The following is a 56805-nucleotide window of genomic DNA, read 5'->3' as shown; positions in this document are numbered from 1 at the left end:
CCTACTAGCCGCGTAGCGAAACCTATTAGCTGCTTTCCAAGAGAGCCATTCATCATTAGCGCTCCTGAAAGAATAAAAAAAGGAATGGCGATGAGTACCGAATTCTGCAGTGGTTGAAACACCTTGAGTAGAATGACGGTACCTGGCATGTCGCCCACCCCAACCAGTGCTATAGTTGCGCTGAGGATGAGTGCATAACCAATCGGTAAGCCAATGACCATCAGTATGGCGAAGCCAATGAGCATGATTAATGTCATTGTATTTCCTCCGAAGCAGTCTCTGACTTGCGAAGTTTTTCGGGAGCGTGCTGGCTATAAAAGGCAAGTATGAGAGTGGTAAAAGCAGTCAGCGCGAGTAGAAAACACGTGACTACCAAGGCGCTGTAGCCATAAGAAGTAGGCAGACCAAGAGACGGGTAGCGTTGGATGGACGTCATTTCAACAATCACTAGCCCTTGCCAAGTCAAGTAAGAGAAAAGGCCGACTGTCATTATTTGAGTGATAATAATGAGCGCGCGCGCGCCTCGCCGTGGCAGTAGGTGAAGCAAAAATTCTACCAGGATATGCGCGCCCATCTGAGCAGCTATGACGATGCCACTGGCACACAACCAAGGGAAGAGAAGATAGGGCAACTCGTTAACCCAAGCGGCACCTTGCTCACTTACATAGCGTAATAGAACCCCTGCGAAGACTGCGAGGAAAAGCACTACGATGACTATGAGGCCCAAGCCTTGAGAGAAGAGAAGAATACCTTGATCGATTCGCTTGGCTAGGGCCAAGGCGGGAGAGAACTCCCGCTGAGTGGCGTTGTTAGCTGGCATATTACTCACCGGCTTCTTTGGCTGCTGTCACTAGCTGGTCAACAAGCTCTGGATACTTTTCGCGCCATTTATCGTAGACAGGGGTCACGGCTTCCTGGAATGCCTCGGTATTAATTTCAGTTACCTGGGTGCCCGACGCTTCAATTTCCGCAAGCCTATCCTGATTAGCTTGATACGCGTTATTACGCTGGAACTCGGTAGATTCTTGACCCGCTTGAAGAAGGATATCCTGCTGCTCTGGAGTCAACGAACTCCACGCCACCTGGCTAGCAAGTAGCGGTAAAAACTCGTATTTATGGTGAGAGAGCGACAGGTAATCCTGCACTTCATGAAACTTCTGAGAGTAGATATTGACGGCAGGATTCTCTTGACCGTCAGCCACTCCTTGTTGGAGGGCCACATACGTTTCGGCGAAGGGAATCGGGACAGGATTTGCTCCAAGTACAGAGAAAATATCTGTCGCCATGGGATCTTGTGGAATACGGATTTTTAAGCCCCTCATATCTGAGGGTTCGACCACGGGTCTAACGTTATTGGATATTAAACGGATACCGTTGTCCCAAAAACCCAGAACGACAGCGCCATTATCAGCCATTTTTTCTTTGAGCGTATCGCCAAAATCACCATCAAGCACTTCCCATGCGGCGGGAGCGTCATTAAAGAGGAATGGTAAACCGATGAGAGTAGTCTCTTCAACAATGCTTGACATAGCGCCTTGACTACTTATGGAAAGGTCGATAGTGCCTAAGCGAAGACCCGTTATCATTTCAACATCGTCCCCCAGCTGAGCATTACTACTAACCGACACCGTCATATCACCACCGGATAATTCTTCAACGCGATTAGCAAAATAAAGCGCGGCCTCATGGCGGGGATTGCTCTCACTTGAACTATGGCCAAGCCGTAACTCTCTTGCTTCAGCGGTGGTTACCAACGTGGCAGAAATCGCAACGGCAATTGGAATTATTAAAGATTTCATAGCTGTGGCTCCTGATATGCTTTTGCCTGTTTGTTATTATGAGCAGAGAATGCGGGGTCAATCTACGTAGTTCTCTATCTAGCTTCATATACTAAAGTAGATAAAAACAAGTAAATGACTTATACATCGGAAGCTAGCTTAGCCAGAGCAAAAGTGAAGTACAATTTAATTTTTATGATGTTTTCATTAGGAAATCTTAACGATGACACTTCCCTTTAGAGCAATTATAGCGTTTCATGCTACAGCTAGGACCGGCAGTATGATTCAAGCCTCCCAAGCAGTTGGAGTAACTCCATCTGCAATAAGCCAGCAAATTCAGATACTTGAAAATCACGTCGGTGTTAAACTTTTTAATCGAGAAGGTCGAAGCATTGTGCTCACTGAAGCTGGAGCACGTTATTTTGATATGATATACGATGAAGTTGATAAAATTGAATTGGCAACAGAGCAATTACGTGGCCATAACTCTATATCAACACTAAATGTTAGGATATCGCCAAGCTTCGCCACTAAATGTGTCATTCCGAGATTAAATGATTTCTTAGAGTCTTACCCAAACATAGAGCTTCGTATCAATGCAACCAACGAACTTCCTGACTATTCTAGAGAAAAAATAGATATTGAAATTCGTCATGGAGAGGGATATTGGCCAGGTGTCTATTCAGAAAAGCTCATCGTTGAAAAAATGCTTCCACTTTGCTCTCCGAAACTAGCTAAAAAAAGCTCTCTATCCATAAATGATATAAAAAACTACCCGTTAATATATTCTATTAAGAACATAACGCAATGGAACCACTGGTTTGAATTTACTAAAACAAGTATAGAAAAACCTTTTAAAAGAACACTTTTCGATAGAGCATACATGTCTATAGAAACAGCTGTAAACTGTGGTGGAATAGCATTAGAGAGCCATGTTATAGCAGCGAAAGAAATAGCTGAAGGAACCTTAGTATGCCCTATTAGAAACAGCCCGGAAATTCATCAGTCTTCACTTTGGATTGTATGCCCAAAAAACCATCTAGAAAGACATAAAGTACAAAGCTTTATTGTATGGGTAAAGCAATTAATAAAAGATCATTGAAAATTAAACCAATCATTAAAATCCGACGATAATAAATTCATCGGCGATAACGTTAGATACATACTCTCATTTTACTTTATGTAGATTTTATTTACCAATGCCCTAAAGTTCATCAAAATGTCATCTACACTCACTACTGTTCAGTGCACCCAAGAACCTCAACAAACGCACTGTGCCACCTGGCGGCTGCCAGGACGACAAGGAGTTTTGCTATGACTCGTTTCACCTTACGCGCGTTATCCGTCGGTATCGCGGCGGCCACTTTTGGCGTTTCCGCCCAGGCTGCGACCGAGATCAGCTGGTGGCACTCCATGGGCGGCGAGCTCGGCGAGCGTTTGAACGGCTTAGCCGAGGCGTTCAACGCCACCCAAGACGAGTACCGCGTGGTGCCCTCCTACCGTGGCGAGTACGAGCAGACCATGGTCAACACCATCGCCGCCTTCCGCGCGGGCGAGCAGCCGCACTTGGTGCAGATCTACGAGGTAGGCACCGGCACCATGATGGCAGCCCGCGGCGCCATCTATCCGGTTTTCGAGCTGATGGAAGAGCACGGTAACGACTTCGATGCGACCGACTACCTGCCCGTCGTGACCGGCTACTACACCGACACCGACGGCAACATGCTGTCGATGCCGTTCAACTCCTCCACGCCGATTCTCTACTACAACAAGGACGCCTTCGAGGCCGCCGGGCTCGACCCCGATTCCCCGCCCACCACCTGGGCCGAAATGGGTGAGATGGGCCAACACATCGTCGACGAAGGCGCGGCGTCGTGTGGTTTCACCATGGCCTACGCGGCCAACTGGATTGGCCTTGAGAACTTCTCGGCGCTGCACAACCAGCCAATCGGCACGCTGGAGAACGGCTTTGGCGGGCTCGACACCGAGTTCACCTTCAACGGTGAGGTGCAGGCGCGCTTCTGGGATCAGCTAAAAGAGTGGAGTGATAGCGGCGTATATAGCTACGCGGGCCCCGCCAACGGCCCGGACGCGGCGCCCTCGTTCTACGCCGGCGACTGTGCGATGTACATGAATTCCTCGGCCTCGCGCGCCGACGTGCTGGCCAACTCCGACTTCGAGGTCGGTTTCGGCATGCTGCCTTTTTATGACGACGTCGAGGGTGCGCCGCAGAACTCGATCATCGGTGGCGCGACGCTGTGGGTGCTTTCCGGCCATGAAGACGAGGAGTACACCGGCGTGGCGGAGTTCCTCGAGTACCTATCGCTGCCGGAGGTTCAGGCCGAGTGGCATCAGGAGACCGGGTACCTTCCGATTACCACTGCAGCGTTCGAGCTGAGCCAAGAGCAGGGTTACTACGACGACAACCCGGGGGCGGATATCGCCATCGAGCAGATCAACCTGAACGAGCCCACCGAGAACTCCAAGGGCCTGCGCTTTGGCAACTACCCGCAGGTGCGCATGGTGCTGGACGAGGAGTTCCAGGCGGTGCTGGCAGGCTCTAAAAGTGGCCAACAGGCGCTGGACGATGCGGCACGCCGCGGCAACCAGATCCTGCGCGACTTCGAGTCGGCCAATAACTAAGTAAGTGCTTTTTCTCACGGGGAAGAAGTAATCCGTAGCGGGGGTTTTTCGCCATGGATGGCGAAAGTAGCGCCCAGGGAAGGGTTCACAGCGCCCCCGCGTAGGATTACTTCTGACCGTTCCACCGTTTGGAAATAGCTCAACTAGATGCCATCTCATATGCCTCAATTCAAAAAGGCATAGGAGATGGCATAGCTGCACGTTAGGACATGCCATGCAGACCAAACGCTCCACCTATCAAAACCGGTGGCTTCCCTACCTTCTTCTGGCGCCGCAGTTGGCCATCACGCTGGTGTTCTTCATCTGGCCCGCAAGCCAGGCGGTGAAGTCGAGCTTCGAGCGCACCGACGCCTTTGGCTTCAACACCAGCTTCGTCGGCCTTGCCAACTACGCGCGCGTTCTCGCCGATCCAAGCTACCTGAATGCCCTGGGGCGCACGGCGATCTTCGCTATCTCGGTCACCGCGCTCTCCATGAGTTTGGCGCTGCTGCTCGCCGTGTGCGTCAATCGCGTGCTCAAGAGCGCCCGCTTCTACACCACACTTTTGGTCTGGCCCTATGCCGTGGCGCCGGTGGTGGCCGGGGTGCTCTGGTGGTTTCTGTTCAACCCCACCATCGGCCTCTTGCCGCACATCCTCGATTGGTTCGGTATCCACTGGAACCACCGGGTCTCCGGCACCCAAGCAATGATCTTGATCACCATCGCCGCCGCCTGGAAGCAGATTTCCTACAACTTTCTGTTCTTTCTCGCCGGACTTCAATCGGTGCCGCACTCGCTGATCGAGGCCGCTGCCATCGATGGCGCCACGCCCTTCAAGCGTTTCTGGACCATCGTCTTTCCGCTGCTGTCGCCGACCACCTTCTTTCTGATGATCATCAACATCAACTACGTGATGTTCGACACCTTCGGGGTGATCGACGCCACCACCGCCGGTGGGCCGGGCCAGGCGACCATGACGCTGGTCTACAAGGTCTACACCGACGGCGTGGCCGGGCTCAACATCGGCTCCTCCTCGGCCCAGTCGGTGATTTTGATGGCCATCGTCATCCTGCTGACGTTCATCCAGTTCCGCTACGTGGAACGCCGGGTCAACTACTAGCCCTCACGGCCTCATCGAGTGGATTATCGACATGGTTGAAAACAGACCCTTACTCACTTTCCTGACCCACCTGATACTGATTCTTGGCGTACTGGTGGTGGCCTTCCCGGTCTACGTGGCCTTCATCGCCTCCACCCACGAACCCGGCGAGTTCGTGCGTGGGGTGATGCCGCTGCTACCCGGCGACAACTTCTGGGCGACCTACAGCCAGATGCTCGGCGACGGCTGGCAGGTGGCGGGCGCGCCGCCAGTGTGGCTGATGCTGGGCAACTCGACGATCATGGCGCTGACCATCGCCATCGGTAAGGTGGCGATTTCGATCCTTTCTGCCTTTGCCATCGTCTACTTCCGTTTTCGCTTTCGCCTTTTGGCCTTCTGGATCATCTTCATCACCCTGATGCTGCCGGTAGAGGTGCGCATTATCCCCACCTACGCGGTGGTGGCGGATCTCGGCATGCTCAACTCCTACGCTGGCTTGACCCTTCCGCTGATCGCCTCGGCCACGGCCACCTTTCTGTTTCGCCAGTTCTTCATGACCGTCCCCGAGGAGCTGATGGAAGCAAGCCGCGTCGACGGCGCGGGGCCGATGAAGTTCTTCAAGGACATTCTGCTTCCGGTGTCGATCACCAATATCGCGGCACTGTTCGTGATCATGTTCATCTACGGCTGGGTGCAGTACCTGTGGCCGCTTCTGGTCACCACCGACGAAGATTTCTACACCATCGTGCTCGGGATCAAGCGCCTGATGGCCTCCTCCGACCGCGTCCCGGCGTGGAACCTGGTGATGGCGACGGTCACGCTCGCCATGGTGCCGCCGGTGCTGGTCGTGCTGTTGATGCAGAAACTGTTCGTGAAAGGCCTGACCGAGACGGAGAAATAAGATGGCCAGTATTACCCTGGAAGGGCTGAAGAAAACCTACGCCGGTAACGTGCAGGCGGTGAAGGGCATCGATCTTGCCATCGAGGACGGCGAGTTCGTCGTGCTGGTCGGGCCGTCCGGCTGCGGTAAATCCACGCTGTTGCGCATGGTGGCGGGGCTCGAAACCATTTCCGAGGGCACGCTCAAGATCGGCGAGCGGGTGGTGAACGGCCTCGAACCTGCAGATCGCGACATCGCCATGGTGTTTCAGAACTACGCGCTCTACCCGCACATGACGGTCTATAACAACCTCGCCTACGGGCTCAAGAATCGCGGCTTCAAGAAACCCGAGATCGAGGCGCGGGTGCGCAACGCGGCGAAGATGCTCGAAATCGAAGAGTTTCTTATCCGCAAGCCGCGCCAGCTCTCCGGCGGCCAGCGCCAGCGGGTGGCCATGGGCCGAGCGCTGGTGCGCGAACCGGCAGCGTTTCTGTTCGACGAGCCGCTATCGAATCTGGACGCCAAGCTGCGCGTGCAGATGCGCGTGGAAATCCGAAAGCTTCAACGCCGCCTCAAGACCACCAGCTTATATGTGACCCACGATCAGCTCGAAGCGATGACCCTGGGCGACCGGCTGGTGGTATTGAACGCGGGGCAGATCGAGCAGGTGGGCACGCCCATGGAGATCTACGCCCGTCCGGCGAGCATGTTCGTGGCGAGCTTCATCGGCTCGCCGTCGATGAACATGGTGCCGCTTGCGTACCTGAAAACGCAGGGGCAGAGCACGCTGCTCGATGACCTGCCTCCCGACACCGACACCGTCGGCATCCGCCCGGATGACCTTCGCTTAACGCCCCCGGAGGCTATTCATCTGACCGTGGAGGCTACTCTGGAGCTTTACGAAGCCGCTGGCGCTGAAAGCCACCTTTACGTACAGCTGATTGGGAGCAAGCAGCCCACGGTGATCCGCGTCAGCGGCCAGCCGCCGGTAAAGGAAGGCGAGACGCTGCGCTTTTACGTCACCCGACAAGCGCTGCACCCCTTCGACAGCGCCTCGGGCAAGCGTACCGACTAGACCTTTACCTCACTCCCGGGCGATATCGACGATGCGCCCCTCTACCTGGGGCGCGATATCTTCCTGAGCCACCAGGTAATCGCGCAGCATCTCCCAGTCGGTATTGCCGACGATATGGCTGCGGTCGTCCTCGAACGCGGCTTCGAGAGCCGTGTGGTTATCGCCGCCAGCGGCGGTGAAGTTGTTGGTGGCGATGACGTAGGTGGCGTCGGGGTCGATGTCGACGAGCTCGCCGTCTTGCGTCACCTTCAGGCTCACCAACCGCTCACCGGCGGGCTCGCGGCTGTCGTAGACCACTTCGGTGCCTTGGGAGGTCTGCAGGAAGGCGCCGCTTTCCTCCGGCGCGTGTGCAAGGGCGATTTCGAAGGTTTCCCAAAGCTCCGCCCCGGTCACGTCCATCAGCGTCAAACGGTTGCCGAAGGGCTGCACGGCAATCAGCTCGCCCACGGTGACCTCGCCCGCGGCGAGCGGTTCGCGCACGCCGCCACCGTTTTGCAGCGCCAGCACCGTGTCCGGGTTCACCCGGCGGGCGGCGGCGAGTTGGCCATCAGCGATCAGGTTACCCAGCGCGGTTTCGTCGGCGCGCACGCTCTGCTCATCGCCGCTTCCGTGGCGCGGATTAGGCAGTGTTTGCGGCAGGGCTACGCCGATTTGCGCGTCGCGCACCTCTTCGATGCGCGCCGTAAAGGGTTCGAGCATCGCCACCGCCTCGGCGTTCGCCTCGAAATCCTCGGCCGCCAATAGCTCGCCGGTGGCCGCCGTCACCACGCCCTCGTCATCGAAGGTGACCTGCATCACGCCCAGGTACTGGCCGTACTCCCCCGCCTGACCGATCACCGTGGGCGCCGCCTTGGGCTCACCGAGGTCGTTTTCGTCGACGATGACCGGCGACTCGAGCCGGGTATGGCTGTGGCCGCCGATGATCACGTCTACACCTTCCACATGCTGAGCGAGCAGCAGATCGTTACCCACGCTCGGGTCGCTGTCATAGCCCAGATGTGTCAGGGCGACGATCTTGTTCACGCCCTGGGCCGTGAACGCCTCGACCATCGCGTTGGCCGCCGCGCGGTAGTCGCTGATGGTCACCGCGCCAGGGCTCGAAACGGTTTCGGAGGCCTGGGTGCTCAATCCAAACACACCGATGCGCTCGCCGCCCTGCTCCAGTATCACGCCGTCGTAAAGATGCCCGGGCATTGGCGTCGCGCTGATCGACTCCCCCAAAAGATCGGCGAATTCCGGCGAGGCGGAGAAGTCCAGGTTGGCGCCAACGATGGGAAACTCGGCTGCCTCGAACAGCGCGGCGAGCGCTTGGTGGCCCTCTTCCGGGTCGCCGAGGTCGAACTCGTGATTGCCGGGCACCAGAGCGTCATAGCCCATCAGGTTCATGAACTTAACGGCGTCTAGCCCCTTGAACTCGTTGAAATAGAGCGTGCCGGAGTAGAGGTCACCAGCGTCGAGCAAGAGCCCCTCGCCGTACTCGGCGCGCGCCTGCTCCAGAGCGGTAACCAGCTGTGGATACTGGTCGGTGCGCCCGTGCAGGTCGTTGGTGTGGTAAATCGTTAGCGTGAAGGGGGCGGCGAAGACACACGGGCTGAGCGCAAGCATGGCCGCCACCAGCGTTGTTGCCCGCCAAGGGGCACGTGGGGATATCGACATCACCATTCCTTTTGGGTGTTCAAGTATTGGCGACGCCCTCGCCTTGAAGGCGCCCTCATCACGGTCGTCCTACTATTACCAGTATTCATGACGTTTTGTAATGCGCGGCTTTCAGCGCATGACGAAAGAGCGTGGATTTAATCTAGGTTGTCGCCCTGGCATCGCGGAGGCGGTGACACTGCAGAACACGCGCTGCGAGACCGCCCCTTGCGAGCGGCGAGGCATGTACCGGCAGCATAAAAACAACGGCTCCATGGAGGAACACTCGATGACTCGACCGTGTACGATCTTGTTCGATGGTACGCCACTCGGCGGAAACGAGGGCGAACCGCTCATTGATTTTCTCGACGGGCACGGCGTTTCGCTGACCAGTGTCTGCTACCAGAAGGCCCTGGGCCCACTTCAGACCTGTGACACCTGCTGGGTGGCAGTGAACGGCGAACTCGTCCGCGGCTGTACCCTGGTGAGCGAGGAGGGGCTCGACGTGTCGAGCGCCGCTCCGGAGGCCATCGCCGCCCGCGCCGAAGGACTCGACCGGCTGCTGGCCAAGCACGAGCTCTACTGCAGCGTCTGCGAGAACAACAACGGCGACTGCCGGGTGCACAACGCTGTGGTCGAGATGAACCCGCCCGTCCAACGCTACGCCTTCGAGCCCAAACCCCATGCCAAGGACACCTCCAACCCCTTCTACACCTACGACCCGGACCAGTGCATTCTGTGCGGCCAGTGCGTCGAGGCCTGCCAGAACGTGGAGGTCAACGAGACCCTCTCCATCGACTACGCCAGCGAGCATCCGCGGGTACTGTGGGACGGCGGCCGAGCGATCGACGACTCCAGCTGCGTGAGCTGCGGCCACTGCGTGACGGTGTGCCCCTGCAACGCGCTCCAGGAGAACACCATGTACGGGCGCACCGGACCGCTCACCGCCCTGCCCTGGTCGCTCAAACGGCCGATGATCGATGCGGTGAAGGGGCTTGAAAAAACCATTGGCGCGCGGCCCATCACCGCCGTGTCCGAACTCGACGCCGCCTGGCGCCAGCCCAGCCTCAAGCGCACCAAGACCGTATGCACTTATTGCGGCGTGGGCTGCTCCTTCGAGATGTGGACTCGGGACCGGGACATCCTTAAGGTCCAGCCTACCGAGCAGGCACCGGCCAACGGCATTTCCACCTGCGTGAAGGGTAAGTTCGCTTGGGACTTCGTCAACAGCGACCAGCGCCTCACCACCCCCTTGATTCGTGAGAACGGCCGCTTTCGCGAGGCGAGCTGGGACGAGGCGCTGACGCTAGTCGCCCGGCGCCTACTGGAGGTACGCGATACCCACGGCCCGCGTGCGCTCGGCTTCATCGGCTCCAGCAAGGCCAGCAACGAAGAAGCCTATCTGACCCAGAAGATCGCCCGACTGATCATCGGCACCAACAGCGTCGACAACTCCTCGCGCTACTGCCAGAACCCGGCGACCAAGGGGCTTTTTCGCACCGTGGGCTACGGCGGCGACGCCGGTACCATCAAGGACATCGAGCAGGCCGAGGTCGTCGTGCTGGTGGGCAGCAACACCGCCGAGAACCACCCGGTGATCGCCTCGCGCATCAAGGCCGCCCAGAAGCTACGGGGCCAGAAGCTTGTGGTGATCGACCCGCGCCGGCATGAAATGGCCGAACGGGCTAACCTGTACCTGCGTCCCAACCTCAGCACCGACCTGGTCTGGGCTTCGGCGCTGTCGCGCTACATGTTCGATCACGACCTGGCGGATAGCGAGTTTCTAGCCCGCCGGGTCAACGATGTCGACGCCTACCGCGCCTCGCTCGAACCCTTTACCCTGGCGTTCGCCGAAGAGGTCACCGGCATTCTCCAGGCACGGCTGATCGAGGCTGCGGAACTGATCGGTCGCGCCAAGAGCGTGTGCCTTCTGTGGGCCATGGGCATCACCCAACACAGCCACGGCGCCGATACCAGCACCGCCCTCTCCAACCTGCTGCTCGTCACTGGCAACTACGGCCGCCCGGGCACCGGGGGCTACCCCATGCGCGGGCACAACAACGTGCAAGGCGCCAGCGACTTCGGCTGCCTGCGAGAAATGTACCCAGGCTACGAGAGCGTCACCGACGAAAAGGCCCGCGCTCGCTGGGCCAGGGGCTGGGGAGTGGCGCCGGAGACACTCTCTCTGGAAGAAGGGCTTGGCAACTTCTTGATGGTGCAGGCCGCCGCCGATGACGAACTCAAGGCAATGATGGTGATCGGCGAGGAAACCGCGTTTTCCGACTCCAACACCCATAACGTGCATCAGGCCTTCGAGAAGCTCGAGTTCTTCGTGGTGCAGGACATGTTTCTAAGCCGCACCGCGCAGTTCGCCGACGTGGTGCTGCCCGCCTGCCCCAGCGTCGAAAAGGAGGGCACGTTCGTCAACACCGAGCGGCGCATCCAGCGCTTCTACCCGGTGCTGGAACCCCTGGGCGATAGCCGTCCGGACTGGTGGATCCTCACCGAGCTCGCCGCTCGAATGGGCCACGACTGGGGCTATACCCATCCCAGCCAGATCATGGCGGAGTGTGCCTCCATCGCCCCACTGTTCGCCGGGGTGAGCTACGAACGCCTCGAAGGCTGGCAGTCGCTACTCTGGCCGGTGGCCGAGGACGGCACCGACACACCTCTGCTTTATACCCACGACTTTCCTACCGAAGATGGCCGGGCCACGCTCTTCCCGCTCGAGTGGCAACCCCCGGCCGAAGCGCCAGACGCCACCTATGACCTGATGCTCAACAACGGTCGGCTGCTCGAGCAGTTCCAGGGCATTAACCAGACCGGGTGCTCGCCGGGCATTCGCGCGCAGGTCGATCAGGGCTTCATCGAAGTGAGTCCCGCCCTTGCAAGGGCCCGGGGCATCGAGACCGGCACCTGGGTGCGGGTCACCTCCCGGCGCGACAGCCTCGAGCTTCCAGCACTGGTCACCGAGCGCGTGGCAGACGATACCCTCTTCATCCCGATCCATTTCGGCAAGTTCGGCGTGAACGCCTTGACCGGCGAGCATGCCGATCCGGTCGTACAGACCCCGGCTTACAAGGAGGTCGCGGTGAAGCTCGAGGTGCTAGACCGGCGCACCGGCTCGCCGCTGCCTGCCACGAACTACCGCTTCGGCCACAGGACGCCCAACGACGGCGTGGCGGTCGAACTCAAGTGGGCCAACGAGGATTATCGCCAGCCCCCCGCTCATCAAGCCGACCCGAGGAAAATGTGATGGCCACGCGAATCGAACACGACGACACGCCACCGCCCGCCACCGGCCCGAGCGCCCGTCAGGAACTCGACCAACTCGTGCAGACATTGCACGAGCACGGCGTGCTGCGCTTTGCCAACGACGTGGTGGCCTCCAACCACGAGCTGTTGCGCATCGTGCTGGGCGGGCTCGACAAGCCCGGCACCCTCAACGCTCTGCAAAATGCCTCGGCGCTGGCTATGGCGTTTTCGGCCCTACCGCCGGAGCGCTTCTACCAAGTGATGTTCGCCATCAAGGAAGCCATCGAAGAAATTAGCCGCCACCGCCACGAGGGCGCCGCCGAGGACGCAAGCCAACAGGCCGACCTTGATCAGCGATCATCCAGCCGTGACGCGGCCCCGGGCATCACCGGCCTTTACCGCCTGCTCAACGACGACGAGCTCTGGCACGCGATAAAACCTCTGGCCGCCGGGCTTCGCGCGTTCTCGCAGCGCCTGGACCGGCCCGTGGACAAGCCGGTGACCGACTTCACCGGCAAGCCCACCGAGGGGCCCTAGCCGCGAAGCGGCGCGCTAGCCGCCGCGTTCACAACGCGGGCAACTGCGCGCCGTCGGCGACTTCAAGCCGCTGGGGCGCCGAGTAGACGTTGCATCGCCCTTGGCGCAAAAAACCTACTAGGGTGACGTTGAACTGGCGCGCCAGACGCACCGCGTAGCTGCTCGGTGCTGAAATGGCGCACACCACGGGCACGCGGGCCATGATGCACTTTTGCATCAGCTCGAAGCTCGCGCGGCCGCTAAGCAGCATGATGCGGTTATCGAGCGGTAGCTGGTCGTTGAGCAGCGCCCAACCGTTGAGTTTGTCCACGGCGTTGTGACGGCCGACGTCTTCGCGCATGGCGAGCAAGTTTCCCGCATCATCGAATAGAGCAGCCGCGTGCAGGCCGCCGGTCTGCTCGAACACCGCCTGCTGCGCGCGCAGCTTGCCGGGTAACGAGGCGAGTAGCTGCCGGGTGATAGGCGACGCCTCGGCGTTCTCGGGCAGCGCCTGAAGGAATTCGAGGTTGAGCTTGCGCTTGCCGCATACGCCGCAGGCACTATTGGAGAGCGACGAGCGCTCTAGCCGTTCGGCCTTGGCGGCGTTGAACTGCTTGAGCACGATCTGCAGCACGTCGGGCTGGCCCACCAAGTGATCGATCACTTCGAAATCCTGGCGCGACTGCGCCAATCCCTCGCTGAGCATCAGTCCCGCAGCCAGTTCGCGGTCGTGCCCGGGGGTACGCATGGTGATGACGGGCTCGGTACCGGCAACCCGAATCTCCAGCGCCTCTTCGACCGCCAGCGCGTCTTCACGCGCCACGACGCCATCGTCGTCCAGCGTCAGAATGTTCATCCACGCATCGCCCTGATGCTGGCCTGCTCTTGGTTCCTCCATGCACGTTTCCCCCTTGTCGCGTGTTTCTTTCACGGTCTGGCTAGCTCTATCACGGCTTGGCTAGTGTAGCGCCAACGCCGTTACCGCGCTGCACTACGTGATACACCTCATCGTTGTCCCCCGCGTTGACACACCTCATCGCTCTTCTAGGCTTGTTAGCGAGCAAATCATTTTTTTGGTTCATGTTTTCAATCACGTTTTCAATCATGTTTTCAACATAGGAGCTGTCGAGATGAAGTATCGTCCGCTTGGAAACTCTGGCCTGCTGGTCTCCGAACTCGCGCTGGGTACCGTGCCGTTCGGCGGCAGCGGAGGCTTCGAGAAAGCCGCCAGCGTCGATGTAGCTGGCGCTAAGCGCCAGATCGATCTGGCCCTGGACGCGGGCATCAATATGATCGATACCGCCGACCTCTACTCCATGGGCGAAGCCGAGGAGATCGTGGGCAAGGCGCTAGGCGACAAGCGCCACGACATCATCCTCGCTTCCAAGGCGAGAAGCCCTCTGGGCGACAACCCCAACCACAGCGGCTTTTCGCGCTATCACCTGATTCGCGCCTGCGAAGCGAGCTTGAAGCGGCTGAATACCGACCACATCGACCTTTACCAGATGCATAACTGGGACGGCGTAACGCCGGTCGAGGAGATGCTCTACGCCCTGGATCATCTGGTACAGAGCGGCAAGATCCGCTATTACGGCACCTCCAACTTCACCGGCTGGCAAATGATGAAGACCCTCGGTAAAGCCGAGCTGCACAATTTGACCGGCCCCATCAGCCAGCAGATCTACTACACGCCTGAATCCCGCGAGGCGGAGTACGAGCTGATGCCGCTGGCGATCGATCAAAACATCGGTACGCTGGTATGGGCACCGCTCGGCGAAGGGCTGTTCAACGGCAAGGTACGCCGCGGTCAGAAGGCGCCGGAAGGTACTCGCCAGGGTAACGGCTGGCCCGAGCCCTACATTCACGATATGGAGCGGGCCTACGACATCATCGAGCTCTTGGCCGAGGTCGGTGAAGCCCACAACGCCTCGATTCCGCGCACCTGCTTGGCTTGGCTAAAAGATCGTCCTGGAGTAACGACGCTACTCGTCGGTGCGCGCAACGAAGAGCACTTGAAGGATGACTTGGCCGCGGCCGAGCTCACCTTGAGCGATGACGAGATCGCCCGCATCGAAGCCGCGACGCGCCCGGCGCCGCAGTACCCTTACTGGCACCGGGTCGTCGCCAATATGGATCGTATCGATAAGGCCGAACAGCCGTTCATCGAGGGCTATCGTAAAACCATCGAGCAGCGCGACGACCAGCGCTAGCGGTGATAAGTGTCACAAGCGCCCTCCCAGCGGCCGGGCTTCCCCGGCCGCTAGCTTCCCGCCATCCCCGCAAGCATGTCCTTTGTCACTGCTTATTCACTCGTTTGACTCCCCAATGTCACCGTCCTGTACCACACTAAGTGGAAAAGCCAAAAGGACAACACGCTCATGCGCCTGTGCATCGTTAGCGAAACGTGGTCCCCGGAAATCAACGGCGTGGCTCATACCCTTAGCCGCCTGTGCGCTGAGCTTTCACGCCAGGGAACGTCGATCGATCTAATTCGCCCTCGCCCGCGTATCAGCGCGCACGATGGCCAGGTCGAGCATGAACTGCAGGTCGCTCATATCGCCGTTCCCGGCTATGGCGAGGTGCAAATAGGGCTTAGCTCCCCCGCTCGGCTGCGTCGCTTCTGGCGCGAACACCGCCCCGACGTTGTCTACTTGGCTACCCAAGGACCGCTTGGCTGGGCAGCTCGGCGCGCCGCCCAGCAGTTGGAGATTGCGGTGGTGGCGGGCTGGCACACCAACTTCGATCACTACTGCCACGACTACGGCGTGGCGTGGCTCGAACCCGCCACGCGGCGTTATTTGCGCCACTTCCATAACGGCTGCGCACTGACGCTGGTGCCCACGCACGCTCAAGCGCAGGCGCTGCGTCTGGCAGGCATCCATGACGTAGCGGTGATGTCGCGCGGTATCGATGGCGAGCGCTTTACGCCGCAAAAGCGCGACCCTGAACTTCGCCGCCGCTGGGGTGTAGGCGATCATCAGACCGTGGCGCTCTATGCCGGGCGCCTCGCTGCCGAGAAGAACCTAACGCTGCTTCAGGAAACCTTCGACGCCATGCGACACGCGCGCCCGGATATGGCGCAGGTGATCGTCGGTGATGGCCCGCTCAAGGCGCAGTTGCAAAAAGCCCTGCCCGATGCGTACTTCACCGGCTTCATCGAGTCCGATGCGCTGGCGCGCCACTATGCCAGCGCCGATTTGTTTCTCTTTCCTTCGCTCTCCGAGACCTGGGGCAACGTGGTGCCGGAGGCCATGGCCAGCGGGTTGGCGGTGGTCGCCTTCGACCACGCCGCCAGCGCCGAGCTCATCGATAACGGCCGTAACGGCGTGACGCTGCCGCCGGGCCACGACGCTGCCTTCCGCGACGCCGCCGTTGCGTTATGCCAGCGCCCTGCCGACTACGCCCGCCTTGGCCGAGTCGCGCGGCTAAAGGCGCTGGAGCAGAGCTGGGCAGGCATCGCCGAGCTATTCCTACAGCACCTTCACCACGCCCGAGAGAGCTACCATGCGTCCACGTCCGCTTGTCGTATTCGATCGTCTTGATCTGCTGGAGTGGCAGTTCTGCCAGCGCGTTTCGCGCTTCTCGCTGTTCGCCCCCTGGCGGCGTACGCTGCAGGCAGCCAGCCATTTAGGTGATTGGCCCGCCTGGGTAGCGCTCATCGCCGCGCAGCCCTGGCTGCAGGCAGACGGTAGCCAACGCCTGGTGCAGTACGCGCTCACTGCGCTTATCGCTATCGCCGTTTACCGCTTCATCAAGACGCGTCTTTGCCGCGAGCGCCCCTTCATCACCTATCGCGAGGGAATTCTATGCAGCGCCCCGGCGCGGGATCGCTATAGTTTTCCCAGCGGCCATACTATGCACGCGATGCTGTTCTCCTTACTCGTGGCGGCGCATACGCCGTGGCTATTGCCCGTCGTCTTGCCACTGGCCGTACTCATCGCCATCTCCCGCGTGGGGCTGGGGCTACACTACGTTAGCGACGTGATCGCGGGGGCGCTAATGGGCGCCGGATTTGCCAGCCTGAGCCTCGTGGTGATGGGATAGCCAGCGCGACTTTAAAAGGTACGAGCAGCCCCGCTTTGCGTGGGGTCTTCGCGTGTGACCGCATTCAACGCTATGGTTAAGGTAACTTTTTGTCTATCTCGCCTTAGCGCTTGGCGACTTGCTCTAGTGATAGTGGCGAGACCCACCTCTGCAAGGATGCACTGCGATGACCATGACCGTGGGTGAACTCTTCATTGCGCTGGTAATCATTGCCTTGGCGCTGCTCGTGAGTAACGCGCTGCGCTTATGGATTCCCTGGCTGCGCCGCCTTTTTCTGCCTAGCTCCGTTATTGGTGGCCTGCTGCTGTTGCTATTGGGGCCTGAGGTGATCGGCCGGTTCATGCCCACGCTGTTTGCCGAGAGCCCCGGCTTTTTCCCCGCCTATGTACAAGAGAGCTGGTCGGCGCTGCCGGGGCTTTTGATCAACGTGGTGTTCGCGGCACTCTTCATCGGCACGGCGATACCGGGGCTGCGGCGCATTTGGATGCGCGCAGGGCCTCAGGTGGTGGTCGGTCAGACCATGGCGTGGGGTCAGTACGTGGTGGGGCTTTCGCTTGCTCTACTGGTGCTGGTGCCGTTTTTCGATATGAACCCGATGGTCGGCGCACTCATCGAGATTGGTTTCGAGGGGGGCCACGGTACCGCAGCGGGCATGGCCGAGACCTTCACCTCACTGGGCTTCGAAGAGGGTGCCGACTTAGCGCTGGGCCTTGCCACCGTAGGGATCGTGGCCGGGGTGCTGATTGGTACGGTGATGATCAATTTGGCGGCGCGACGCGGTGTGATCACGCTCAAAAACGATGTCGAACGCCCTGCAGAGACCGAGCAAGGCGACGAGCGCCCCTCCACCGAGGAGTACAGCGAGTTCAAGAAGGATTTGACGCTCGAGGCAGGCACCACCGATCCGCTCAGTTTGCATATTGGCCTCGTGGGGATTGCCATCGTACTGGGGTGGCTGCTGCTTTCGGGGCTGCAGTGGATCGAGCAGGTGACCTGGGCGAGCGATGGCGGCCTCGAGATTCTGGCCCACGTTCCGCTCTTTCCCATTGCCATGATCGGCGGGGTCATCGTGCAGCTGTGCATCATGCGCTTTGGGCTCGAACATCACGTTTCAAGTCGAACCATGTCGCGCATTTCTGGCACGGCGCTGGATTTCACCATCGTCGCTGCGCTAGCTACCCTGTCGCTGACTACGCTGGGCGAATACTTCGTGCCCTTTTTGCTGCTCTCGGTGTGCGGCATCGCCTGGGCGCTATTCGTGCTTATGGTCATTGCGCCACGCGTCATTCCCGAAAACTGGTTCGAACGGGGGATCGGTGATTTCGGCCAGTCCATGGGGGTCACCGTTACCGGCCTGCTGCTCATGCGCATGGCCGATCCCAAGAACGAATCGGGCGCTTTCGAGAGCTTTGGCTACAAGCAGCTGATGTTCGAGCCGATCGTTGGGGGCGGGCTGTTCACGGCGGCCGCCCTGCCGCTCATCGCTCAGTTTGGCCCCGTCATGGTACTGCTACTCACCGGCGGTTTGACGGTCGCTTGGCTCGCCTTTGGTCTTCTCTACTTCGGCCGCATGATCCCCGAGCGCGGTAAAGGGCGCTGGTAACTCAACAAGGAAGTGAGCGCTCACGCTCATTAAAAGCCGCTAAGTAGAAACGCCAACGCCCCGCTATATGACTGGCGGGGCGTTGCGTATCGGCTATCACGAGTTACTGGTAGAGAAGCCGTTAAGTCGAACATTCAGAGATCGCGGGGCAAGTCCTCGTGCTCGTCGACGACCTCCACCGTCGTCTTGCAGGCCATGTAGATACCAACACCCGAGAACCCGAGAAACAGCACGAACATGCCCAACATCAACGTCATTGCCATTATGCTTGTCCCTGTAGGCGCGGCTGCCACGTTTACGTTTTTTCTAGCCACGCGCGTCGTCGTTTAGGTGTAGGAGAGAGGATAGACCAAAACGCCGCCGCTTTCTGTACAAGGGCTGTCCAGAAAAATGCGTATTTTTGCATATTCTAATTAAATCAAAATGTTACGCTAAAATAAAAAACAAAAAAACCATCTCACAAAGCGCGAGATGGTTTTTTTGCCCCTATGCCTTCCTTGGCGTCGGTGTCAGCGCATCCTGCGCTGAAATGAGTAAAAGGGCGAGTTCCTGGCGTTCCCTTGCTGATATCCGGTGTCCCAACCTTCCTTTTCGTACTGCTGCTCTCTTTTACTCGGTGCTGGAAAACACTTTGCACTTCCTAGGCCAAAGGTAGAAGAAATAATTTTTTTACATTAAAAACAGCAATATAGAAAAAATATCCATGTCATACCAGTCTTTCTACCTTCTCGCTTTCATGTGCCTAATTGACACATGAGCACGATCGACACAGTGACATTGTGTTAATTCGACGCTCACCGCGGTTACCACGGTTACCACCACGCATCGCAGGCACTTCCATATTAGAGAAATCGAGTATTTGCCTGATCTCTTCTACGCTGATTAGGCGGCGAACGATTCGCCCCGCTGATTCCTTCTCACAGGTTAAAAGGATTTGAACATGAGCGAACGAATCAACACTTGTCACAATGTGTCCTCCCAAGGCGCGCACGCGATCATCGAGGCAACCGTAAAGGCGGCCAAGCAGCGCGAGATACCGGTATCCATTGCCGTGGTCGATCGTGGCGGTTGGTTAATCGAGTTTCATCGCATGGACGGCGGCGTAGCCGGAGGCGTGGATGGGGCCATTCGTAAGGCGATCTCGGCGGCCAAGTTCGAGGAGCCACTGGCCAAGTTCTCCAAAATGGCTGCCGAAGAGCAGGATTATATCGGCAACATGCCGGGACTGATTCCATTAGGCGGTGCTGAGCCGCTCAAAATCGAGAGTAAAACGGTCGGTGCCGTGGCGGTGTCGGGCGCCTATGAGTCTCTCGAGCAGGAGCTGGCTGAAATCGCCGTTGCAGCTTTCGACAAGGAGTGAACGATGAGCTTCGTACGGGGTATTGAACACGTCGGCATGACCGTGCCTGACATCGACGCAGCCGAACGCTTTTTCATCGTCGCCTTCGATGCCGAGGTGCTCTACCGTGTGCTGCCCAAGAGCGCCGATGATCAAAGTGGTAAAGAGGTGGGGCCCATCAATGGCATGCCCGAGGATAATGCTCAGTGTGCCATCTCGATGCTGCGTATGGGCAGCGGCGCCAATTTGGAGCTATTCGAAGTCGCCCAACCCGAGGGCGAATCGGCCAAGATTGTCTCTATGGGGCCCACCCATTTTTCCATTGTGGTGGATGATATCGATGCTGCCGGGCGCGCCGTAAAAGCCGCGGGTGGAACGCTCTTCGAAGGCCCCCAGGATTGCTTCGACGCTGAAAGCGGCCCTGGCAATAAACTCTGGTTCTTTCATACGCCGTGGAAGAGCCTGGTGGAGATGCTGCAGCTTCCCTCCGAAATGACCTACCGTGAAGGCGCCACCAAGCGACGTTTCCTCCCTCCCGCCAGCGACTAAGCTTGGCTATACCTACCGAAACACAGGTTGAAATACCAAGACACTGGCTAAAACATGCCTTGTAACGTATAGATAAAGGTAACGCCGTGGCGATAGCGTCACGGCGCTGCGCGATCAGGTCGCGATACCATGCAAAAAAAACGGAACAAGGAGCCATCCTATGAAGCGTATGCTGGCAATGGGTCTACTGCTGATGACCACGCTCGTGGTGCTCAGCGGTTGTAATACGGTCAATGGTATGGGCGAAGACATCGAGCAGGGAGGCGAAGCCATTCAGCGCTCATCTACCGGTTAACCCATGCAAACCCTGAGCGTTTATCTATCACACGGACTCGAAAGCGGCCCTCAGGCGCTGAAGGTGCAGGGACTCAAGCGGGTCGTCGAAGCGTATGACGACTGTGAGGCGGTAGTCATGGACTACCGTGGTCAGACCGATCCTCGTAAGCGTCTGCATCAGCTACGGGCAACCGTTATCGAGCGTGGCGACGACCCTGCCTACTGCCTCATGGCAGGGTCGAGCTTGGGCGGCTGGTTGAGCGCCGCCTTTAGCGCCGAGCAGCCGGTACTTGGCTGTTTTCTTCTCGCCCCAGCGCTGGGGTTACCCGAATACCCCGAATCGTCGCCGCCGCTTCAGGCGCGCGCGACGCATATCATCCACGGCTGGCGCGACGATGTGGTGCTCCCTGGACCGGTGATCGAGTACGCACGAGATCGGCGCCTCTCCCTACGCCTGCTCGATGACGATCATCGCCTGCACGATAGCCTTACGATCGTCCTCGACGACTTCGAACGTTTTCTCAAGCATTGCCTAGACTTACGTTCTTCATCGAACGTTTGACCGGTCTTCTGTACGATTTTTTTCATCGCCAACGGATCGAAATAGCGCCAAACAGATCCTATACATTGGGTGTACAAGATGTATATGTACGATTTTTCCACAGCCAATGGAGAGGCGACATGTTTGGATTTCTGAAGCGTGATCCGTTGAAACAGCTGTTGCAGGACTACGAACATAAACTGCAGGAAGCGCTAGACGCATCGCATAACGGTGACAAACTCACCAATACGCTGCGTACCCAAGAGGCCGAAGCAATTCTTGTCGATATTCAGCGGATGGATCATCGCTGACGTCAGGATGGGAAAGGCGCAGGCACTTACGAGTAGGGAGCAACTAAGTAGTGCGTAATGATAGCGATACTGAATGAAGCGTCCACATTTCGCGGACGCTTTTTTATGCCGATGAGATAGTCAAGCCAGCTCACTCATCCGCCAGCGCGGGCAGCAGTGTCTTGAGCTTACGCGTTAGCGTATTGCGCCCCCACCCCAGTAGCTCCGCCGCCTCGCCTTTGCGTCCACCGGTATGCTTGAGCGCGGTTTCGATCAGGATGCGCTCGAAGTCCGGCACCGACTCCTCCAGCAGATGCGTATGCCCCTCCGCCAAGGCGTGATCGGCCCACTCGCGAAAGGCGCTGCGCCAGTCGCCGTGAGTATGGCTACCCGCGCCTTCGAGCGTGCGCAGCTCTGGCGGCAAATCCTCGACGAGAATCTCCCGCCCCGAGGCCATCACCGTGAGCCAGCGGCAGGTGTTTTCCAGCTGGCGAACGTTGCCGGGCCAGGGTAGCCGGGTCAGGTGCGTTTCGGCATCGGCCGTTAACACCTTGATGTCGGTTGCCAACTCTTTGGCCGCCTCGGCGAGAAAATGACGCGTCAGGCGAGGGATGTCCTCGCGCCGCTCAGCCAAGCGCGGCAGATGGATACGAATGACGTTGAGGCGATGAAAGAGGTCTTCGCGAAAGCGCCCTTCGTCTACCAGAGACTCCAAGTTCTGGTGGGTGGCAGCGATGATGCGTACATCCACCTTCACCGGCGTATGGCCACCCACGCGATAGAACTCACCATCGGCGAGCACGCGCAGCAGTCGCGTCTGGGTCTCGGCGGGCATGTCGCCGATCTCATCGAGAAACAGCGTACCGCCGTTGGCCTGCTCGAAGCGCCCCTGACGCTGGGCCGCTGCGCCGGTGAAGGCGCCCTTCTCGTGGCCAAACAACTCAGACTCGATCAAATCCTTGGGGATCGCGGCCATGTTCAAGGCGATGAACGGCTTGCCCGCACGTGGGCTGTGCTGATGAAGCGCCTGCGCGACCCGCTCCTTACCGGTACCGGACTCGCCGTTGATCAATACCGTGATGTGCGAGTGTGACAGCCGCCCGATGGCGCGGAAGACCTCCTGCATGGCCGGCGCTTCACCGATGATCTCGGCGCTAAGGCCTTCGGGCACCGTTACCGGGCGCTGACGCTCGCGCGCGTGGGCCACGGCGCGGCGCACCAACGCAAGCGCTTCGTCGACGTCGAAAGGCTTGGGCAAATACTCGAAGGCGCCCCCCTGGTAGGAGGCAACGGCGCTATCCAGATCCGAATGCGCAGTCATGACGATGACCGGCAAATCCGGATGCACCTCACGCAGCCTGGCCATGAGATCGAGACCATCGATGCCCGGCATGCGGATGTCGGTGACCAGCACGTCGGGCGGATCGTCCACCAGGCGTGACAGGGCGTGATCGGCGCGTTCGATGCACTCCACGGCCAAGTCGGGCTGGGCTAGGGCGCGCTCAAGCACCCAGCGGATCGCGCGGTCATCGTCGACGATCACCACCCGCGCGGCGTCACTGCGAGATGTCTCAGTCATGACACTTCTCCAAGGGAATGAGTAGACGAAATTCGGTATGGCCGAGGCGTGAGTCGCATTCGATCAATCCTTGATGTTGGTGCAGAATCGACTGCGCGATCGAAAGACCCAAGCCGCTTCCCTCGGCGCGTCCTGACACCATGGGATAGAACAGGGTCTCTTGAAGCGCTTCGGGAATCCCGGGGCCGTTGTCGATCACCGCCACTTCGCTCACTAGGCGGTGGCGCTCGGCGCCGAGGGTGAACTGACGCCGCGCGCGGGTGCGCAGAACGAGCTCCGGCGCGAACGTTTCGGCTTCGGTCATGGCTTGAACGGCATTGCGCGCAACGTTGAGCACCGCCTGAATCATCTGCGCTTCGTCGCCGGAGAGTTCGGGCAAACTGGGATCATAGTCGCGCGTGATAAGCACGTTCGGGTGCTCGGCCACCAGCAGCGAGCGCACCCGTTCGAGCACCTTGTGGATATTCACCGGCGCGTGTTTGATGATGCGATTCGGCCCCAGCATCGAGTCGACCAGATCCTTGAGCCGGTCAACCTCCTCGACGATGATGCGGGTGAACTCCTGCAGCGCCGGGTCGTCGAGATCGCGCTCCAGCAATTGTGCTGCGCCGCGAATCCCGCCAAGCGGATTCTTGACCTCGTGCGCCAGCCCTCGGGTGAGCACTTTGATGGTCTCCTGCCGCGTGGTCAGCGCCTCTTCGCGGGAGATCTGCATCAAGCGATCGCGCGGCTCCATCTCCAATAAAAGCTCGTCTTCCGAGAGCGGCGTTACGGTGTAATCGATGGTGAGCGGGTCGCTATTGAGCGGGGTAATACGCGCTTCGCGCTGGGTATAGGGGTGAAAGGCATCACGCGCCTTGGCCAGCACGTTATCGATACTGGCGTCGCCACCCAGCAGCGTATCGAGACTCAGCCCCTGCACGCGGCTTAGGCTTACTGCTAGCAGCGCTTCAGCCGCTGGGTTCATCCAGCGGACGGTAAGCTCGCCATCGAGCAATAGCACTGCCGTGGTGAGATGTTCGATCAATCGCTGATACATGTAAGCTTCCAACGCCCCGTTTTGCTGGCTCACTCTATCCACTTGTTACTGGCTCTATACCCGTTCACTTCTATTCGCCGCCATTCATCACTATTCACCATAACTGCAAGAAGCACGCCAATTAGCGCTCACAGGCAATACGAAGGTGCATCGGCAGGCATCATGATGATGCATGGGCGCCAGCACCGTGCTTCTAGAGGAAAAGCACCTTCCAAAGCAATGGTTTTACGCCCCAAGGATGACCAGCGGAAATCTATCAGCCAGGCTTAATGCACCATTGTAGTGCGCATTGTTTTACTAGTGATTCATTGCCGTGCAAATAAAAAACCCCGCCGAAGCGGGGTTGTCTAAGCGCTGAATCTAATCGTCTAAAAGCGAGGATTAGCAGCTGTAGTACATGTCGAACTCGATGGGGTGCGTGGTCATGCGAATGCGCTCGACCTCTTCCATCTTCAGTTCGATGTAGGCATCGATCATCTCGTCGGTGAACACGCCACCTTCGGTCAAGAAGGCGCGGTCGGCGTCGAGGGCTTCGAGCGCTTGATCCAGGCTGTGTGCAACGGTCGGTACGGACTTGCCTTCTTCCGGCGGCAGGTCGTACAGGTTTTTGTCCATGGCATCGCCAGGATGGATCTTGTTCTTGATACCGTCGATACCGGCCATCAGCATCGCCGAGAACGCCAGGTAAGGGTTGGCGGTCGGGTCAGGGAAGCGCGCCTCGACACGCTTGCCTTTGGGGCTCGCAGTGTAGGGGATACGGATGGAGGCAGAGCGGTTACGCGCACTGTAGGCGAGCATGACCGGCGCTTCGAAACCCGGCACCAGACGCTTGTACGAGTTGGTAGAGGCGTTGGTGAAGGCGTTTAGCGCACGAGCGTGCTTGATGATACCGCCAATGTAGAACAGTGCCATTTCAGACAGGCCCGCGTACTCGTCGCCGGCAAACTGGTTCTGACCATCTTTCCAGAAAGACTGGTGAACGTGCATACCAGAGCCGTTATCACCCACCAGCGGCTTGGGCATGAAGGTAGCGGTCTTGCCGTAAGCATGCGCCACGTTGTGGATGACGTACTTCATTTCCTGAACTTCGTCAGCCTTCTTCACCAGCGTGTTGAACTTGACGCCGATTTCATTCTGACCGGCGTTCGCCACTTCGTGGTGGTGAACTTCGACGGTCTGACCGATCGCTTCCAGAGTGTTACACATGGCACCACGGATATCGTGGAAGCTATCGACCGGGGGTACCGGGAAGTAGCCGCCTTTGACGCGCGGACGGTGGCCGAGGTTGCCGCCTTCGACTTTGGAATCGGTCGCCCAGGCACCCTCTTCAGAGGAGATCTTGTACATGGAGCCCTGGATATCGGATTTCCAGTGCACTTCGTCGAAGATGAAGAATTCGGGCTCAGGGCCGAAGAACGCAGTGTCGCCCAGGCCAGAAGATTGCAGGTAGGCTTCGGCGCGCTTGGCGATGGAGCGCGGGTCACGATCGTAGCCCTGCATGGTGGCAGGCTCGATGATGTCGCAGCGCAGGATCAGCGTAGCGTCTTCGGTGAAGGGGTCGAGGAAGGCGGTGCCGTCTTCCGGACGCAGGATCATGTCGGACTCGTTGATGCCTTTCCAGCCTTCGATGGAAGAACCATCGAACATTTGACCGTTCTCGAAGAACTCTTCGTTGACATCGCGGGCCGGTACGGTGACGTGCTGCTCTTTACCGCGGGTATCGGTGAAGCGCAGATCCACCCATTTAACGTCGTGCTCTTCGATCAGTGCTAGGGTCTTGGCTGACATGTGTCCTCCGGTATGAGCGTGGCTTAACGCGTAAACTGTAAGCGACAAACTACTGTTATTCGACGGCCCAGGCCGCATCGGCAGGGGCGTCATTGTTGTTCACTCGGCGCTTGCTCGATTCATAGAGACAAGCATCGGCGACGTTCCAAATCGGCTATGGTTGTAGCACGCCGAGAGGCACCTTGCCTACGACCCGCTAGCCGCTGCCTTAAACAATGCAGAGAGCGTGCCAAATTGCACCAACATGGCATTTACAAAAAACAACACCATGTTTTTAAAGCAATAAATTTTACGCCTCAATGCCACCTGATGTAGCAAGGCTAGTCCAAGCGCTGAAAAGCTGCACCAAATACGCTCACAATGCACCAAAATAGATCAAAAATTAGCGCTTGCGCCTCACTGTGGTGCGTGAGAGCAAAATCGCTTTTACACCTTTAGCCGTTTCCCCAGCAGCATGGCCCCTAGAGGCCACCTATTGGCAATCTTGTTCAACGTGATTGAGCCTGCTGCCCCGACCACTATCAACAGCGCGACGTAGAGCAACAGAGGCGTTTTGAAGGGCCGGACCAACACGTCCACCAGCGAGAAAAACATGGGGTGCGCCAGATAGATTCCGAAGGAGTAGGCGTTGATGTAGCGCACCCAAACCGGTGCCGGGCGGTCTCGCAGCACGCGCATAGCCCATAGGGTGAACAAAACGAACAGCGGGATCACCCACACTTCCTTGGAGGAGAATTCGAGCCAACCCGCCACACTGGCGGCCACGAGCAGCGCCACGAAGCCAAATAGCCAGAGAGGATGCGAAAAGCGCTGCATCCAACTCGGTACCAAAAGCTCATTACCCTGCTCTTGGCGAGGGTAGAAGCGCACCACGACCAGCGCCAAAAAGAACAGATAGATCCAACCAAGCGGCGCAATCCAGAGCAGATACCCCGGCGGATCGGCGCCCAGCCAGTAAGCGATGCCCCAATAAGCCATACTCGTAAGGCACGCTACCCACAGCCAGGGGATGGGATCGAAGCGCCACAGCTGCCAGCGGGTAAAGAGCCAATAGGCGGTATAGAACTGCATGGCGATGATCAAAAAATAGCCATGCCAACCCGCAAAGATGAAGTACTCCACGGCGTTGGCAAAAAAATCCACCGGCTGACCGATCATCCAGCGCCGCACCCATTCACCGGTAGAATAAATGAAGCCATATACCAGATAGGGCAGCATGACGTACTTGACCCGCTGGGCCAAAAAACCCGGCGGAACGGCTTTGTCATAGCGCATGGCAAAGACGAAAACCGAAATGAACAAAAAGATCGGCGTACCCAGCACCAGCGGTAGGCGCATGAGGTCAGTGGCAAGGTTATCTAGGCGCTGATTGACGTGGTCCAGCAGATGAAAGAGAAACACCGCGGCACAGCCATAAGCGCGCAGCCAGTAAATCTCTTCTATTCTTTTATGCATTACCCCTCCGTGGCATGCCCGTCGTTGGCCAGCGCAGAACAATCAAGGCTAACGCGATGTCGGACTCATTAACCTCGCAATAATTCCCGGAGGCGCCTTGTCCCTGTTTCGTCCTCTCAGTTTAGCCGCTCGCTGCGCCATTACCTCACGCCGCCTTTGGGTCTCGGCTGCTGCCTTGGTAGGCGCCTTCAGCCTAATGAGCTCGGCCCTGGCAGGCGATGTCGAGCATCACACGTTCGACTCCCCAACGCTTGGTCACCCCTACCCCTACACCGTTTACTTACCCGACGGGTATGCCGATAGCCCAGAGCGTGACTACCCGGTGGTCTACCTCCTCCATGGCTCTTTCGGCACCGAGCGCGACTGGGTCGCCAAGGGCAACTTGGCGCAAACGGCAGATCGCTTGATCGCCGCAGGGCATATCCCGCCTGCGGTCTTCATCATGCCAGGCAGCCGCAGTTGGTGGATCGACGGTCACAACGAAGCAGCCCGTAGCGCCTTTTTCGAAGACCTAATGCCGCACGTAGAAGCCACCTATCGGGTTGGCAACAATCGCGATCAGCGTGCCATAGGAGGGCTCTCGGCAGGCGGTTTCGGCGCGCTCAACTTCGCCCTGGAACGCCCCGACCTCTTCGCCGCCGTTGCCGCTCTAAGCCCGGCAAGCTACGTTCCTTACCCACCGCTCAACTCATCGGCACACCGTCATCCTGCTTTCTTGGACGACGAAGGCCACTTTGATACCGCTTTGTGGGATGCGCGCAACTACCCTGCTCTACTCGAAGAGTACCGCATGCAGGTAACGCCTCGCCCCAGCGCCGAGGAGAGCGATGTGCCACCGGTGCCGCTCTACATCAGCGCCGGGCGCAGCGACGTCTACGACGCCGAGTATCACGCCCGCCTGATGCGCCAAGCTATGGAGCGCATTCAGCCCAATGACGTGCGCTTGGACCTTTACCCCGGCGGGCACACGTGGCGCGTATGGCGCGCGAGCCTCCCCGCCGCGCTGAACTTTCTATTTCAGTACGTCGACCCGCAAGCAGAGGATAGAGATGGGACTTAGCGTTGACGCCCTAATGCTGACGTCGGCGCATGTCGAACTACACTGAGCAATAAGCCTTACGCTAAATACGCTTGATGTTACTGCGTTCAATATTTACTGAGTGCAACAATAGGAGAGCCCGATGCATAAACATATCGACTGGGATGAACCCGGCAACGCCAGCGTTTCCAAACTGTTCTCCAACGATCATCACGCCCACGCCAAGATAGGCCACGGCGATATTCTGTCGGCGCGCTACGAAGGCATCGTGGTACGGGTCGAGGTGGAAGTTTATCGCGAAGAGGAGAAAGTCAGCATCGGTAACGTGGTCGCCCTCATCGATGGCCACGGCCAACGCCTCAAAGGCCACGGCAAACTTGTATTGGGTGACACCGTGCGCCTACCCGACGACAAACGTGCTTTCGAGCCCACGGCGGATACCAAAGAGCGTTAGACGACGCATTACCCTACTAAAAAGCTCCGAATGCAGAGGTCACACGCTATCGTGCCACCCCGTGCTTTCGGAGCTCCTGCCCTAATTCCCTACCGCCACTGACGCTATCGGCGCGTCACGCTGCCTGTGCGGCAGCCAACACTTAGCATACTTGCTCTATGCCACCATTTTCTAAGCTGCCTACCCGGCAGCAAAGAGCATTCGTCACGCCTACCAAGCCCGCCGCAAAAGCGGCAGCGCACTATAGCGTTAGTCATCTACGTGGTCGACGCTTTTCAAAGATAATTTAAGACCGTAATGCATTCACAGCCAGCGCTCGCAGACCGATCAACATCAACCGCTGAGCAGACATTTAATACGTTGCTACAAAACTAAGCCTAGTACATACTTTTCACCTAAGGTTGAATCAAGTCGACCTGGCACCGGTAGCTTTTGGGCCGCGCTACGCCCTACATAGCTGCCAAAACACACGCATAAAGGGAATAATCATGAATCGAAAGAGAGGTTTCTCTAGGCTCGCATGGGTTGCCACACTGGCCATGGGCTTCGCACTTAGCGCCTCAGCCAGCGCGGAAGAGAAGTTCAAGGCGGTGACGACGTTCACGGTCATCGCGGACATGGCGCAAAACGTGGCCGGTGACGCTGCAACGGTCGAGTCGATCACTCGCCCCGGTGCCGAGATTCATGACTATTCCCCGACGCCTGGCGACATCATGCGCGCTCAGGGCGCTGACCTGATCATCTGGAACGGCCTGGATCTCGAGCGCTGGTTCGAGCGGTTCTTCCAGAACTTGAACGATGTACCCAGTGTGGTGGCCTCCGAAGGCGTCGAGCCGATCAGCATCACCAGCGGCCCCTACGATGGCAAACCCAACCCGCACGCCTGGATGTCGCCGGAAAGCGCACTGATCTACGTCGACAACATTCGTGATGCTTTCGTCACCTACGATCCGGACAACGCCGATACCTATCGCGCCAACGCCGAGGCGTATAAACAAGAGATCGAAGCGGCGATTGCCCCGATCCGTGAAGCGCTTTCTCAAATCCCCGACGACAAGCGCTGGCTGGTTTCGAGCGAAGGGGCGTTCTCCTATCTGGCCCGTGACTTCGACATGCAAGAGCTTTATCTTTGGCCGATCAACGCCGATCAGGAAGGCACGCCGCAGCAGGTTCGCCACGTGGTCGACGAAGTGCGCGCCCACGACATTCCGGCCGTGTTCAGCGAGAGCACCGTCTCCGCCAATCCGGCGCAGCAGGTTGCCCGTGAGACCGGTGCCCACTACGGCGGCGTTCTCTACGTCGACTCGTTGAGCGCCGCGGATGGCCCAGTGCCGACTTACATCGATCTACTTAAGGTGACGTCTCAAACCATCGCCGATGGTTTGACCGCAGGGATGGAATAATGCCAGAAACCGACACTCGAACATCGAGCGTCGCGCCAGATACCGCCGCCCGGCCACCGGGCGGCGGTATTGCCGTTGAAGGTGCGACGGTTACTTACCGCAACGGCCACACTGCGCTGCGCGATGCTACTTTTTTAACCCCGACCGGTACCATCACCGCACTGGTCGGCGTCAACGGTTCCGGCAAATCGACCCTGTTCAAGGCGATCATGGGGTTCGTTCGCCTCGCCAAGGGCGAGATTCGCGTGCTCGATATGCCAGTGAAAGCCGCCTTGAAGCGCAATCTCATCGCCTACGTACCGCAGTCCGAAGAGGTCGACTGGCAGTTTCCAGTACTGGTCGAAGACGTGGTCATGATGGGTCGCTACGGCCAAATGGGGATGCTGCGAATCCCCAAGGGTGCCGACCACGAAGCGGTCGATGCGGCGCTGGCCCGCGTCAACATGGGCGAATTCAGAAAGCGCCAGATTGGTGAGCTCTCCGGTGGCCAGCGCAAGCGCGTCTTTCTGGCACGCGCCCTGGCCCAAGACAGCCGAGTGATTCTGCTCGATGAGCCCTTTACCGGCGTCGACGTCAAGACCGAAGACCAGATCATCGAGCTTTTGCGCGAACTGCGCGACGAAGGCCGGGTGATGCTGGTGTCTACCCATAACCTCGGCTCGGTACCGGAATTTTGCGACCGCACCGTGCTCATCAAGGGTACCGTGCTTGACTACGGGCCAACGGACGAGACCTTCACCCAGCATAACCTCGAGCGCGCGTTTGGCGGCGTGTTGCGCCACTTCATGCTCGAACACGACGACGAGGCGCCGCGCCACCCAGTGGGCGTCTTCACCGACGATGAGCGTGCGCTGGTGCTGCAAAACGGGGTCGCCGCCCGGCGGCAGCTGCCGGTACCGAGCGCCCAGCGCGATACCACCGATGCGGACACGGAGCACCGCCAATGATCGACCTTTTGCTCCAACCCTTCGGCTATGGCTACATGCAGAACGCCATGTGGGTATCGGCGCTGGTGGGCGGCGTGTGTGCCTTTCTCTCTTGCTACCTGATGCTCAAGGGCTGGTCACTGATCGGCGATGCACTGTCGCATTCGATCGTACCCGGCGTTGCGGGCGCCTACATGATTGGCCTGCCGTTTTCGCTCGGCGCCTTCTTTGCCGGTGGGCTCGCCTCCGCCGCCATGCTGTTTCTCAACCAGCGCAGCAAGCTCAAGGAGGACGTGATCATCGGCATGACCTTCAGCGCCTTCTTTGGCCTGGGGCTCTTTATGGTGTCGCTATCACCGGCGTCGGTGAACATTCAGTCGATCGTGCTGGGTAACGTGCTGGCGATCACGCCATCCGACACCCTACAGCTTGGCATCATCGGCGTAGTGTCACTATCGATCCTACTCGTCAAGTGGAAGGATCTGCTGGTCACCTTCTTCGACGAGAATCACGCCCGCTCCATCGGTCTCAATCCGACAGCGCTCAAGGTGCTTTTCTTTACCCTGCTATCGGCCTCGACCGTGGCCGCGCTGCAAACGGTCGGTGCCTTTTTGGTGATCTGCATGGTGGTAACGCCGGGGGCAACGGCCTATCTGCTGTCGGATCGCTTTTCGAGGGTACTGACCATTGCCGTGGCCATTGGCACGCTGACGAGCTTTTTTGGCGCCTACGTTAGCTATTTTCTCGATGGCGCGACCGGCGGCATCATCGTGGTGCTGCAAACGCTGATCTTCTTGCTCGTTTTCGTGTTCGCGCCCAAGCACGGCATGCTGGCCGCACGCCGCCGGGCAGCACATGCGCTGCGCACGCCCCTACACGCCGATATGGAGGGAACGCCATGAGCCTTGGTCAGTGGCTACTTGCCCCCTTCCAGTTCAGTTTCATGCTCAATGCTATGGTCATCGCCGTGCTGGTCGCGATTCCCATGGCGCTGCTTTCCTGCTTTTTGGTGCTCAAGGGCTGGGCGCTGATGGGCGATGCGATCTCGCATGCGGTCTTTCCGGGCGTGGTGATCTCTTATATCGTCGGCATTCCCTTGGCCATCGGCGCCTTTGCGGCGGGCATGTTCTGCGCCTTAGCCACCGGCTTTCTGAAGGAGAATAGCCGCATCAAGCAGGATACGGTGATGGGCATCGTCTTTTCGGGCATGTTCGGACTCGGGCTTGTGCTCTATGTCGAGATTCAATCGACGGTGCACCTGGATCACATCCTGTTTGGTAATATCCTCGGCATTGGGCGACAAGACATTATCGAATCTGCCCTCATTGCCCTAATGACCATCGGCGTGATCGGCCTCAAGTGGAAGGATTTTTTACTCCACGCCTTCGATCCCACCCAGGCACGCGCCGTGGGTCTGCGCACCCGGTGGCTACACTATGGCTTGCTATGTTTGATCTCGCTGACCATCGTTGGTGCGCTGAAGGCGGCGGGCATCATCCTAGCCATTGCGCTTTTGATCGCCCCAGGAGCCGTCGCGTTCTTGTTGACTCAGCGCTTTAGCATCATGCTGATCATCGCCGTGACGATGTCGGCCGTGATCGCGTTTCTTGGCGTCTATCTGTCATTTTTCATCGACAGCGCGCCAGCCCCCACCATCGTGCTTCTCTACACACTCGTGTTCGTGATTGTTTTCATCTACTCCGTGCGCCAGACGGCGAAGCGCGAAGCCATGATGTAGCGCCACGCTCGAAACCGAAAAACGCAAGCTTATACGGGCTTGCGTTTTTTTATGTACTCGCTGGCCTCATAGGCGTATCCAAACGCCCACACCGCAGGGCTTGAGGACGATATAGCCAAGTGACTATTTGCCTAACGTAGGCTAGCCAAAGGTGAAGCAAGGCGGGTTCGCCATCCCCCGATACCTCATCTGCCAAAGCAGGGTACGCCAGGCGACTATTGGCCTCTTGCTTCATGCCTCCCAAGATAAGAGCGACCACGAAGCAAGGTCAATGGATTTACCTTCATATGCGAACGCTTGCGTATCAAAGCGAGCCACCTTAGGGTTACAAGGCCTGTCCTCGGCATGGCTGCCGACCCCTTCGCTCTAGCATACATGGCGTTGATGAGGGCTAGCGCGGGCGCCTCCCGCGCGGCAGGCACCCACGACATCCTCAATACAAATTCAATTCGTGCTTTAGGCTCTTAGCTGCCTGTGCGGCAGCGAACTTTATTTGCAAAAACGTGTTGACACGCGCCGTTTTCTGAGCTTCCTATGCGGCAGCGAACTCAGGGAGCGTATGTGGCATGCAGCCACTCAGTTTCTGAGCTGCCTGGGCGGCAGCGAACCATACCTACCAACCCAGCCGCCCGCTGGGAGTTTTCTGAGCTGCCTGTGCGGCAGCGAACCCCGCATCGACGAAGCCCGTACCGAGCTACTCTTTCTGAGCTGCCTGTGCGGCAGCGAACGACGCCGGTGAAGGCGTCGCGCTCGGCTTTCATTTCTGAGCTGCCTGTGCGGCAGCGAACGGTAATACAGCTCCGGTAATAGCGTTGATGCCTTTCTGAGCTGCCTGTGCGGCAGCGAACATACGTCAACCCTTCCACATAAACTGTGTACATTTCTGAGCTGCCTGTGCGGCAGCGAACGGAGAAGGTGAAACTCTCATGCTGAATGAGGATTTCTGAGCTGCCTGTGCGGCAGCGAACTCCATCCGCCGCTACCCCATTTCAACCCGGGCTTTCTGAGCTGCCTGTGCGGCAGCGAACGGCTTATCGGCAGGCGCGGCCTTGCGTGCTTTTTTCTGAGCTGCCTGTGCGGCAGCGAACTCTACGGTCATGCCGCCGAGCGTCCATTCGAATTTCTGAGCTGCCTGTGCGGCAGCGAACAACAGGGCGGCGATTTTGGCCTTGAGGCCGTCTTTCTGAGCTGCCTGTGCGGCAGCGAACGCCAAGCTGGCTCGCGAAAACATAGGCGTGTATTTCTGAGCTGCCTGTGCGGCAGCGAACGCGGTCGTGACTTTACCGACGAGAAAGTCTTATTTCTGAGCTGCCTGTGCGGCAGCGAACAGCCATTAGACCGACAGCGAGCTGTTGAGCATTTTCTGAGCTGCCTGTGCGGCAGCGAACGACGCGGCCTTCGTTGTCGCCGGGGCGACAAATTTCTGAGCTGCCTGTGCGGCAGCGAACTCAGCTTGTAACTGCGTTCGTTGTGACCGATGTTTCTGAGCTGCCTGTGCGGCAGCGAACTTGCTGAGGCTTGCTCATGGAGCTATCCCAGTTTTCTGAGCTGCCTGTGCGGCAGCGAACGCAGCAGCAATACGATCATGGCCACGGTCAACTTTCTGAGCTGCCTGTGCGGCAGCGAACGACGCGCTGCGCGACACCGCCGCCGCCCTGGATTTCTGAGCTGCCTGTGCGGCAGCGAACTGGTTCAGACGGCCCGCCGGTTGCGAACGGGTTTTCTGAGCTGCCTGTGCGGCAGCGAACGACCGTATGCCCAAGCCAGAGATTTCTGATGTTTTCTGAGCTGCCTGTGCGGCAGCGAACACCGATCTGCAGGCATCGCGCACCGATATGGTTTTCTGAGCTGCCTGTGCGGCAGCGAACGATAACATCGTCCAGAACGGGCTATTTAGTGCTTTCTGAGCTGCCTGTGCGGCAGCGAACTGGACCTCGAGCGCGCCCAAGCGGGGCAGGTCTTTCTGAGCTGCCTGTGCGGCAGCGAACTGTCCACCGCGACGACCGCTCGGCTTGCTACATTTCTGAGCTGCCTGTGCGGCAGCGAACGATAAGTCAAGCGTGTGGATAACTTTTCTGCATTTCTGAGCTGCCTGTGCGGCAGCGAACCTGGAGCTCGGGGGAGCGATGCACTTCGTCATTTTCTGAGCTGCCTGTGCGGCAGCGAACAGCGCGTTCATTTTCAAAGGACTGGACGACCATTTCTGAGCTGCCTGTGCGGCAGCGAACGTTAGGAATCACAAAGCAAATTCAGCTCTACTTTTCTGAGCTGCCTGTGCGGCAGCGAACGAAATGAGAAGAAAAGCGAGGAAAATCAAATTTTTCTGAGCTGCCTGTGCGGCAGCGAACTATCGGACGAGAAATAACCCTGGTAGTCCCTGTTTCTGAGCTGCCTGTGCGGCAGCGAACCACGAAGCTCAACAGGCGAGGGTTTCGCTGCATTTCTGAGCTGCCTGTGCGGCAGCGAACTAGAGCTTAGCAGAAACAACGGTTTGATTGTTAAAGAGCTTTGGTTAGAAAAAGCGGTATCACCCTTTCTTAGATGATACCGCTAAGCCATTGATTTTTTATCTGCTTTTAACGCCCTGAAAAAAGGGTCAAAACCAGGGAATTGTGGCGGTGGGGCTTAGGCCGTAGTGATTGAACTCGCCCGGTCGGGGCGTGGGCTCGGGTTTGCCATGCTCGATGAACAGGGCAAAACGCTGCTGTGTCGAGCGGCTGTTGAGCTGTACGAAGGGCAGCGCAATGCGCTTTTCTGCTACCTGGTCATAGATCGCCTGCGCCTGCTCTTCGGCTAAGCCGTTGCGCTTGGCGTAGCGCTTGGCGCGGCTTGGGTTGCCGGTGTTGAACTGTTTGCGCGCGACGCTGCGATGTTGAACCTCAGCGGGTACGGCCAAAATATCGCCAACACTCACGTGATCGCGCATGCCGTTTAGCCACGGCTGCTGCATGAGCTGCGTCAAACGCGCCTGCGTGCTGTGCAAGCGCAGATGGTCGCCCAGGGTGCGCGCGTTTACGCCCAACTTGTGCTGCGGAAAGCTTACGCCGATGTCGGTTGCTTGAAGGTCGAACAGGGCGCGGTGCAGCTTGCTGTAGAGCGCTTCCATTAGCATGGGCGGCGCAAAGTCGGGGTCCGGCCGCAGCCGGATATCGATGTAGTGGTCCATGGCTTACCCCGCGTCGCCGAAGACGCCGCCTCGAATCAGCGTGGCCATGACGAAGTGCTGATTCTCGACCGAAGGCACCTGATCCTTCAACAGCCAGTTATCCAGCAGGTTATAGAAGTCGACTTTCTGCTTCGGCTGGCGGTAAGCGCTGCCTTGGGTGGTCACCGAGCCGTAGGGTTCGACGGCGATCGGGCCAAGGTCACTGCCGTCTTCCGGCGCCGGGTACCAGGTGTCGATGGTGCGCAGCGCATTACCCAATTTTTGCGAGTGAATGGCGGCGTGCTTGTCATCGCCGATGCTATAGAGGGTTTTGCTCTTATCACCGCGGGAGCGATCCAGAATCAGCTCCTGTGAGGGGAAGACCTCTTGACCGGCGCCAACGCGTGCAAAGGCGACCACATCGAGCAGCAGGTACTGTTCGCCGGATAATGCCCCCGCAATACACTCGCCTAGCGCTTTGGTTTGCACGTCGCCTTCGAAGCTGCGCGTGGATTGGCCAAGGGCATCGAACGTCCACTGCTGCGCCTTTTTGCCTTCCTGAATACGGCTGACAATCACCTCGACCGATTCCGCGCCGATGCGGTTGCGCCACAAAAAGCGGCCGTTGGCGAGGTTGCAGGCGTAGCGGTGTGCCAGTTCATTAAAGCCGTGCTCACTCACGTAGCCGCTGACGGTCTGTTTGAGTTTTTGCTGGTAGTCGGCGTTGTTGCAGGCGGACGGATGCCCAGCCCCTGCGAGTACGCGCAGCGTGAAATGTACCGCCAGCGTATCGGCATCGTGGGGAAGCGTTGCAACATCCACCGTCTGCAGGTTGGGGTTCTCGATGGCGGCATCGAGCTTGAGCGGGTCTTGATCCTTGGCTTTCAGGCGGTTGGAGATGGTGCCGCGCACCGACTTTTCGCGAACCAGCACGGGCGCCCATTGCGCCGCATCGCTGCGCGTATCCCAACTGCCAGCGCTGAATAGCGCATCGGACGGGTCGAGTTTGCGCTCGAAGGCGAGTACAGAGGCGGTTTTGAGAGAGTCATTCTTGGCCATGTTGTTTCCCCTTTGGTTAATCTTGTGACGTCTTGGCGTAATGGTTTTGAAGGCGATAAATCCCGCGATCCAAATCGTTTTCCACGAACCACATCAGATCGTCTGGCGTTTGGAAGCGATGCGGGCTCACCCACTCGCCAATGGAATAAAGACTTTCTGCGAACTGAAAAGGCACTTCAGGATCGCGGGCGTTGGCGACCTCGCCTGGCTGGTAGAGATCCGAAATGGCGCCATAGCCGATCGGAATCGGCACCAGCCAGCCCTTATATGGGCGGCGAAGCGCCCAGCGCGCGGTCTCTTTCGTTACACCTCCCTTTTCATCCTTCACCTGCTCGATATGGCAGGTATGGTTAAGCCGGGAGAGATCGAGCCAGGCGTCCAACGGCGTGGCCTGCTCATTTTGTGATTGCAACGTAGCGGTATGCGCGGCGAGCAGGTCATCACGCAGCACTAGTGCGAAGCCGGGGAGCAGGCGGCGCTTCAGGCGTTGCCACTGCTTGGCGCGCTTCTCTTCGTTCGCGTCGAAGCTGATCAACGTAGGGCGATAACGCGCTTGACCGTCCAAGGGTGGCATGACACTGCCGCCTGCGATACGCATGCCCTTTACTTGCTCGAAAAGTCGATTCGCGATCTCACTTCGGCGCTCGGGATTGCCAAGCTCCTCACCCATTGACTCGACACCGATCAGCAGGCTGACCTCAAGGTGCACACGGCCCTCCTCGACGATGGCGGCGGTGCTACCATCCTTTCCGACCGGGTTACGCGTGAGATGAAACGCCTTGATGAAACCGCCTTCGGTCACTTGAGGCTCGATGTAGTGACACACCACGCCAATTTCATTGAACACCAGCTTGATGTCATCGGGGAGGTTGCGTTCCAGTACCTGCTGCACGCCTATAAAGGCGCTCATGGCAGGAAATCCCCACGTCATCGGGCTGGAAATAGCGTTGGCATTCTGGATGCGTAATCGAGGAAACAACAGGAGATGATTCATCATGCGAGCTCTCCTTCCAGGCGCTCATCCTCTTCGCGTAGAGCGTCTTGCAGGCCCTCCATCTGTCGACGGAAGTCTTCTAGTACCTGCTCGATCTTACTCGTCCAGAACTCATGCTCTGGATCACCCAGACTGATCTTCAAGCGTTTGGTGAGCGTATGCTTGAGCCAGCCTGAAAAGCGCTCGGAAACCTCCTCGTGCCAGTCAGAACGTTGCCTCGCGCTGGCAAAATCAGCGTCTAGCTCACTGCGTCCGGGATCGAGCCAGTAGCGCTCAGAAGCCACCAGCCTGCATTCGCTGTCTGCCGACCAGCCCGAGGGCAAACGGTGAAGCTCGAAGGTGAACATCAAAAGCTCGTCGGCCAGCATGGCGGTCAAATCATCGTGCAAATCCCTATCCTGATAGGTTTTTCGCGGTGCCTTGCCTGATAGAGCGCGGCGCTCGTCCTCTTTCATGTTCTGCTTTACCCAGCCGACCAGGTCGTTGACGAGTTGGCGAACCGGCGCGCGCCGGCCAAAGCGAGGCAGTACCGACTCGGTGCGAAGCGGTGGGGTAACGTCGCGAGAAACCCAGTGGGGCGGAAGCGACGCGAGTAGGTAATTCTGCCCGCCCCGCTCGCTGTTGAGCTGCGAGATATTTTGCGGCTTGGTGCCACCGAGTTTCTGCACGGCGAGGTTGGGGTAGTCGCTGTACTCGCCGTCGAACATGATCGTATCGCGTCGCGCCTTGCGCCCCGCTTTGGCGTGCTCGCCAAAACGCGCCTCGCTGAGCCGGGCGTGGAACGGATGAATCAGAGCGGTGGCATAAAGCGGCGCCAGCAGGTGATAGCTGCCATTGTCGGTCGGTTCGTCACCTACTAGCCAGTACACCTGCTTGCCGCGCGCGTGGGAGCTGGGAGCGCCTTTCGGCTCGACGATCTGCGCAAAGGCGCTAACCCATGCCTGCGCCTGGTCGCGATCCTCACTCAACGCGTCGATCAGCGCCTCATCACCGTCGAGCGAAAGCTCCAGCAGTGAGCGCCCCTGCCATTGGAGCTTTAAGAACTTGTAGACATCGAGCGCGGCGGCGTTGCCGACCACATCGCCCTGAAAGTCCTGCGGCAGACAGTGGCTGCCAACCAAACCGGGGCGATCAAACTGCCCGGGTTCGATATAAAGGTTGGTACCCTTGGCATCCGGGTGAACGCCCTTGAGTGAGTGAGTAACGACCTGAAGCTGACTGACCCGCCGCGCGGCATCGGCGAGCCACGCTTGCGGGTCGAACTGCTCCTGCAACTTGAGGTAGGCAGGGTCATCCGGCGCTAGCTTTTCTGTTTTAGTGGCAAAGCGGTTGTGGATGAATTCGTGAATCACAGCCCTAAGTGATAGCGGCTGATGCGGTGGCTCGTTCATAGCGCTCCCCTTTAACTCCCTGTATCGCTTAAGGTTACTTTTTTCTTACAAATCCCAGCGTTGGATGGAAATGCCAGCCGTACGGGGCGTAGTCGGTCTTGAGTCGGATGTGGCCGAAGCGGCGGGCGCAGCGCTCCAGACTCATGTCCATCGCCTCGGCCTGCTCGCTGAGTGCGACAATGTAGTCGGGTTCGTTCCAGTGCGTGACGCGCGGGTTATCGAGCAGCGCATCCGGTAGCCGGTCCAGCTCGCGCTCAACCGCCAACAACTGCTCGTCCCTACCGCTGCCTTCCACGCGGTAGAACCGGTAATCCTCCTCCGCTTCGTCCACCATCAGCACGAACTCGCTCTCTGTCGCGTTATCTTCCCGAAACGGCGCGTGCTGTTGGGCAATGGCGCTAAGTGTCAGTGTGGTCGGGCGATAGAACAGGTAGGCGCCCAAATTGGGCTGCGGCTTCTCGCCTCGACGTTTACGCCGTCGGGGCGAATTTACCGGCTCAGCCCCTTCGACCATCAACGCGGCCAGCTGAGCGTGCTCTAAGTCGACCAGCTTGCCGGTGGGCTCAAGCGTCTCGGCAGGCATCAGTCGCGGTCGTGAGTCGATGGGGTCGAGCTCGACACTGCGCAGCAGATCGGTGAGCCGGTGCGTTGATAGCGGCCATTTTTCCTCGGTCTCGAAACCGGGGCGACAAAACGCAGCCTGTCTTTTTTCCAAGGCTTTGACGTTGGCATCTAGTAGCACGATGTTGGGCACGTCGACCGGGCGAGAACGGTGGCGGCGCACGCGTCCGGCGAGCTGGATGATCGAGCGCATGGAGGAGGGTTCGACCACGGCCCAGTCGTAATCGTGGTCGCGCCCGACCTCGGTGACCGGGGAGCCGAGCACGATGAAGAGGTGCTCCGACGCGGGATCGGCGTCCAGCCGCGCGCGAATATCGGGCAGCGCGAACACCGCCATGTCATCGCTGCGGTTGAGCGTTTGATCGAGCCGCGCTTCGATGCGCGAGCGCAGCAGCAGCGGAAACTGCGAGTGATAAACGCAAAGGTGAATGCGTTTTCCTGCAGGCAGTTCGGCGCGATAGAGCGCGAGGGCGACCTCGATCAGCGGCTCGATGTTGGCCATGCGGATCAGCCCGAAGCTCACACGCTGCCCGCTTGTCTGGTCGAGCGTGTGGTGATGCTCGTGTAGCGCCAATGACTCTGCCAGCATGACGCTGGCCATTGCTGCTTGAACACTTTCAGGGTGCGCACTTTCGGCAACGACCGGTGCGATGCGCGCTCGACGGCGCGGTTCGACCTGCGCTAACCGCGCGGCGCGCTTTTCAGCGAAGGCGCGATGCGCGGCATCGAAGCTTTCGCCATTGGCGCAGCCCTGCTGCGCACAGCCGTTTTCGTCAAACCAGGCGCAGATGGGCTCGACGGGGGCACCGGGCTTACCGCGATGGCGCTGGTACTCGGCGCGCCCTTCACGGTAGGCATCATAGAGCCCTCGCACAATGGCGGGTGGCAGCGTAGCCGATGAGAGCAGCACGCGAGAGCCGAGCAGCCCCGTCCAGTACACGAGCCGTGACAGCGCGGGCAAGTCCTTGATGTCGAAATCATCCGGCTCGTCGAGCACCAGATCGCCGCTCATCAGCCGCAGCATCGGCGCAATTTGATGGCCCCCGCGCAGGCTTTCGGTGGCGGGCACCAGGTGATCGATGGTGCAGACCAGCACCGGCGCGCCGATTAGCGCGCGGGCGTGCGGGTCACTGACGACCTTGCTCAGCACCGGGTGGCTATCGAGATCGCCTTCGAAGACGACATGGCTCTGCTCGTCGAGTAGCTCGCCGCGCGATGCCGAGCCGCCGCGTTCGTCCTCGCTCTCTTTCTGCTGATGTTCGAACAGCGCCCGGCTGGCACTGCCGCCAACGCGAATCGCCAGTTCGTCGCTGCCAAGCCCTAGCCGTTCACGGTAGGCCTGGCCAGTCTGCAGGGTGAGCGTGCGCAGGCCCAGCGCAATGGAGAACCGCGCGCCAGCGTCAGGGGCGGCCAGACCGTAGAGGATGCGGCCATTGGCGATGGTCTTGCCACAGCCGGTCGAGGCCATATTGATGCCGAAAAAGCCCTGCTCTGCGCTCTTGTCGCGCAGCCCGACGGCCAGGTCATACGCCTTGTCCTGCCAGCGAAAGCGCGCGTTTTTGCTGCGCGCCTTGAAGCCCTTGTGGCGAGCAATGCGCGGTAGCGCGGTGGTCAAACTCGGTAGGTGGTGGGTGATCTCGCCAGTGGCGCGCACCACGCCCAGCAAATGCTCGATCAGCGGCTGGCAAAGCAGGCGCTTGCCGTGATGAAACATGGTGTTGGCGTAGAGGTGCATCTTACCGTCACTCCCCGGCCACTCGCCCTTGAGCCGACCTTCCTCCACAAGGCTCGAATAGTGGTGATCGGCCAGCATCAACGAAAGCCTTGCCAGATGCATGACGTAGGGCGACTCGATCGGCGAAACGGGGTAGCGCAGCTCGGCCAGCTGGCGCGCCAGCCGTGCGGCCCGCGTGCGCCAGGCATCGTGCGTCACCGGCAAGCCCTGGGTAAAGCGCCAGTAAGGTGTGTCTTCCTCAGCGCTGGGGGGCTGGACGATCTCGTTCCAGCGTGCGGTGATCGCGCTGGGAAGTGCTGGCACGGTATCGGCATTGAGCGTGGCGCGGGCACCTACCCACTTTTGGCGGCCATCGTCGTATTCGGCAGGGTTGGCTGGCAGCCGGTGATGGCTGACGATCAGCCAGCCGATGGCAGCCGCTAATGGCGGAAGGTGTGGAAAAGGCGCTGGTCTGGCCAATGTATCCAGACCATCGCGTTGAAGACGATCCAGCCAGCGCGCGTCATTCTGCTCACTCGGTGCTTGAAGCCTTGCCAGCCACCCGGCGTCATCGTCGTCACCCACGAAGGCTTCGAGCAGACGTAGCGATACCCACTCATGACGATAGCGATTACGCCCTTCGAGCTTGCCCTGCAACCGCCGCTGGAAGGCATCGGAGGCCTTGCCGAGATCGTGAAAGAGCGCGGCCATGGAGGCGAGCATATGAATCAGCCTGAGCGAGTGCCAGTCGTTCTCATCCTCGCGGCGCAATATATTGCGCTTTGTGGTGTTGGTGGGCGTGGCGCCCCGGGCATTGAACTGCGAAGCGTCGCCGACGACCCATAAAAGCTCGCTGTGGTCGTGGCCGCGAATCCAGTGGCAGGCGATGGCGCTGTTCTTGCGCGCTTTCTGGCGCAGAAGCGTTCTCAAGGTATCGAGCCCGGCCTGGGTGATCGCGGTCTGCCAGGTACGATCACCGCGCCGCTCGGCGAACTGGTCGAGAATGCGCCGCGTCTCTTTCAGCGCGTTCTTGTGGCACTGAGAGACGAGCAGCACGTTCACCGGTTCGCCTCGGCGCTCAGGCGTTCGGCCACCGTTTTTAGCGTGTCGATCATGGTATCGAGCGCCTCGACCTGGCTCAGCCGTTCGATGCAGCTCTGGCGGAACTCCTGCTCCTCGTCACCGCGGCTGGCAGATATGAACGCTTGCGGCAGGATCACGGCATCCTTGAGCGAGGTGGTGTTGGCGATGGGGATATTCCAGTACTTCGAGCGCTTACCCTCATCGGTTACGTACTCGACGCGCCCGCCGTTGACCAGCACTCGGCAGTGCTGAAGGTAGTAAAGGTTCGCGCGCTTGGAGTGCAGAATCGTTTTTAAATCGCTGGCGGCAAGATCATCCATGGCGGTTTCCCTGACACTCCCCTACTGTTAATACTGCTTAGTTTTTTAATACTTCTTAGGCTTTTCGTTTCATCTAACCACGCTTAAGCGACAAACTCTATCCGTTTGGTTACATTTTATTACGTTAATAAAGGCGCGCTTTAACCTTCATCTCTCGTGCTAGGCTTTGCGCTATTAATTGTCGATTCAAAGGTTATAAGACCATGCGTTTAGCTAACTTGCTGTGCGTCATATTGCTGGGGATTACCACCTCTGTGCAGGCACAAACGCCTGACTGGGCAGATTATGACGATGCGTTCGAAAACGGTGCGCGTCAGGCGAATGTTTGGCAGGCAGGGTGGACGACGATTTACGTCGGCAGCCTGGCCTACAACGCCTATCAGTCGAGTGAGGCGAGCGACCGGGACGACCGCTTCGATGCCCGGGTTGGCGTAGTGAAATCGGCATTGGCATTAGGGGGAATGCTAATGGATCGCCAGCCCCATCCAGCGGCGCTGACGGAGTATCGCCGTTTGCGGGCCGAAGGAGAGCTAAGTGGCGTGCAGGCGCTTGGGCTTGAACTTGCCCAGGCCGAGCGTCGGCGGCGCGGGTTCGATGCTCGGCTTGGCTCGCTGGTGGTCAATGGCGTGGCGGGGGCCGTCATCGCTGCCGACGGTCGTGGAGACGATGCCGCGCTCAACTTCGCGACCGGCATGCTGGTCAACGAGCTGCAAATTTGGACTCAGCCGCATCAGGCCACCCGCGCCATCAACCGCTTCCAGCCTGCGCGCGTCTCAATCGGCCCGGTGTCGCTCGAAGGCGAATACGCCTTTTTGGTATCGCCGCAGCAGCTAGGCGCGGCTTGGCGCTTTTGATCGATATGAGAGGCCGCCAAACCCATCACTCTTGATGATCGCTTTGTTCGCTAGACGATTAGGGCGTAAAATGCGGGGCAATTTTTTGGCCCCGCCAAATGTTATGTTATAACTTATTGGATCCACCGGAGAGAACCTTGGGTCACCGTACGCATCGTCATAATCGCGAAGGGCCCTGCCACTTTTCGCTGATGTCACTCTCCGCCACGAAACGCTTGCTGTTCGTGGCGGTTCCCCTTTTGGCGCTTTGGCTACTGGTCTACTGGGCCGGCGGGTGGCCGCGATGAGCACGCACGCCCACTCTCGCCTAAGGCTGCGCGACCTGCATTTGGCCCAAGGCCATCGCATGGTGCTTGAGCATATCGAAGGCGACGTTCGCCCTGGCGCCATCACCGCACTGATCGGCCCTAACGGCGCCGGTAAAAGCACTTTGATTCAAGCCATCATGGGCGAGCTGCGCCCGGTATCGGGCAAGGTCGAGTGTAGCATCGCTCGCGAGCGACGCGCCTGGCTGCCCCAGCAGCTAGCGCTCGATTTGAGCTTTCCCATGAGCGTGGAAGAGCTGGTGATGACGGGCACCTGGCCGAGCCACGGCGCTTTCAAAGGCTACTGCGAAGCGCACTATCGCAAGGGCCGCGACATCATGGCGCGCTTAGGCATTTCGCACTTGGCGCACCGCCAGCTGGGCGAGCTCTCGGGTGGCCAGCGCCAGCGCGCGCTCATCGGCCGCACCCTGATGCAAGAAGCCGAGCTTCTTCTTCTCGATGAGCCGTTTGCCAACGTCGATCGCGACACCATCGATATCCTGGTGCGCATTCTGCGTCAGATGGCGGACGATGGCATGACCATCTTGATCGTTCTCCACGACATGGACCACCTGCGCCGCCTGGCCGATGAGGTACTGATGTTGAACGCAGGCCACGGCCAGTGGCTGGCGCCCAGCGCCCTACAGCAGCCGATGGCCTCGGCCAACCTCATGTCGTTCGATACCGCAGGAGGCCGTCATGTTGGCACTGCTTGATGCCTGGTTCGTGGCCCCCTTTGGCTACGGTTTTATGCGCCGCGCTGCGGTAGGTGGCTTGGCGCTTTCGTTGGCCGCGCCGCCGCTGGGCGTATTTTTGGTGCTGCGCGGCATGAGTCTGATCGGTGACGCCATGGCCCACGCCATTCTGCCGGGCGTCGCTCTGGGCTTTTTGCTTGCGGGGTTCTCGCTACCGGCGATGAGCATTGGCGGGGTCTTGTTCGGCTTGCTGGTGGCGCTCTTGGCGGGTGCGGTATCCAAGATGGGCGGCCAGCGCGAAGACGCCGCCATGGCCAGTTTCTTCATCATCGCGCTCGCCGCAGGGGTGATGATGATCTCGCTAGGCGGCAGTAGCGTCGATCTCACCCATGTGCTGTTCGGCTCGATTCTGGCTATTAACTCCACGGCGCTCTTGTTGATTGCCGGTATCACCTCGCTGATCGTGGTCACGCTGGCCCTGGTCTTTCGCGCCCTGGTGGTGGAGTGTCTCGATCCGCTCTTTCTACGCGGGCAAAGCCGCCGTAACGCCTGGGTTCACAGCGTCTTTTTAGCGCTTTTGGTACTCAACCTGACTGCGGGGTTTCAAACCCTCGGCACGCTGATGGCGGTCGGTTTGATGATGCTGCCCGCCACGGCCGCGCGCTTTTGGAGCAAGCGCTTAGAAGGGCTTATCGGCATTGCCGTGGTGTTGGCGATGCTCTCGAGCACCGGCGGGCTGTTGCTCTCTTATCACCTGGATATCCCCTCTGGCCCAAGCATCATTTTACTGGCGGGAGTGGGGTATCTGTTTTCGGCGCTGTTCGGTCGGTATCACAGTCTAACGGCAAGGTTGCGCCGTAAGGCCGCTCCGCTTGGCGCCGAGTCTACCTCGCACTAACCCACTCACTAGGAGTCGTTATGTCTTTACGTTTTTCTCCTCTGCTCGTCGGCGTTTCGGCGCTGCTGGCCATTCCGGCCGCCATGGCCGCCGATCGCGTGCAGGTCGTTACGAGCTTCTCCATCCTGGCTGACATGGTCGAGAACGTCGGTGGTGATCACGTCGACGTCACCGCTCTCGTCGGCCCCGATGGCGATTCGCACGTCTACACACCGCGTCCGGGCGATGCACGCGCGCTCGCCGAAGCCGACCTCGTCGTCTTCAACGGCCTGCTGTTCGAAGGTTGGATGGATCGCCTGCTCGACTCCAGCGAGTACGAAGGCGAGTTGATAACCGCAAGCGACGGCATCGACAAGCTCGACTACCATCCGCACGAGCATAGCCATGGCCACGAGCACGATCATGGACACGACCACGCGCACAGCCACGATCACGATCATGGCCATGACCACGGGCACGAGCACGAGCACGAACATGATCACGAGCATGGCCACGATCATGCGCATGAGCACGCTCACGAGCACACCCATGTTCACGGTGAATTCGACCCTCACGCCTGGCAGGACATGGAGCAGGCGCGCGTCTATATCGCCAACATTCGCGATGGCCTGATCGCCGTCGACGAAGAGAATGCCGACGACTACCGTGCCAATGCCGATCAGTACCTCGAAGAGATGGCGGCGCTGGATGGCGAGATTCGTGAGCTGATCAGCGACGTTCCGCCGAGCACCAGCGTCATCACCGGCCACGACTCTTTCGGCTACTTCTCACACGCCTACGGCGTGCGCTTTTTGGCGCCTGTCGGCCTTTCTACCGAAGCCGAAGCGAGCAGCGCGCGCATGGCTGAGCTGATCGATTTGATCAACGCCGAAAACGTTAAGGCTCTGTTCCACGAGAACATGACCAACGCAGCAGTGATCGATCAACTCTCCGAAGAGACGGGCCTTGAAATCGCCGGTACGCTGTACGCCGACGCCCTCTCCGCCGAAGGCGAAGCTAGCACCTACCTTGGCATGATGCGCCACAACGCCGAGCTGCTGCACGCCGCCCTGGCCGAGCCGGGCCACGGCGAACACGCTCACGAACATAGCCATGAGCACAGCCATGACCATGACCACGAGCATGAGCATGAGCACGAGCACGAGCACGAGCATAGCCACGACTAAAATGGCCTAAAGTGCTGCACAGAGCGCCCCTCGCGGGCGCTTTTTTGTGCACATAAAGTGAGTAAGTGCTATCGAAAGGCCTGGGTGATCCAGCGGCGGAAGGCCGCCATCGCGATGTCGTCGCTACGCGATTGAAGCCGCGTTAGCCAGTAGCTGCCTAGATCAACCATGGTATCGAAGGGCTGCACGAGCGTGCCATTGGCAAGATGGCGGGTGAACATGGCTGGCGGTGCTAGGGCAATGCCAACCCCCTGAAGCGCCGCTTCCATCATGACGGCGGAAGAGTCGAACACTAGATTACGGGGCTTGGTCATCCCCTCCTCGATTCCAGCGACCGCAAGCCACTGGGACCACTCATCGGCGCGGTAGGAGCGCAACCATACCTCGTGCAGCACGTCCTGCGGCGTGATAAGACGGCGCGCGATGGCAGGCGTACACAGCACTGAAAAAAAACCGGGCAAAAGCGGCTGAGCCGCAATGCCATGCCAGGCACCATCGCCAAAGCGGATCGCCATATCGAGCCCTTCGGCGGCCATATCGGTACGGTTGTTGTGCGTCGAGAGGCGGACATCGACGAAAGGGTGCTGCGCCTCGAAATCGGCTAGGCGCGGAAGCAGCCAACCAACGGCGAAGGTGCCGACCACCCCGACATGGAGCGGGTGCCGGTAGGTCGTCTCTCCCAGCTGCTCCAGCGCCAGCGACATCTGACCAAACGCCGCCGTCAATACCGGCAGCAGCCGTTCGCCTTCATGGGTCAGCTTGAGCCCACGTGGCAAACGCTTGAACAGCAACACCTTGAGCTCACTCTCCAAATGTTTGACCTGATGGCTAACGGCCGCCTGGGTGACGCAGAGCTCTTCCGCCGCACGCGTAAAACTCAAATGCCTGGCGGAAGCTTCGAAGGCGTGCAGCGCTTTAAAAGGTAGATGTGACGGCATGACACAAGCCCTAATTTTTCTAATACCAAAGGCAAAATATCGTCGTTTGTAGGCTGCCTCAAGGATATTTAACATCCCTACCTACCGTCGCAAGACACCTTTACCTATCTCACCCAGCTTCTCGGAGCCCCTCACATGCGCAGAACGATAACGGCCGGCTTTGTCGGTATGCTGCTCGCTTCTCCTACCTTTGCCCTTGAAACAACCCCTGACGAAGCGCAGTTAACCGCGCTGGTCGATGGCATCGTCACGCCACTTATGGCCGAGCAGCGCATTCCAGGCATGGCGATTGGGCTAAGCATCAACGGCGAGCACCATTACTTTTATTACGGGCTTGCTGATCGCGACGCCCAAACCGAAGTGACCGCTCAAACGCTGTTCGAGATAGGCTCGGTGAGTAAGCTCTTCACCGCAGCCCTGGCTGGGCAGGCCCTGGCCAGCGGTGCGCTATCGCTCGACGACGCCGCTTCCCGTCATGCCCCGGCGCTTGCGGGCAGCGCCTTCGATGACATTAGCCTGCTCGAGCTCGGCACCTACACCGCAGGCGGCCTGCCTTTGCAGTTTCCCGAGCACGTGACCGACGAAGCGTCCATGCTCGATTACTACCGCCAGTGGCAGCCCGCGTACCCGCCGGGCACCCAGCGTCTGTACTCGAACCCCAGCATCGGTCTGTTGGGCTACCTCGTGGCCGAGCGGCTGGATGAGCCCTTCGCAGATGCCATGCAGTCACGCGTGTTGTCACCCTTGGGGCTAACGCACAGCGTCTATCAGGTGTCCGAAGCCCAAGAGGCGGACTACGCCTGGGGCTATTCGCGCGACGATGCCCCGGTACGCGTCAGCCCAGGCTCTCTGGATGCCCAGGCGTATGGAGTGAAGACCAATGCCGAAGATTTGCTGAGCTTCGTCACCGCTCATGTCGACGACGCCGATATCGACCCCACGCTCAGCGAAGCCTTGGCGCTTACCCGCACCGGCTACGTGGCACTGGGTGATATGGAGCAAGGCTTGGGATGGGAGCGCTACCGTTACCCGGTAACGCTCGACACGCTGCGCGCAGGGAACTCCACCGAGATGGCGCTGGAACCGCAGCCTGCCGAGCGCTTGACGCCGCCCTCGCCGCCTAGCCCAGACTACTGGTACAACAAGACGGGTTCGACCAACGGCTTTGGTGCTTACGCGGCCCTCGTGCCCAGCGAAGACGTGGCGATCGTCATGCTGGCCAACCGTAACTACCCCAACGCCGAGCGCGTCGAGGCCGCCTATCGATTGCTGACGGCGCTGACCGATACACAGTGATCGCTACCGAAGCGCCAAGCGCCACTTAGAAAGTACTCCTAAGAAAGCGTCTTTGAGAGAGAGCTAGCCGCAATGGCTGGCTCTTTTTATTTCATCATCAAGGCAAGAAAAGGAATCAGCGTGAGCGCGGCTACCAGGATGACGCCAACGAAGGTCAGCAAAACGCTTACCGGCCGCTCGTTGAGGCGCTGCCATAGCGTAGGTGCCTCGCCCCGCGTACGTGCGGCGTCCAACTCGCTTCTTGCGCGGGTGAAACGCTCGACCTGGTAGCGCTTGAGCACCGCCTCGGCGGCATCGCGCTGGTCAGCATGACGCAGCCAGATGGCATCGACGCCCAAGCGGAAAAAACCCGCCTGGGTTTCGTAGACGTCGAACCCATGTTCGTCCAGAAGCGCGCGTACCTCGGCGGCTTCTTCGTCGGTGACGTGGCGCAGGCGAAACAGCAGGTGTGCCACGTCAGTCGCCCATGTTGGCCAAGAGATCGGCCTGAACCACCTCGATCCAGTAGCCGTCGGGGTCTTTGACGAAGATCACGTCTTTCATCTTGCCTTGATCGGCGCGCTTGATGAAGGTGACGTCGTTAGCGTCGAACCAGGCTTGCGCCTTGGCCAAGTCAGGTACGCTGAAACAGATGTGGCCAAAGCCTTGCGGTTCGGCATTGCCGTCGTGATAGGCAAAACCCTCCTGGGTCTCGGTTCCCCAATTATGCGTCAGCTCCAGTAACCCCTTTTGCTGAAAGGTCCAGGTGGTACGGGCGTCTTGCGCCTCGGGCACGCTATCGCCCTCTTCGAGACGCGCAAGGAAGTAGAGCGAAAACTGCATCTCGGCGAAGTCAAGCCTGCGTAGCACCTGCATACCGAACACGCGGGAGTAGAACGCTAGCGAGCGCTCGGGCGATGCCACGCGCAGCATCAAGTGATTGAGCCGGAATCCCTGGGTTTCGGGGGGAGGGGTAACGACGCCCATGTGCTGCTCACCTGCAAAACTCATATTGATCGCTCCTTTGACGAAAACGCTACTTTGTACAAGGCTCATGTATGCAAGGTCTACTCATCATCGCTAACCATATCGATCAAAATCGACTTTAATAAAGGTTAACGTCGTAATGGAGACACATTAAGGCCGCGACGACCCAACATGGAGGCGACTTAAGGAAAAGTCTAGCCCCCGCCATTTGGCAACACGCATACAGGAGGTAGCATGTCTCGAGATCGCAATGTGCTGGGCGAACCCCTAACGCCCTGCTGCCATGACCCCAAAGCCGGTTTTTACCGCGACGGTTTTTGCCGCGTCGGCCCCGACGATGTAGGCGTACATGGCGTGTGCGCCATCGTCACCGAGGAGTTTCTCGACTTCACTCGCTCCCAGGGTAACGACTTGACCCACCCCGAGCCCGCCTTCGGCTTTCCCGGCCTACGCCCTGGAGACCGCTGGTGTTTGTGCGCCAGCCGCTGGTTGGAAGCCGCCAAGGCGGGGGTGGCACCTCCGGTCGTGCTCTCGGCCACCCACGAGAAAGCGCTCGGCAGCATTCCCTTTGAAATGCTCAAACGCCACGCCAAAGATGCCGTGCACTAAGGCCTTCGCCGGGTAACGCTTTACAGCGGCGCGCGGGCCGGGGATAGTTGACCTCACGACAGGGGCGCTCGATCACACCGAGCTGAGAAGCACCCTTTGAACCTGAACCGGATAATGCCGGCGTAGGAAGTCGCGGGGTTCTCCTGCTGCGCTGCGCCGTGAGGTGACCATGACATCGAACGCCCTGAGTGACGCCCTCTCCAACGTCCACGCCGCCACGCCGCTGATCCACTGCATCACCAACTTCGTTGCCATGAACAGCACCGCCAACGCGCTGCTGGCCATTGGGGCTTCTCCCGCCATGCTGCATGCCGTCGAAGAGGTCGCCGAGTTCACCGCCCTTGCCGATGCGCTGTCGATCAATATCGGCACGCCGTCGTCAACGTTTGCCGAGGGCATGGTGAGTGCCGCCCACACCGCTGCGCGCACCGCCACTCCTTGGGTCTTCGACCCTGTTGCCGTAGGGGCAACGACCTTTCGTCAAACGCTATCGGAGCGCCTGCTCGCCTTCACGCCAACGGTAATTCGCGGCAATGCCTCAGAGATCATGACCCTCGCCGGGCTCACCGGACGCGGGCGTGGAGTGGATAGCACCGCCTCTGCCGATGAGGCGATGGATGCCGCTATCGCGCTCGCTGGGCGCCAACACTGTATCGTCGCCATGACCGGCGAGCACGATATCGTCACCGATGGGCGCAAGCACCTACGTCTTTATGGCGGCCACGCCCTGATGCCGCGTATCACCACCTTGGGCTGCGCACTGAGCGCTACGGTGGCCGCGTTCATCGCCGCGAACGACGACCATCTAAGCGCCACGGCCGCCGCCCTTGCCTGCTTTGCCGTGACCGGAGAGCAGGCAGGTAGAGACGCCGCCGGGCCCGGCAGCTTCCAGGTCGCGCTGCTCGATGCACTGTACCAGCTCACGCCCGCAAGCCTGGCGGGCGCAGCGCGTTTGGAGGTGCTGGCATGAGCCTTACCCATACGCCCTTCGATCTCTCGCTCTACCTCGTGACCGACGCCAGGCTTTGTCGCGACTATGGGCTCGAACGCACCGTTGCCGAAGCGGTGGAGGGTGGCGTTACTCTGGTGCAGCTGCGCGACAAGCACGCAAGCGACGCCGAGATGATCCGTCAGGCGAAGCAATTGAAGGCGCTCTTGGCGGGTAGCGGCGTGCCGCTGATCATCAACGACCGGCTTGCCGTGGCGCTTGAGAGCGGGGCCGATGGCCTGCACGTCGGCCAGAGCGATACCGCTGTACAGGCGGCGCGGGAAGCGCTGGGAGATTCCGCCATTCTAGGGCTTTCGATCAATACGCTAGCCGAGCTCAAGGCCGCTCCGCTGGCCCAGCTCGATTATCTTGGTTTGGGGCCGGTGTTCGCCACCGCGAGCAAACGGGACCACGCTTCCCCCTTAGGCTTTGACGGCCTGGCCCGGCTGGCGCGCGCAGCGTCCCTGCCGTGCGTAGCCATCGGCGGGCTCGATGCCAGGCATAGCGCCCAGGTGAGACAGGCGGGCGCCCAGGGGCTTGCGGTGATCTCGGCCATCTGCGGGCAACCAAGCCCGCGCGACGCCGCGCTCGCCTTCGTTACCGCCCGCAAAGACGCCCTCACCCCATGACGCAAATCGAGCCGATCATCGCCTTCGTGCGCGTCGCCGAGCTCAAGAGCTATACCCGTGCGGCGGCGTCGTTGGCGCTGTCGCGCACGCGGGTATCGCGCCAGGTGATGGCACTGGAGCAAACGCTCGGGGTCCGGCTTATCCAGCGCACCACGCGACGGCTGCATCTCACCGAAGCGGGCGAGCGCTACTTACGTCACGCCCAGGCCATTTTGCTCGCCCTCGACGAAGCAGCGGCAGATGTGGGCAGTGGCGCCACCGAAATGCGCGGCCGGCTGCGCATCAATGGGCCGATGAGCTTTGGAACGCGCCACCTCACGCCGCTGGTGGCACGTTTCATGGGCATGCACCCGGCGCTCGACGTGCGCTTGGATCTCAACGATCGCCGGGTCGATCTGCTCGAAGAGGGGTTCGACCTGGCCATTCGTATCGGCAGCCTGCCAGATTCAAGCCTGGTGGCGCGCCGCATCACCCGCTGTCGCATGCTGTTTTGCGCCTCTCCGGCATACCTGGAGCGCCACGGTACACCGGCCTCGCTCGACGACTTGAAAGCACACCGCTGCCTGCGCTATCGCAGTGGCAACGTAGCGGGCGATTGGCAGCTGGGCGACACCATTATCAGCCCTCAAGGCCCTATCGAGAGCAACAATGGCGATGTGTTGACTCACGCCGCCGAGGCGGGTCTTGGCATCGCTCACCAGCCGAGCTTTCTGGTCACCGAGAGCATCATTCGCGGGCATTTGGTTGCGCTGCTTCCCGAAGTGCCACCGAGCGTACTGGATATCCATGCGCTCTACCCGGCGCGCCATTTCCTTCCGCTCAAGGTCGAGCGCTTCATCGACCTGCTCGTAGAGGCGTGGGGCGAAAACCCGCCCCACTGGGAAACCGAAATGGGATTGTCGCCCATCGCGCAAAAGTGATGTTCGTAAACGCCAGATTATCCCGTCCCAAGAAGCGCCTAAAGTAGCGTCATTGATCCCATCCTACTTCTTGACTGGAGATACACAATGACCACTTCAACGCTCTCCTCTGGCCCCGTTACTCGCACTCATACGGGCGCTACCGCGCTGCAACCTCATGCCATTGCTCTGCTACGCGTCTCGCTGGGCGTTATGGCGCTGGCCCACGGACTGCTCAAAGTATTCGTGTTCACCCTGCCAGGCACGGTGGCCTATTTCCAATCGCTGGGTTTGCCGGGCTTCATCGCCTATTTGACCATTCTGGGCGAAGTGGGGGGAGGCCTGGCGCTGCTGCTAGGTTTCTATACCCGCTGGGTCAGTTTGGCCATGATTCCGCTACTACTGGGTGCGGCTTCGGTACACCTGGGCAATGGCTGGATGTTCTCCAACGCAGGCGGCGGTTGGGAGTTCCCGGTGTTCTGGGCGGTGGCCCTGCTCGTTCAGGCGGGCCTTGGCGGCGGTAGCTTCAGCGTCGAGCGCTACCTACGCTAACGCCATTACTGACGCCCCGGCTTTCTCGCCGGGGCATCTGCATAGGAGAACATGTCATGTTGCCTAGCCTTTACATTTCCCATGGCTCGCCCATGCTGGCGATAACCCCAACGCCTGCACACCACTTTCTGCGCGAGCTGGGCAAGACACTAGCGCCCAAGGCCATCGTGGTCGTCTCGGCCCATTGGGAGAGCCTCTCGCTCAAGGTCAGTACCAGCGCTCAGCCCGAGACCATTCATGACTTCGGCGGCTTTCCCCGCGCGCTCTTCGACTGCCAGTACCCTGCTCCCGGTTCGCCAGAACTCGCCGCGCGGCTCATCGAGACACTTGACGCCGAAGGCGTTGAGCGGGGCTTCGACCACGGCGCTTGGGTGCCGCTATCGCTGATGTTTCCTCAGGCCGATATACCCGTGGTGTCGGTGTCACTCCCGGTGCGCTGGTCCAATGAGGCGTTGGTGGCTCTCGGCGAGCGCTTGGCGCCGCTGCGCCAGGAAGGGATCCTACTGATTGGTTCGGGCAGCCTGACCCATAATCTTTATGAGGTCATGCCGCAAGACAGCGCCGCACCCGCTTGGGTGGACGCTTTCGCCGACTGGGCCGACACGACCCTGCGCCTGGATGACCTTGATGCACGGCGAAGCAGTCTGCTGCGGTGGCAAGAGGCGCCCTACGCCCTTGAGAACCACCCAACACCCGAGCATTTCCAGCCGCTGCTGGTGGCTATGGGGGCGGGAGGCGAAGCTAGCCAGTTGCACCACAGCGTGGAGCATGGGGTGCTTGCCATGGACGTTTATGCCTTTAGCTGACCGCTACCCCTAGCGCTTCAGGTGGTGTTACTTTAGAAGACGTGAGATCACGCATTAACAGCGCAAACCCAAGCTGTTCAGGAGTGATGCTGATCTGGGGAAGGGGGATTCGTACGCGATGTCCCGAGCCAGGCGCCGCGCTTTGCGCTTCGCCTTGTAAGCTCTCGATATGCTCGAGCACGAAGCGGTGATTGCCACCTGGCAGCATAAGCTCCATGCCATCCCCCACTTCAAAGCGATTTTTAACCTCGACCTCCAAGATGCCACGAGTCGGATCAAAACCCAGCGCTTCACCGACGAACTGTTGGTGAACGCCAAGGGAGTGCCCCTGCTCATAGCGTTGCAACTCACCGTGTACATGACGTTGATAGAAGCCCTCGGTGTAGCCTCTATTCGCTAGGTTTTCCAGCTCATCCATTAGCCGTTTATTAAAGGGACGCCCAGCGACGGCGTCATCAATAGCTTGCCGGTAGACTTGCGCTGTACGCGCGACGTAATAATGGGACTTGGTGCGCCCCTCAATCTTTAGCGATGCTATGCCCATTTGCGTCAACCGAGCGACATGTTGCACCGCGCGCAGATCCTTGGAGTTCATAATGTAGGTGCCGTGCTCATCTTCATAGACAGGCATCAGCTTTCCGGGGCGGGAAACATCTTCAATCAGCGCCGAGAGTTCGTCCTGGTTGTCAGCTGTTACGGTGCCAACTCCCTGGGTGGCGATCAAGTCGCCTTTATCATCTTGGGTTGCCGCTACGATGTTGTACTTCCAGCGACACGCGTTGGTACAGGTGCCTTGGTTAGGGTCGCGATGATTGAAGTAGCCTGATAGTAGGCAGCGGCCGGAGTAAGCAATACACAGTGCGCCGTGAACAAAGGTCTCGATCTCTAAGCCTGGGCACTTGTCACGTATTTCGCCGATCTCTTCCAGTGACAGTTCCCGAGACAGAATGATGCGGCTAATACCCTGCTGCTGCCAAAATTGGGCGGCAGCCCAGTTGACGACATTCGATTGCACCGAGAGGTGGATGACTTGCTCCGGCCAGCGTTCGCGCACCATCATTATCAGGCCCGGATCCGACATAATCAGCGCATCGGGCCCTGCCTCGATCACCGGCGCCATATCCTGCAGGTAGGTTTTCAGCTTACTGTTGTGAGGGGCAATGTTTGAGGCCACATAAAACTGCTTGCCCCGTGCATGGGCATACTCAATACCGCGATGTAAGTTATCAATTTTAAAATCGTTGTTACGCACCCGTAGCGAGTAGCGCGGTTGCCCTGCATAAACCGCATCAGCGCCATAGGCAAAGGCGTAACGCATGTTTTTGAAGGTACCGGCGGGAGAAAGCAGTTCGGGGGCCCGCTGATTCAGTTCAGGGATTGGCATAGAGAGTCACCGTGATCAGGACGATGTCACGCAGCGTACTGTGCGCCGAAAGGGCTGGATTATAAACAGCCCACATCCGCTGTCTTGCGCAGCACGCGGCTCCCATGACCTGAATCAAAAAGTAACGTTGACTAAGCCGTTGGGCGGCGCTTAAGGGTGGTTCTGCGGTCGTGATACGCCACGGCTAACCCGCTACCGATTATCAAGGCGCTGCCTACCCAAACCCAGATATCCGGTATTTCCCCCCAGAACCACCAGCCCAGCAATACGGCCCATAGCATGGCGGTGTAGTCGAAGGGGGCGGCCACGGCGGCAGGCGCGTGACGAAATGCCAAGGTAATGAAAGCAATCGCCCCCACGCCCAGCACACCTGAGCCGATAAAACCTACCCACTCGCTGCCCTGGGGCGTTTGCCACACCCAGGGCAGCGTTGCTGCGCTAATCAGCATGGGAATCAAGGCAACGTAGAAAAGCATGGCCCACAGGTGCTCGCGCGCGCCGTAGCGCCTTGCCGTCACCATCGTTAGGGCGTAGCAGAGTGCAGCAGCGAGCATCGTTAAAGCCCCAGTG

At 59.3% G+C, this 56805-nt stretch carries 54 protein-coding genes, 1 CRISPR repeat array and 1 riboswitch (2 of these 56 running past the window's edge); of the genes, 33 read left to right on the top strand and 21 right to left on the bottom strand.

Annotation, left to right across the window (positions count from 1 at the left end):
* The 3 genes in view from LLY24_RS13830 to LLY24_RS13820 are tightly spaced (at most 1 nt apart) and all read right to left on the bottom strand, a layout consistent with a single transcriptional unit that may run on beyond the window.
* Positions 1–257, bottom strand: the beginning of a protein-coding gene (locus LLY24_RS13830; RefSeq protein WP_259036885.1) for a TRAP transporter large permease. The gene continues 1003 nt to the left of window position 1, outside the view; 257 of the gene's 1260 nt are visible here — the first part of the coding sequence; its start codon is at positions 255–257; its stop codon lies beyond the left edge, outside the window.
* The gene (locus tag LLY24_RS13825; protein ID WP_259036884.1) at positions 254–820 is read right to left on the bottom strand and encodes a TRAP transporter small permease; all 567 of its coding nucleotides are present in this window, start codon (positions 818–820) and stop codon (positions 254–256) included. The genes LLY24_RS13830 and LLY24_RS13825 overlap by 4 nt, the downstream gene beginning before the upstream one ends.
* Position 821: 1 nt before the next feature.
* A complete protein-coding gene (locus tag LLY24_RS13820) occupies positions 822–1799 on the bottom strand; it encodes a TRAP transporter substrate-binding protein (protein ID WP_259036883.1) in 978 nt (325 codons plus the stop codon).
* 202 nt (positions 1800–2001) lie between these two features.
* Between LLY24_RS13820 and LLY24_RS13815 the strand changes: the two genes are divergently transcribed.
* From LLY24_RS13815 to LLY24_RS13795, 5 genes are all read left to right on the top strand, one after another.
* Positions 2002–2880, top strand: coding sequence for a LysR substrate-binding domain-containing protein (locus tag LLY24_RS13815; RefSeq protein ID WP_259036882.1), 879 nt, complete (start codon positions 2002–2004; stop codon positions 2878–2880).
* A 212-nt stretch (positions 2881–3092) separates the two neighbouring features.
* Entirely contained in the window at positions 3093–4421 is a 1329-nt protein-coding gene (gene ugpB / locus LLY24_RS13810) for a sn-glycerol-3-phosphate ABC transporter substrate-binding protein UgpB (RefSeq protein WP_259036881.1), read from the top strand.
* Positions 4422–4635: 214 nt separating this feature from the next.
* Positions 4636–5520, top strand: coding sequence for a sn-glycerol-3-phosphate ABC transporter permease UgpA (ugpA, locus tag LLY24_RS13805; protein ID WP_259036880.1), 885 nt, complete (start codon positions 4636–4638; stop codon positions 5518–5520).
* Between the two features lie 31 nt (positions 5521–5551).
* Positions 5552–6400: a sn-glycerol-3-phosphate ABC transporter permease UgpE gene (ugpE, locus tag LLY24_RS13800; protein WP_259036879.1), complete on the top strand. Its 849-nt coding sequence runs from the start codon at positions 5552–5554 to the stop codon at positions 6398–6400.
* Between the two features lies 1 nt (position 6401).
* The gene (locus LLY24_RS13795) at positions 6402–7454 is read left to right on the top strand and encodes a sn-glycerol-3-phosphate import ATP-binding protein UgpC (RefSeq protein ID WP_259036878.1); all 1053 of its coding nucleotides are present in this window, start codon (positions 6402–6404) and stop codon (positions 7452–7454) included.
* Positions 7455–7463: 9 nt separating this feature from the next.
* Here the strand turns inward: LLY24_RS13795 and LLY24_RS13790 are convergent, their stop codons facing one another.
* Positions 7464–9110, bottom strand: coding sequence for a bifunctional metallophosphatase/5'-nucleotidase (locus LLY24_RS13790; RefSeq protein ID WP_259036877.1), 1647 nt, complete (start codon positions 9108–9110; stop codon positions 7464–7466).
* 268 nt (positions 9111–9378) lie between these two features.
* Between LLY24_RS13790 and fdhF the strand changes: the two genes are divergently transcribed.
* Positions 9379–12345, top strand: a complete 2967-nt coding sequence (gene fdhF, locus LLY24_RS13785) for a formate dehydrogenase subunit alpha (protein ID WP_259036876.1) — start codon at positions 9379–9381, stop codon at positions 12343–12345.
* Positions 12345–12881, top strand: a complete 537-nt coding sequence (locus LLY24_RS13780; protein WP_259036875.1) for a helical membrane plugin domain-containing protein — start codon at positions 12345–12347, stop codon at positions 12879–12881. The genes fdhF and LLY24_RS13780 overlap by 1 nt, the downstream gene beginning before the upstream one ends.
* Before the next feature lie 28 nt (positions 12882–12909).
* Here the strand turns inward: LLY24_RS13780 and fdhD are convergent, their stop codons facing one another.
* Entirely contained in the window at positions 12910–13758 is an 849-nt protein-coding gene (fdhD, locus tag LLY24_RS13775) for a formate dehydrogenase accessory sulfurtransferase FdhD (RefSeq protein WP_259036874.1), read from the bottom strand.
* 232 nt (positions 13759–13990) lie between these two features.
* Here fdhD and LLY24_RS13770 point away from each other — a divergent pair, with 232 nt between their 5' ends.
* The 4 genes from LLY24_RS13770 (at position 13991) to LLY24_RS13755 (ending at position 18507) form a co-directional block, all read left to right on the top strand.
* Positions 13991–15070, top strand: a complete 1080-nt coding sequence (locus tag LLY24_RS13770; RefSeq protein WP_259036873.1) for an aldo/keto reductase — start codon at positions 13991–13993, stop codon at positions 15068–15070.
* Positions 15071–15238: 168 nt separating this feature from the next.
* Positions 15239–16402, top strand: coding sequence for a glycosyltransferase family 4 protein (locus tag LLY24_RS13765; RefSeq protein WP_259036872.1), 1164 nt, complete (start codon positions 15239–15241; stop codon positions 16400–16402).
* Positions 16365–16904 (top strand): phosphatase PAP2 family protein, encoded by a 540-nt coding sequence (locus tag LLY24_RS13760; RefSeq protein WP_259036871.1) that lies wholly within the window; start codon positions 16365–16367, stop codon positions 16902–16904. Before LLY24_RS13765 ends, LLY24_RS13760 begins: the two co-directional genes overlap by 38 nt.
* Before the next feature lie 166 nt (positions 16905–17070).
* Positions 17071–18507, top strand: coding sequence for a sodium/glutamate symporter (locus LLY24_RS13755; protein WP_259036870.1), 1437 nt, complete (start codon positions 17071–17073; stop codon positions 18505–18507).
* Between the two features lie 134 nt (positions 18508–18641).
* Here the strand turns inward: LLY24_RS13755 and LLY24_RS13750 are convergent, their stop codons facing one another.
* Positions 18642–18770, bottom strand: coding sequence for a hypothetical protein (locus tag LLY24_RS13750; RefSeq protein WP_259036869.1), 129 nt, complete (start codon positions 18768–18770; stop codon positions 18642–18644).
* Positions 18771–19447: 677 nt separating this feature from the next.
* Between LLY24_RS13750 and LLY24_RS13745 the strand changes: the two genes are divergently transcribed.
* From LLY24_RS13745 to LLY24_RS13725, 5 genes are all read left to right on the top strand, one after another.
* Positions 19448–19867 carry a GlcG/HbpS family heme-binding protein gene (locus LLY24_RS13745; protein ID WP_259036868.1) on the top strand — a complete coding sequence of 140 codons (420 nt, stop codon included), beginning with the start codon at positions 19448–19450 and terminating at the stop codon, positions 19865–19867.
* Positions 19868–19870: 3 nt separating this feature from the next.
* Positions 19871–20395, top strand: coding sequence for a VOC family protein (locus tag LLY24_RS13740; protein WP_259036867.1), 525 nt, complete (start codon positions 19871–19873; stop codon positions 20393–20395).
* 160 nt (positions 20396–20555) lie between these two features.
* Entirely contained in the window at positions 20556–20690 is a 135-nt protein-coding gene (locus LLY24_RS13735; RefSeq protein ID WP_259036866.1) for an entericidin A/B family lipoprotein, read from the top strand.
* Positions 20691–20693: 3 nt separating this feature from the next.
* On the top strand, positions 20694–21233 hold the full coding sequence (locus tag LLY24_RS13730; RefSeq protein ID WP_259036865.1) for an alpha/beta hydrolase: 540 nt from the start codon (positions 20694–20696) through the stop codon (positions 21231–21233).
* A gap of 119 nt (positions 21234–21352) precedes the next feature.
* Positions 21353–21523, top strand: coding sequence for a DUF6435 family protein (locus tag LLY24_RS13725; RefSeq protein ID WP_259036864.1), 171 nt, complete (start codon positions 21353–21355; stop codon positions 21521–21523).
* 130 nt (positions 21524–21653) lie between these two features.
* Here the strand turns inward: LLY24_RS13725 and ntrC are convergent, their stop codons facing one another.
* From ntrC to LLY24_RS13705, 4 genes are all read right to left on the bottom strand, one after another.
* Positions 21654–23081, bottom strand: coding sequence for a nitrogen regulation protein NR(I) (ntrC, locus tag LLY24_RS13720; RefSeq protein WP_259036863.1), 1428 nt, complete (start codon positions 23079–23081; stop codon positions 21654–21656).
* Positions 23074–24120: a nitrogen regulation protein NR(II) gene (gene glnL, locus LLY24_RS13715; RefSeq protein ID WP_259036862.1), complete on the bottom strand. Its 1047-nt coding sequence runs from the start codon at positions 24118–24120 to the stop codon at positions 23074–23076. Before glnL ends, ntrC begins: the two co-directional genes overlap by 8 nt.
* A 381-nt stretch (positions 24121–24501) precedes the next feature.
* Complete coding sequence (gene glnA / locus LLY24_RS13710) at positions 24502–25908, bottom strand: glutamate--ammonia ligase (protein WP_259036861.1); 1407 nt, start codon at positions 25906–25908, stop codon at positions 24502–24504.
* A gap of 426 nt (positions 25909–26334) precedes the next feature.
* The gene (locus tag LLY24_RS13705; RefSeq protein ID WP_259036860.1) at positions 26335–27363 is read right to left on the bottom strand and encodes an acyltransferase family protein; all 1029 of its coding nucleotides are present in this window, start codon (positions 27361–27363) and stop codon (positions 26335–26337) included.
* A 196-nt stretch (positions 27364–27559) separates the two neighbouring features.
* Here LLY24_RS13705 and LLY24_RS13700 point away from each other — a divergent pair, with 196 nt between their 5' ends.
* The 6 genes from LLY24_RS13700 to LLY24_RS13675 all read left to right on the top strand — a co-directional run bounded on the left by LLY24_RS13700 (position 27560) and on the right by LLY24_RS13675 (position 32923).
* Entirely contained in the window at positions 27560–28423 is an 864-nt protein-coding gene (locus LLY24_RS13700; protein WP_259036997.1) for an alpha/beta hydrolase, read from the top strand.
* A gap of 121 nt (positions 28424–28544) precedes the next feature.
* Positions 28545–28856 carry a hypothetical protein gene (locus LLY24_RS13695; RefSeq protein WP_259036859.1) on the top strand — a complete coding sequence of 104 codons (312 nt, stop codon included), beginning with the start codon at positions 28545–28547 and terminating at the stop codon, positions 28854–28856.
* A gap of 488 nt (positions 28857–29344) precedes the next feature.
* A complete protein-coding gene (locus tag LLY24_RS13690; RefSeq protein WP_282563400.1) occupies positions 29345–30259 on the top strand; it encodes a metal ABC transporter substrate-binding protein in 915 nt (304 codons plus the stop codon).
* Positions 30259–31206 carry a manganese/iron ABC transporter ATP-binding protein gene (locus tag LLY24_RS13685; RefSeq protein ID WP_259036858.1) on the top strand — a complete coding sequence of 316 codons (948 nt, stop codon included), beginning with the start codon at positions 30259–30261 and terminating at the stop codon, positions 31204–31206. The genes LLY24_RS13690 and LLY24_RS13685 overlap by 1 nt, the downstream gene beginning before the upstream one ends.
* Positions 31203–32087 carry a metal ABC transporter permease gene (locus LLY24_RS13680; protein WP_267135339.1) on the top strand — a complete coding sequence of 295 codons (885 nt, stop codon included), beginning with the start codon at positions 31203–31205 and terminating at the stop codon, positions 32085–32087. Before LLY24_RS13685 ends, LLY24_RS13680 begins: the two co-directional genes overlap by 4 nt.
* Entirely contained in the window at positions 32084–32923 is an 840-nt protein-coding gene (locus LLY24_RS13675; RefSeq protein WP_259036857.1) for a metal ABC transporter permease, read from the top strand. The genes LLY24_RS13680 and LLY24_RS13675 overlap by 4 nt, the downstream gene beginning before the upstream one ends.
* 460 nt (positions 32924–33383) lie before the next feature.
* A CRISPR array of direct repeats spans positions 33384–35391; the repeat unit is 28 nt; unit sequence TTTCTGAGCTGCCTGTGCGGCAGCGAAC.
* A 128-nt stretch (positions 35392–35519) separates the two neighbouring features.
* On the opposite strand, the gene cas6f is transcribed toward LLY24_RS13675, so the two are convergent.
* Genes cas6f through LLY24_RS13645 form a run of 6 tightly spaced genes read right to left on the bottom strand, consistent with a single transcriptional unit; the run spans position 35520 to position 43250 of the window.
* Positions 35520–36089: a type I-F CRISPR-associated endoribonuclease Cas6/Csy4 gene (gene cas6f / locus LLY24_RS13670; protein ID WP_259036856.1), complete on the bottom strand. Its 570-nt coding sequence runs from the start codon at positions 36087–36089 to the stop codon at positions 35520–35522.
* Positions 36090–36092: 3 nt separating this feature from the next.
* Positions 36093–37127: a type I-F CRISPR-associated protein Csy3 gene (gene csy3, locus LLY24_RS13665; RefSeq protein ID WP_259036855.1), complete on the bottom strand. Its 1035-nt coding sequence runs from the start codon at positions 37125–37127 to the stop codon at positions 36093–36095.
* 16 nt (positions 37128–37143) lie between these two features.
* Complete coding sequence (gene csy2, locus LLY24_RS13660) at positions 37144–38124, bottom strand: type I-F CRISPR-associated protein Csy2 (RefSeq protein WP_259036854.1); 981 nt, start codon at positions 38122–38124, stop codon at positions 37144–37146.
* Positions 38121–39512 (bottom strand): type I-F CRISPR-associated protein Csy1, encoded by a 1392-nt coding sequence (gene csy1, locus LLY24_RS13655; protein WP_259036853.1) that lies wholly within the window; start codon positions 39510–39512, stop codon positions 38121–38123. Before csy1 ends, csy2 begins: the two co-directional genes overlap by 4 nt.
* Positions 39513–39546: 34 nt before the next feature.
* Positions 39547–42909 carry a type I-F CRISPR-associated helicase Cas3f gene (gene cas3f, locus LLY24_RS13650; protein ID WP_259036852.1) on the bottom strand — a complete coding sequence of 1121 codons (3363 nt, stop codon included), beginning with the start codon at positions 42907–42909 and terminating at the stop codon, positions 39547–39549.
* Positions 42906–43250 (bottom strand): hypothetical protein, encoded by a 345-nt coding sequence (locus LLY24_RS13645; RefSeq protein ID WP_259036851.1) that lies wholly within the window; start codon positions 43248–43250, stop codon positions 42906–42908. Before LLY24_RS13645 ends, cas3f begins: the two co-directional genes overlap by 4 nt.
* A gap of 203 nt (positions 43251–43453) precedes the next feature.
* Between LLY24_RS13645 and LLY24_RS13640 the strand changes: the two genes are divergently transcribed.
* The 4 genes from LLY24_RS13640 to LLY24_RS13625 all read left to right on the top strand — a co-directional run bounded on the left by LLY24_RS13640 (position 43454) and on the right by LLY24_RS13625 (position 47168).
* Complete coding sequence (locus tag LLY24_RS13640) at positions 43454–44104, top strand: hypothetical protein (protein WP_259036850.1); 651 nt, start codon at positions 43454–43456, stop codon at positions 44102–44104.
* A 283-nt stretch (positions 44105–44387) separates the two neighbouring features.
* Entirely contained in the window at positions 44388–45125 is a 738-nt protein-coding gene (locus tag LLY24_RS13635) for a metal ABC transporter ATP-binding protein (protein ID WP_259036849.1), read from the top strand.
* Positions 45109–46002, top strand: a complete 894-nt coding sequence (locus LLY24_RS13630; RefSeq protein ID WP_259036848.1) for a metal ABC transporter permease — start codon at positions 45109–45111, stop codon at positions 46000–46002. Before LLY24_RS13635 ends, LLY24_RS13630 begins: the two co-directional genes overlap by 17 nt.
* Before the next feature lie 20 nt (positions 46003–46022).
* Positions 46023–47168 carry a metal ABC transporter solute-binding protein, Zn/Mn family gene (locus LLY24_RS13625; protein ID WP_259036847.1) on the top strand — a complete coding sequence of 382 codons (1146 nt, stop codon included), beginning with the start codon at positions 46023–46025 and terminating at the stop codon, positions 47166–47168.
* A 68-nt stretch (positions 47169–47236) separates the two neighbouring features.
* On the opposite strand, the gene LLY24_RS13620 is transcribed toward LLY24_RS13625, so the two are convergent.
* Entirely contained in the window at positions 47237–48106 is an 870-nt protein-coding gene (locus LLY24_RS13620; RefSeq protein ID WP_259036846.1) for a LysR family transcriptional regulator, read from the bottom strand.
* Positions 48107–48241: 135 nt separating this feature from the next.
* Between LLY24_RS13620 and ampC the strand changes: the two genes are divergently transcribed.
* Complete coding sequence (ampC, locus tag LLY24_RS13615; RefSeq protein WP_259036845.1) at positions 48242–49402, top strand: class C beta-lactamase; 1161 nt, start codon at positions 48242–48244, stop codon at positions 49400–49402.
* Between the two features lie 86 nt (positions 49403–49488).
* On the opposite strand, the gene LLY24_RS13610 is transcribed toward ampC, so the two are convergent.
* Together LLY24_RS13610 and gloA are read right to left on the bottom strand one after the other, a co-directional pair.
* The gene (locus LLY24_RS13610; protein WP_259036844.1) at positions 49489–49857 is read right to left on the bottom strand and encodes a DUF6164 family protein; all 369 of its coding nucleotides are present in this window, start codon (positions 49855–49857) and stop codon (positions 49489–49491) included.
* A gap of 1 nt (position 49858) precedes the next feature.
* The gene (gene gloA, locus LLY24_RS13605) at positions 49859–50392 is read right to left on the bottom strand and encodes a lactoylglutathione lyase (protein ID WP_259036843.1); all 534 of its coding nucleotides are present in this window, start codon (positions 50390–50392) and stop codon (positions 49859–49861) included.
* A 210-nt stretch (positions 50393–50602) separates the two neighbouring features.
* Here gloA and LLY24_RS13600 point away from each other — a divergent pair, with 210 nt between their 5' ends.
* The 6 genes from LLY24_RS13600 (at position 50603) to LLY24_RS13575 (ending at position 54851) form a co-directional block, all read left to right on the top strand.
* Positions 50603–50977 (top strand): DUF2237 family protein, encoded by a 375-nt coding sequence (locus tag LLY24_RS13600; protein ID WP_259036842.1) that lies wholly within the window; start codon positions 50603–50605, stop codon positions 50975–50977.
* 50 nt (positions 50978–51027) lie between these two features.
* Positions 51028–51123, top strand: a riboswitch (TPP riboswitch).
* A 23-nt stretch (positions 51124–51146) separates the two neighbouring features.
* The gene (gene thiM / locus LLY24_RS13595) at positions 51147–51947 is read left to right on the top strand and encodes a hydroxyethylthiazole kinase (protein ID WP_259036841.1); all 801 of its coding nucleotides are present in this window, start codon (positions 51147–51149) and stop codon (positions 51945–51947) included.
* A complete protein-coding gene (gene thiE, locus LLY24_RS13590) occupies positions 51944–52594 on the top strand; it encodes a thiamine phosphate synthase (protein WP_259036840.1) in 651 nt (216 codons plus the stop codon). The genes thiM and thiE overlap by 4 nt, the downstream gene beginning before the upstream one ends.
* Positions 52591–53514 carry a LysR family transcriptional regulator gene (locus LLY24_RS13585; RefSeq protein ID WP_259036839.1) on the top strand — a complete coding sequence of 308 codons (924 nt, stop codon included), beginning with the start codon at positions 52591–52593 and terminating at the stop codon, positions 53512–53514. The genes thiE and LLY24_RS13585 overlap by 4 nt, the downstream gene beginning before the upstream one ends.
* Before the next feature lie 87 nt (positions 53515–53601).
* Complete coding sequence (locus LLY24_RS13580) at positions 53602–54045, top strand: DoxX family protein (protein WP_259036838.1); 444 nt, start codon at positions 53602–53604, stop codon at positions 54043–54045.
* A 56-nt stretch (positions 54046–54101) separates the two neighbouring features.
* Positions 54102–54851 carry a DODA-type extradiol aromatic ring-opening family dioxygenase gene (locus tag LLY24_RS13575; RefSeq protein WP_259036837.1) on the top strand — a complete coding sequence of 250 codons (750 nt, stop codon included), beginning with the start codon at positions 54102–54104 and terminating at the stop codon, positions 54849–54851.
* On the opposite strand, the gene trhP is transcribed toward LLY24_RS13575, so the two are convergent.
* Together trhP and LLY24_RS13565 are read right to left on the bottom strand one after the other, a co-directional pair.
* Positions 54844–56235, bottom strand: a complete 1392-nt coding sequence (gene trhP, locus LLY24_RS13570; RefSeq protein WP_259036836.1) for a prephenate-dependent tRNA uridine(34) hydroxylase TrhP — start codon at positions 56233–56235, stop codon at positions 54844–54846. The genes LLY24_RS13575 and trhP overlap by 8 nt on opposite strands.
* 131 nt (positions 56236–56366) lie before the next feature.
* A protein-coding gene (locus LLY24_RS13565) for a DMT family transporter (protein WP_259036835.1) crosses the window boundary here: on the bottom strand, positions 56367–56805 show its 3' end. It continues 443 nt past the right edge of the window; only the last 439 of its 882 coding nucleotides appear in the window; its start codon lies beyond the right edge, outside the window; its stop codon occupies positions 56367–56369.

This window comes from Halomonas dongshanensis (genome assembly GCF_024790395.1).
Lineage (GTDB): Bacteria > Pseudomonadota > Gammaproteobacteria > Pseudomonadales > Halomonadaceae > Vreelandella > Vreelandella dongshanensis.
This window is presented reverse-complemented; position numbering and strand designations above follow the sequence as displayed.

Coding starts and splice junctions, on each gene's coding strand:
- LLY24_RS13675 (WP_259036857.1), top strand. CDS start 32,084: ATGAGCCTTGGTCAGTGGCTACTTGCCCCCTTCCAGTTCAGTTTCATG.
- LLY24_RS13790 (WP_259036877.1), bottom strand. CDS start 9,110: ATGTCGATATCCCCACGTGCCCCTTGGCGGGCAACAACGCTGGTGGCG.
- LLY24_RS13760 (WP_259036871.1), top strand. CDS start 16,365: ATGCGTCCACGTCCGCTTGTCGTATTCGATCGTCTTGATCTGCTGGAG.
- LLY24_RS13765 (WP_259036872.1), top strand. CDS start 15,239: ATGCGCCTGTGCATCGTTAGCGAAACGTGGTCCCCGGAAATCAACGGC.
- LLY24_RS13730 (WP_259036865.1), top strand. CDS start 20,694: ATGCAAACCCTGAGCGTTTATCTATCACACGGACTCGAAAGCGGCCCT.
- LLY24_RS13600 (WP_259036842.1), top strand. CDS start 50,603: ATGTCTCGAGATCGCAATGTGCTGGGCGAACCCCTAACGCCCTGCTGC.
- LLY24_RS13740 (WP_259036867.1), top strand. CDS start 19,871: ATGAGCTTCGTACGGGGTATTGAACACGTCGGCATGACCGTGCCTGAC.
- LLY24_RS13745 (WP_259036868.1), top strand. CDS start 19,448: ATGAGCGAACGAATCAACACTTGTCACAATGTGTCCTCCCAAGGCGCG.
- fdhF (WP_259036876.1), top strand. CDS start 9,379: ATGACTCGACCGTGTACGATCTTGTTCGATGGTACGCCACTCGGCGGA.
- glnA (WP_259036861.1), bottom strand. CDS start 25,908: ATGTCAGCCAAGACCCTAGCACTGATCGAAGAGCACGACGTTAAATGG.
- LLY24_RS13630 (WP_259036848.1), top strand. CDS start 45,109: ATGTTGGCACTGCTTGATGCCTGGTTCGTGGCCCCCTTTGGCTACGGT.
- LLY24_RS13680 (WP_267135339.1), top strand. CDS start 31,203: ATGATCGACCTTTTGCTCCAACCCTTCGGCTATGGCTACATGCAGAAC.
- ugpA (WP_259036880.1), top strand. CDS start 4,636: ATGCAGACCAAACGCTCCACCTATCAAAACCGGTGGCTTCCCTACCTT.
- LLY24_RS13820 (WP_259036883.1), bottom strand. CDS start 1,799: ATGAAATCTTTAATAATTCCAATTGCCGTTGCGATTTCTGCCACGTTG.
- ugpE (WP_259036879.1), top strand. CDS start 5,552: ATGGTTGAAAACAGACCCTTACTCACTTTCCTGACCCACCTGATACTG.
- csy3 (WP_259036855.1), bottom strand. CDS start 37,127: ATGGCCAAGAATGACTCTCTCAAAACCGCCTCTGTACTCGCCTTCGAG.
- LLY24_RS13725 (WP_259036864.1), top strand. CDS start 21,353: ATGTTTGGATTTCTGAAGCGTGATCCGTTGAAACAGCTGTTGCAGGAC.
- LLY24_RS13700 (WP_259036997.1), top strand. CDS start 27,560: ATGAGCTCGGCCCTGGCAGGCGATGTCGAGCATCACACGTTCGACTCC.
- thiE (WP_259036840.1), top strand. CDS start 51,944: ATGAGCCTTACCCATACGCCCTTCGATCTCTCGCTCTACCTCGTGACC.
- trhP (WP_259036836.1), bottom strand. CDS start 56,235: ATGCCAATCCCTGAACTGAATCAGCGGGCCCCCGAACTGCTTTCTCCC.
- LLY24_RS13635 (WP_259036849.1), top strand. CDS start 44,388: ATGAGCACGCACGCCCACTCTCGCCTAAGGCTGCGCGACCTGCATTTG.
- LLY24_RS13585 (WP_259036839.1), top strand. CDS start 52,591: ATGACGCAAATCGAGCCGATCATCGCCTTCGTGCGCGTCGCCGAGCTC.
- LLY24_RS13695 (WP_259036859.1), top strand. CDS start 28,545: ATGCATAAACATATCGACTGGGATGAACCCGGCAACGCCAGCGTTTCC.
- LLY24_RS13625 (WP_259036847.1), top strand. CDS start 46,023: ATGTCTTTACGTTTTTCTCCTCTGCTCGTCGGCGTTTCGGCGCTGCTG.
- glnL (WP_259036862.1), bottom strand. CDS start 24,120: ATGTATCAGCGATTGATCGAACATCTCACCACGGCAGTGCTATTGCTC.
- ampC (WP_259036845.1), top strand. CDS start 48,242: ATGCGCAGAACGATAACGGCCGGCTTTGTCGGTATGCTGCTCGCTTCT.
- LLY24_RS13780 (WP_259036875.1), top strand. CDS start 12,345: ATGGCCACGCGAATCGAACACGACGACACGCCACCGCCCGCCACCGGC.
- LLY24_RS13640 (WP_259036850.1), top strand. CDS start 43,454: ATGCGTTTAGCTAACTTGCTGTGCGTCATATTGCTGGGGATTACCACC.
- csy2 (WP_259036854.1), bottom strand. CDS start 38,124: ATGATGAATCATCTCCTGTTGTTTCCTCGATTACGCATCCAGAATGCC.
- LLY24_RS13815 (WP_259036882.1), top strand. CDS start 2,002: ATGACACTTCCCTTTAGAGCAATTATAGCGTTTCATGCTACAGCTAGG.
- ntrC (WP_259036863.1), bottom strand. CDS start 23,081: ATGACTGAGACATCTCGCAGTGACGCCGCGCGGGTGGTGATCGTCGAC.
- fdhD (WP_259036874.1), bottom strand. CDS start 13,758: ATGGAGGAACCAAGAGCAGGCCAGCATCAGGGCGATGCGTGGATGAAC.
- LLY24_RS13620 (WP_259036846.1), bottom strand. CDS start 48,106: ATGCCGTCACATCTACCTTTTAAAGCGCTGCACGCCTTCGAAGCTTCC.
- LLY24_RS13685 (WP_259036858.1), top strand. CDS start 30,259: ATGCCAGAAACCGACACTCGAACATCGAGCGTCGCGCCAGATACCGCC.
- LLY24_RS13795 (WP_259036878.1), top strand. CDS start 6,402: ATGGCCAGTATTACCCTGGAAGGGCTGAAGAAAACCTACGCCGGTAAC.
- LLY24_RS13645 (WP_259036851.1), bottom strand. CDS start 43,250: ATGGATGATCTTGCCGCCAGCGATTTAAAAACGATTCTGCACTCCAAG.
- thiM (WP_259036841.1), top strand. CDS start 51,147: ATGACATCGAACGCCCTGAGTGACGCCCTCTCCAACGTCCACGCCGCC.
- gloA (WP_259036843.1), bottom strand. CDS start 50,392: ATGAGTTTTGCAGGTGAGCAGCACATGGGCGTCGTTACCCCTCCCCCC.
- csy1 (WP_259036853.1), bottom strand. CDS start 39,512: ATGAACGAGCCACCGCATCAGCCGCTATCACTTAGGGCTGTGATTCAC.
- LLY24_RS13690 (WP_282563400.1), top strand. CDS start 29,345: ATGAATCGAAAGAGAGGTTTCTCTAGGCTCGCATGGGTTGCCACACTG.
- LLY24_RS13580 (WP_259036838.1), top strand. CDS start 53,602: ATGACCACTTCAACGCTCTCCTCTGGCCCCGTTACTCGCACTCATACG.
- LLY24_RS13825 (WP_259036884.1), bottom strand. CDS start 820: ATGCCAGCTAACAACGCCACTCAGCGGGAGTTCTCTCCCGCCTTGGCC.
- LLY24_RS13770 (WP_259036873.1), top strand. CDS start 13,991: ATGAAGTATCGTCCGCTTGGAAACTCTGGCCTGCTGGTCTCCGAACTC.
- cas6f (WP_259036856.1), bottom strand. CDS start 36,089: ATGGACCACTACATCGATATCCGGCTGCGGCCGGACCCCGACTTTGCG.
- LLY24_RS13755 (WP_259036870.1), top strand. CDS start 17,071: ATGACCATGACCGTGGGTGAACTCTTCATTGCGCTGGTAATCATTGCC.
- ugpB (WP_259036881.1), top strand. CDS start 3,093: ATGACTCGTTTCACCTTACGCGCGTTATCCGTCGGTATCGCGGCGGCC.
- LLY24_RS13735 (WP_259036866.1), top strand. CDS start 20,556: ATGAAGCGTATGCTGGCAATGGGTCTACTGCTGATGACCACGCTCGTG.
- LLY24_RS13705 (WP_259036860.1), bottom strand. CDS start 27,363: ATGCATAAAAGAATAGAAGAGATTTACTGGCTGCGCGCTTATGGCTGT.
- LLY24_RS13750 (WP_259036869.1), bottom strand. CDS start 18,770: ATGGCAATGACGTTGATGTTGGGCATGTTCGTGCTGTTTCTCGGGTTC.
- LLY24_RS13575 (WP_259036837.1), top strand. CDS start 54,102: ATGTTGCCTAGCCTTTACATTTCCCATGGCTCGCCCATGCTGGCGATA.